A 57,671-nucleotide genomic window follows, 5' to 3' on the forward strand; every position below is an offset into this window, starting at 1 on the left:
CACGGACATCTTCCGCCGGGCCAGCATCACGTCGATGTCGACGGTGATCGGCATCAGATCACCTCGTCCAGCTCGGCCCGCATCTCCGCCGCTTCGACGTCCCGGGCGACGGCCTGGGCGAGCAGCGTCCGCAGCACGAGCACGAGAAGTGCGACTCCCAGGACGGCCACGCCCACCCCGCCCATGATGAGGGTGACGCCCGGGTCGTCCCGCTGGCCGGGCGCGTTCAGGGCCGTGACCGCGAACCACACGAGGGCGGCCGCGACGATCGCGCCGATGATGACGTCCACGTACCGGAAGGCGGCGTGGGAGAACACGGTTCCGCGCCGCACCATCGTGACCAGCCGCCACACGCAGACCACGGTGACCTGGGCCGTCCCGATGCCCAGGACCGTGATCACGCGCAGCGGGGTCAGCGGAAGCGAACCGTCCTCCGGGTCGTTCCCGCTGACCAGCGCCCACACCATCAACGCCTGTACGAACACGGTGCCGGTGAGCACCACCACGAGCACGGCGCGCAGCGCGCGCACGGTCAGCTTTCCCATGACCGATCCTTCCATCGAGACACGATGGAAATCTATCGAAATTCGATAGATGGGGCAAGGGGTGGCCGGAGGGCGGGTAGACGGCGACGCGGAGCCCGCACCCCCCACCCTCAGGCCAGACTGTCCTTCCACGTCCGGTGCAGCCCCGCGAACCGCCCCGTCCCGCCGATCAGTTCGGACGGCGCGCCGTCCTCCACGATCCGGCCGTGCTCCATCACCAGCACCCGGTCCGCGATCTCCACCGTGGAGAGCCGGTGGGCGATCACCACCGCCGTGCGGCCGTGCAGCACCGTGTCCATGGCCCGTTGCACGGCCCGCTCGCCGGGGATGTCCAGGGAGCTGGTCGCCTCGTCCAGGATCAGCACCGACGGGTTTGCCAGCAGGGCGCGGGCGAAGGCCACCAACTGGCGCTGGCCCGCCGAGATCCGGCCGCCCCGCTTGCGTACGTCGGTGTCGTAGCCGTCCGGCAGGGCGGCGATGAAGTCGTGCGCGCCGATCGCCTTCGCGGCGTGCTCGATCTCCTCCCGGGTGGCGTCCGGGCGGCCGATCGCGATGTTCTCCGCGACCGTCCCGGAGAACAGGAACGCCTCCTGCGTCACCATCACCACGCCCCGGCGCAGCTCGGCGGTGTCCAGGTCGCGCAGGTCCGTGCCGTCCAGCAGGACCCGGCCCTCCGTCGGGTCGTAGAAGCGGGCCAGCAGCTTGGCCAGCGTCGACTTGCCCGCGCCCGTGGAGCCGACGACCGCCACCGTCCGGCCCGCCGGGATGTGCAGGTCGAAGGTGGGCAGCACCTCGCCGCCCGTACGGTAGGCGAACCGCACCCCGTCGAACGTGACGTCCCGGCCCGGGAGTTCGCCGGAGCGCGGCGGCAGCTCCCTGGGGTGGTCGGTCTCCGGGACGTTCGGCGTCTGGGCCAGCAGACCGGCGATCTTCGCCAGCGAGGCCGCGGCCGACTCGTAGGAGTTGAGGAACATGCCCAGCCGGTCGATCGGGTCGTACAGCCGGCGCAGATACAGCACCGCCGCCGCCAGCACCCCGAGCGCCAGCGTCCCGTCCGCCACCCGGTAGGCGCCCCACAGCACCATCCCGGCCACCGCCGTGTTCGCGATCAGCCGCGAGCCGACGACATAGCGCGCCATTTCCAGGATCGCGTCGCCGTTCCGCCGCTCGTGGACGCCGTTCAGCGTGCCGAACACGGCGTCGTTGCTCCGCTCCCGGCGGAACGCCTGGACCGGGCGGATGCCGTTCATCGTCTCCGCGAACTTCACGATCACCGCCGCGATCGCCGTCGACCGGGCCGTGAACGCGACGGACGCCCGCCGCCGGTACATCCGGACCATCAGATACAGCGGTACGAAGGAGAGCGTGGCGATCGCGCCGATGCCCAGGTCCAGCCAGAGCAGCACCAGCGAGATCGACACGAACGACAGGACCACGCCGATCAGTTCCTGGAGCCCCTCGCTCAGCAGCTCCCGCAGCGACTCCACATCGGTCGTGGAACGCGAGATCAGCCGGCCCGAGGTGTAGCGCTCGTGGAAGTCGACGCTGAGCGCCTGCGCGTGCCGGAAGATCCGGCCGCGCAGATCGAGCAGCACGTCCTGGTTGATCCGCGCGGCGGCCCGGATGAAGCCGTACTGGAGGACGCCCGCGCCGACCGAGCAGAGCGCATAGCCGACGGCGACCGCGATCAGCGGGCCGTAGTCGTGGTCCCGGAACGCCGGAACCCCGCTGTCGATCGCGTACGCCACCAGCAGCGGGCCTGCCTGCATCGCGCCCTGCTGGACCAGCAGGAGCAGGGCCGCCACCGCGACCCGGCCGCGCATCGGGGCCAGCAGCGAGAGCAGCAGCGAGCGCGTCGCCCCGGGCGGAGCGGGCAGGTCGTCCTGGTCGAACGGGTCGTCGGAGAGCGGCCGTTGCGGAGCGGGCGGGCTCTTCTTCCGCAGCCCGTCGTCCTCGGCCGCGGGACGTGAGGCGTCGTCGGTGGTCGTGGTCATCGGGCACTGCCCTCCTCGGCGGGGACCTGCCCGACGGCGGCCCGGTGGTCCTCGTGTTCGGCGTCCCGGCGGTCCTCGTGATCGGCCTCGTGACCGGCGTCCCGGCGGTCCTCGTGCCCGGCCCCGGTGAGCCCGGCGCCCTCGCGCGTACGGGCCGGATCGCCGGGCTCGGCGCCCGACATCAGCCAGGCGTACTCCGCGTTGTCGCGCAGCAGCTCCTGATGGGTGCCGACCGCGGCGATCCGGCCGCCCGACAGCAGCGCCACCCGGTCGGCCAGCATCACGGTGGACGGGCGGTGCGCCACGACCACCGCCGTCGTCCGCTCCAGGACCTGCCGCAGCGCGGCCTCCACCAGCGTCTCCGTGTGCACGTCCAGCGCGGAGAGCGGGTCGTCCAGCACCAGGAAGCGCGGCTCGCCGACCACGGCCCGGGCCAGCGCCAGACGCTGGCGCTGGCCGCCGGACAGGCTCAGGCCCTGCTCGCCGACCTCGGTGTCCAGCCCGTGCGGCAGCTCGTGCACGAAGTCGGCCTGGGCCACCGACAGCGCCCGGCGCACCTGCGCCTCGTCCGCGCCCGCCGCGCCCATCGTCACGTTCTCGCCGACCGTCGCGGAGAACAGCGTCGGCTCCTCGAACGCCACCGACACCAGCTCCCGCAGCCGCGAGCGCTCCATCGTGGCGATGTCCTCGCCGTCCAGCGTGATCCGCCCGCCGGTCGCCTCGTGCAGCCGGGGCACCAGAGCGGTCAGCGTCGTCTTGCCCGACCCCGTACCCCCGACGAGGGCCAGCGTCTCGCCCGGCCGGATGTGCAGATCGATCCCGGCGAGGACCGGCGGCGAGCCCGGCTCCGCGTCCGGGTAGCGGAACTCGACGCCCTCGAACACCATCCCGGCGGCGGTGGCCGGCGCGTCCTCGCGCACCGCGACGGCCCCGGGTTCCTCCGGGACGTCCATCACCTCGAAGTACCGGTCGGTGGCGGTCGCCGACTCCTGGCTCATCGCCAGCAGGAAGCCGATCGACTCCACCGGCCAGCGCAGCGCGAGCGCCGTGGAGAGGAAGGCCACCAGCGTGCCGGCCGACAGCGATCCGTCCGCCACCTGGATCGTGCCGAGGACCAGCGCGGCGCCGATCGCCAGCTCCGGGATGGCGGTGATCAGCGCCCAGATCCCGGCGAGCAGCCGGGCCTTGCCCAGCTCCGTGGTGCGCAGCCGGTGCGACAGCGCCCGGAAGGCCTGCGCCTGGCTGCGGTGCCGGCCGAAGCCCTTGACGATGCGGATGCCCAGCACGCTCTCCTCGACGACCGTGGTGAGATCGCCGACCTGGTCCTGGGCCCGGCGCGCGACCACCGAGTACTTCGTCTCGAACAGCGAGCACAGGATCATCAGCGGCACCGCGGGCGCCAGCAGCACCAGACCGAGCGTCCAGTCCTGGGCGAACAGAAGAACGAACCCGACGAGGATCGTCGTCGTGTTGACGATCAGGAAGGTCAGCGGGAACGCCAGGAACATCCGCAGCAGCATCAGGTCCGTCGTCCCGCGCGACAGCAGCTGACCCGAGGCCCAGCGGTCGTGGAAGGCGACCGGAAGCCGTTGCAGATGGCGGTAGAGATCCGCCCGCATCGACGCCTCGACTCCGGCCAGCGGACGCGCCACCAGCCACCGCCGGAACCCGAACAGCAGCGCCTCCGCGATGCCCAGCAACAGCAGATACAGCGCCCCCAGCCACACCCCGCCCGGATCGCGGTCGGCGACGGGACCGTCCACCATCCACTTCAGGACCAGCGGGATCACCAGCCCCAGACAGGACGCCACGACCGCCACGAAGGCGGCGGTGAACAGGCGGACCCGCACGGGTCGGACATAGGGCCACAGGCGCAGGAGGGAGCGCACGGCGGACCGGTCCGTGCGCTCTGCAGGCTTTTCGGGCATCAGGGCCGACCTTACGTTTCACCACTGACATCGGTCCTCCCAATTTCGGCCGGACCGGGCCCTCTTCCCCGGCCGGTCCGGCGGAACGCACCTCGGGCCGCACCCCGGGTCGTACCCCCGCATCAACCGATCGGCCGATGCGCCGTCGAGCGTGACGGCGGATACCGCCCGGGACCGTCCGCCGGAACCCTGGTGGACATGGCAATCATCGAAGTCAACGGGGTACGCAAGACCTACGCGGGCCGTGCCGTGGTCGACGGCGTCTCCTTCTCCGTCGAGGAGGGCGAGATCTTCGGCATCCTCGGCCCCAACGGCGCGGGCAAGACCACCACCGTCGAGTGCGTGGAGGGCCTGCGCATCCCCGACGCGGGCACGGTCAGGGTCGCCGGGCTCGACCCCGTCGCCGACCACGACCGGGTGACGCACCTGCTCGGCGCCCAGCTCCAGGAGAGCGAGCTCCAGGCCAAACTGACCGTACGGGAGGCGCTGGAGCTCTACACCGCCTGCTACCCGGCGCCCGCCGACTGGCGGCCGCTCGCGGACCGGCTCGGCCTGGCGGACAAGCTCACCACCCGCTTCGCCAAGCTCTCCGGCGGCCAGAAACAGCGCCTGTTCATCGCGCTCGCCCTGATCGGCAACCCGAAGGTCGTCGTGCTCGACGAGCTGACCACCGGCCTCGACCCGCGCGCCCGCCGCGACACCTGGAAGCTCATCGAGGAGGTCCGCGACAGCGGGGTGACCGTGCTGCTCGTCACCCACTTCATGGAGGAGGCCCAGCGCCTCTGCGACCGGATCGCCGTCATCGACCGGGGCGAGGTCGTCGCCCTGGACACCCCGGCCGGGCTGATCCGGCGGGCCACCGGCTCCACCGTCGTCTCCTTCGTCCCCTCCCGCACCCCGGCCGGACCCGAGCTGGACCGGCTCGCCGCACTGCCGGGCGTCGCCTCGGTGACCCCGCCCGACGCCTCCGGCGTCCTCGTCCTGCACGCCACCGACGACACCGTCACCCCGCTCATCGCCCTGCTCGCCGAACTCGGCGTCACCGCCCAGCGGCTGCGGGTCACCGAGACCAGCCTCGACGAAGCCTTCCTCGACCTCACCGGCAACGACCTCACCGGCAACGACCTCGCCGGACAGGACGCCTGACATGAACCCCGCATCGACTCCGGCCCCGGCCCCGACCCCGGCCCCTGCCTCGACCTCGACGCCGACCCGTACGCCGGAACGCGCCGCGCCCGTCCGCCGCCGCGGCCCCATGGCGGCCGTACTGCTCACCGAGACCCGGCTCTTCCTCCGCGAACCGGGCAGCCTCTTCTGGATCCTCGCCTTCCCGACCGTCCTCCTGGTGATCCTCGGCTTCGTCCCGGCCTTCAAGGAGGCCGACGACAACCTCGGCGGGCGCCGGGTCATCGATCTCTACGTCCCCGTCTCGGTCCTGCTCGCCATGATCATGGCCGGACTCCAGGCGATGCCGCCGGTCCTCACCGCGTACCGCGAACGCGGCATTCTGCGCCGGATGTCCACCACCCCGGTGCGGCCCTCGGCCCTCCTCACCGCCCAGATCACCCTGCACGGCGCGGCCGCCCTCGGCTCGGCGCTGCTGGTCGTCGCCGTCGGCCGCGTCGGCTACGGGGTCGCGCTGCCCGGACAGCTCCCCGGCTACGCGCTGGCGCTGCTGCTCGCGGTCGCCGCCGTGCTCGCCCTGGGCGCGACGATCTGCGCCCTGTCCCGTACGACGAAGGCGGCCACCGCGGTCGGCTCGGTCGCCTACCTCGCGATGATGTTCACCGCCGGGGTCTGGGTGCCCGTCCAGGCGATGCCCGACACCCTGCGCCGCGTCGTGCAGCTGACCCCGTTCGGCGCCGCGTCGCAGGCCCTGGACCAGGCCGCCTCCGGCCACTGGCCGAGCTGGGCGTACCTCGGGGTCGTCGCGCTGTGGACCGTGGTCCTGGGCATCGCGGCCGGTCGACTCTTCCGGTGGCAGTGACGGAGACTGCCCGCATGACGCAGCCGCCCTGCTCCGCGTACCCGTCCGGCGCGACGGGTCCCCGCACGATCGAGGACCGCTGGGAGCAGTTCTACCGGTACGGGCCCTACGCCGTCCTCGCCCTGTCCGCCCTCGTCGGGGGCGTCGCCGCCGACCTGATCATGACCCGTACCGAGATGTACGCCGCCGGGGTCCTGGTCGCGGTGGCGCTGGGGCTCCAGGTCTGGTGGGGCCGGACCCGCCCGCGTACCGCGCCGCGCGCCGCGGCCGGGGTGGTCTACTACGCCGCCCGGACCGTCCTCGCCTTCGCCCTGTCCTGGCTCAACCCGTTCTTCGCGATCTACGCGGCCCTCGGCTACTTCGACGTCGAACCCCTGCTGCCCAAGCGGGCGGTGCGCGGTGGACTGCTCGCCACCGCCGTCACCCTGGCCGGTTCGCAGAGTGGCGGACTGCCGCCCGCCACCCTGATGAACTGGGTCGCCTTCGGCGCGCTCTACCTCATCAACTCCGCCCTCGCCCTCTTCTTCTGGCACATCGGGATGCGGGAGGAGGAGAAGGCCCGGATCCAGGTCGAGACCATCGCCGAGCTGGAGCGCACCAACCTCCGGCTGGAGGAGGCCATGGCGGAGAACGCGGCCCTGCACGCCCAGCTCCTCGTCCAGGCCCGGGAGGCCGGGGTCGACGATGAGCGGCGCCGGCTCGCCGCCGAGATCCACGACACCCTCGCCCAGGGCCTCACCGGGATCATCGCCCAGCTCCAGGTCGTCACCTCCGTCACGGAGAGCGATCCGGCGACCGCCCGCCTCCACCTGGACCGGGCCGCCGCGCTCGCCCGCCACAGCCTCGGCGAGGCCCGCCGCTCCGTGCACAACCTGGCCCCCGTCGCCCTGGAACACGACGAACTGCCCGGGGCGTTGAAGAAGACCGTCACCGACTGGGCCGAACAGCACCGCGTCCGCGCCGACTTCACCGTCACCGGCACCGTCGAACCGGTCCACGACGAGATCGCCGCCACTCTGCTGCGCATCGCGGGCGAGGCCCTGGCCAACGCCGGGCGGCACGCCGGGGCCTCGCGGGTCGGGGTGACGCTGTCCTTCATGGACGACGAACTGACCCTGGACGTACGGGACGACGGCCGCGGCTTCGACCCGGCGGCCGCCGCCCCGGCGAGCCGCACCGGAGGCTTCGGCCTCGGCGGCATGCGGGCCCGCGCGGAACGCATCGCGGGCGCGGTCGAGGTGGAGTCGGAACCGGGCGGCGGCACAGCGGTCTCCGCCAGGGTCCCCCTGGTCAGGCAGGAGTGAACGACCCTGCTGCAGCCCCTGGTCAGGCAGGAGTGGGCCCCCGTACGGTGCCGTCATGACCGAGACCCCCGCCCGCGCCATCAGCCTCGTCGTCGTCGACGACCACCCGGTCGTCCGCGACGGACTGCGCGGCATGTTCGCCGCCGCCCCCGGCTTCGAGGTGCTCGGCGAGGCGGCGGACGGCGTGGACGCCCTCGCGGTCACCGAGCGGCTCGACCCGGACGTCGTCCTGATGGACCTGCGGATGCCCGGCGGCGGGGGAGTGGCGGCCATCGCGGAGCTGACCCGGCGCGGCGCGCGCTCCAAGGTCCTGGTGCTGACCACGTACGACACCGACTCCGACACCCTGCCCGCGATCGAGGCGGGCGCCACCGGCTACCTCCTCAAGGACGCCCCGCGCGAGGAGCTGTTCGCCGCCGTCCGGGCCGCCGCCGACGGGCGCAGCGTCCTGTCGCCCGCCGTCGCCTCCCGGCTGATGACCCGGGTCCGCACCCCAGCGGCCGGCCCCGCCGAAACCGCGCTGTCGGCCCGCGAGCGCGAGGTGCTGGTCCTGGTGGCGCGGGGCACCACGAACCGGGAGATCGCCGCCGAGCTGTTCATCAGCGAGGCGACCGTGAAGACCCACCTCACCCACATCTTCGCCAAGCTGGGCGCCAAGGACCGGGCCGCGGCCGTCGCCGTGGGCTACGACCGGGGCATCCTCGGCTGAGGCCCCGGCTACTCCACCACGCGCAGCAGCAGCACCGACCGGGCCGGCACCGTCACCTCCGTACCGCCGTCGACGACCGTGCCCGGGGCCTCCGCCTGGTCCTCCCGCGAGGTGTCCAGGACCAGTTCGTAGGCGTCCGCCCACGGCGCGCCCGGCAGCTCGAAGGCGACCGGCTCCGCGCCCGCGTGCAGCACCGCCAGGAAGCTGTCGTCGCTCACCGGCTCGCCCCGCGCGTCCCGCCCCGGAATGTCCCGGCCCGAGAGGTACAGCCCGAGCGTGGCCGCCGGTGCGTACCAGTCGCCCTCCGTCATCTCCCGGCCGTCCCGGGCGAACCACGCCAGATCCCGCAGCCCGTCCGGGGCCTGCGCCCGGCCCGAGAAGAACGCGCGGCGCCGCAGCACCGGATGGGTCCGGCGCAGCGTCAGCACCCGGGCCGTCAGCTCGGTCAGCTCCCGCCACTCGGGCTGCTCAAGCAGCGACCAGTCGACCCAGCCGGTCGCGTTGTCCTGGCAGTAGGCGTTGTTGTTGCCGCCCTGCGTCCGGCCCATCTCGTCGCCCGCCACCAGCATCGGCACCCCGGTGGACAGCAACAGCGTGGTCAGCAGGTTACGGAGCTGGCGGCGGCGCAGCGCGTTGATCTCCGGATCGTCGCTCTCGCCCTCCGCCCCGCAGTTCCACGCCCGGTTGTCGTTCGTCCCGTCCCGGTTGCCCTCCCCGTTCTCCTCGTTGTGCTTCTGCTCGTAGGAGACCAGGTCGCGCAGGGTGAAGCCGTCGTGCGCGGTGACGAAGTTGACCGAGGCGTACGGGCGGCGGCCGCCCCAGGCGTACAGATCGCTGGAGCCGGTCAGCCGGTAGCCGAGATCCCGTACGTCGGGGAGCGCGCCGCGCCAGAAGTCCCGTACGGCGTCGCGGTAGCGGTCGTTCCACTCGGTCCACAGCGGCGGGAACGCCCCGACCTGATAGCCGCCGTTGCCGACGTCCCACGGTTCGGCGATCAGCTTGACCCGGCGCAGCACCGGGTCCTGGGCGATCACCGCGAGGAACGGCGAGAGCATGTCGACGTCGTGCATCGAGCGGGCCAGCGCCGCCGCCAGGTCGAAGCGGAAGCCGTCGACGCCCATCTCGGTGACCCAGTAGCGCAGCGAGTCGGTGATGAGCCGCAGCACCTGGGGCTGCACCACGTGCAGGGTGTTGCCGCAGCCGGTGTAGTCCGCGTAGCGGCGCGGGTCGTTCTGGAGGCGGTAGTAGCCCCGGTTGTCGATGCCGCGCAGCGACAGCATCGGGCCCAGCTCGCCCGCCTCCGCGGTGTGGTTGTAGACGACGTCGAGGATCACCTCGATCCCGGCGTCGTGCAGCGCGCGCACCATCCGCTTGAACTCGCCGACCTGGCCGCCCGCCGTGCCGGAGGCGGAGTAGTCGGCGTGCGGGGCGAAGTAGCCGATGGAGTTGTAGCCCCAGTGGTTGTGCAGCCCGCGCCGCAGCAGATGGTCCTCGTGGGCGAACTGGTGCACCGGCAGCAGCTCGACGGCGGTCACCCCGAGCCGGGTCAGATGCCCGATCGCCGCCGGGTGCGCGAGACCGGCGTAGGTGCCGCGCAGCTCGGGCGGGATGTCCGGGTGGAGCCTGGTGAAGCCGCGCACATGCAGCTCGTAGATGACGGAGTCGGCCCACGGGGTCTTGGGCCGGCGGTCCTCCACCCAGTCGTCGTCATCGTGGACGACCACACCCTTGGGGACGTACGGGGCCGAGTCCCGGTCGTCGCGCACGGTGTCGGCGACATGCTGGTCCGGCCAGTCCCGGACATGCCCGTACACCTCGGGCGGCAGGGTGAAGGTCCCGTCGACCGCACGGGCGTACGGGTCGAGCAGCAGCTTCGCCGCGTTCCAGCGGGCCCCCGTCCACGGGTCCCAGCGGCCGTGCACCCGGTAGCCGTACCGCTGACCGGGCCGTACGCCGGGGACGAAGCCGTGCCAGATCTCATGGGTCAGCTCGGTCAGCGGACAACGGGTCTCGACGCCCCGCTCGTCGAACAGACACAGCTCGACCGCCTCGGCCCCGCCCGCCCACAGCGCGAAGTTCGTCCCCGCCACCCCGTCAGGCCCGACCCGGAAGCGGGCCCCCAGCGGCATCGGGGCCCCGGGCCACACGGCGGGCGCGGCCGCCCCCGACCGTACGGCGTCGGCGCGCTGCACCTGGGCGACCTCCGCCCGCACGGCGGCCACCGCGTCCGGATCCGGCACCGGCTCCTGACCCCGCACCGGCTCCTGGTCCTGTACTGCCTCCTGCTCGGCTGCGCTCGACACCGTGCGGCCTCCCGCGGCTCGTGGGACGGGCACCTTCGGAGGGGCGCGCGGCGTCCCGGCCGCGGCCCCTTCCCGGTAGTCCTCCCCTCTGTTCTGCCCACCGGGCGGCCCGCACTCACGTTTCCCCCGACCGGCCCTGGTCGTTGGGGGAGCGTGAACCACACAGCGAAGTGCGCACGGGCCGGCTCGGCCGCCGTGCTGACATGGGCAGGACTGCTGACCGTGCTGGCCCTTCTGACCGGCTGCACCGACACCCGGGAGGCCCTGCTCAACGGCAAGGCGCGATCCCCCGGCGACGCGATCAGCGTCTTCCCCGAGAACGGCGCCAAGGACGTCGACGAGGAGACCCGGATCGCGGTGAAGGTCCCCGACGGGCGGCTGGAGAGCGTGAAGGTCATGCGGATCGAGGACGCGCAGCAGCAGACGGTGGCCGGGCGCATCGCCGAGGACGGACGCTCCTGGGCCCCGGAGCCCAAGGTGGCCCGGCTCGCCCTCGCCGCGAAGTACAGCATCGACGCGGTGGCCGTGGACGGACAGGGGCGGCGCTCCGCCCGGCACGCCACCTTCACCACGCTCGTGCCCGAGCACCGCTTCATCGGCTACTTCAAGCCGGAGAACCGGTCCACCGTCGGCACCGGCATGATCGTCTCCTTCTCCTTCAACCGGCCCATCGCCGACCGGGCGGCGGTCGAGAAGGCCATCCGGGTGACGTCCGATCCGGTGGTGGAGGTCGCCGGCCACTGGTTCGGCAAGGACCGGCTCGACTTCCGCCCGAAGACGTACTGGAAACCCGGCACCGAGGTCACCGTCGACATCGGACTGCGGGACGTCGAGGGCGCCCCGGGGGTCTACGGCAGCCAGGACAAGACCGTCGTCTTCACGGTCGGCCGCTCCCAGATCTCCCGCGTCGACGCGGAGGAGAAGACCATGGAGGTACGCCGTGACGGGGAGCTCGTCAGCACGGTCCCGATCACCGCGGGGGCCCCGAAGACGACCACGTACAACGGGAAGATGGTGGTCACCGAGATGCACGAGGTGACCCGGATGAACGGGGCGACCGTCGGCTTCACGGACAAGAAGGGCAAGGGCGAGTACGACATCAAGGACGTACCGCACGCGATCCGGCTCACCGAGTCCGGCACCTTCCTGCACGGCAACTACTGGGCCGACGAGTCCGTCTTCGGCGAGGAGAACGTCAGCCACGGCTGCATCGGGCTGCGCGACGCCAAGGGCGGCAGCGGCTCCGCACCCGGCGGCTGGTTCTTCGACCGGACCCTGATCGGCGACGTGGTCGAGGTGGTCAACTCCAAGGACAAGAAGGTCGCACCGGACAACGGGCTCAGCGGCTGGAACCTCGGCTGGAAGAAGTGGAAGGCCGGTTCCGCCCTGCGCTGAGGCCCCGCCGGGCCCCCGGACGCGCCCCGTGCCCGGGCATCCGGGCGCCCCCTTCGGCCGTCCCCTCCGGTCGGCCCCGGCACCCCGCGCCACCTGCACAGCTCCCCGGACCAGTTGGGACGGAACGGTGACATTCCGGAGGGAGTTCATCCCGGTCGCGATGTGATTATCTTGCGGCGACGCGCATTTTCTGCGCGCGGGGGTGCGGGCCATGGCGGGGCCAGGCCGTGCGAGGGGAGACGACCACAGTGAACGGGCAGCCGATATCGGGGGCATCGGCCGGGGCGAGCGGGAAGCGGCGCGGCGGGCCGGGGCTTCTGGCCCTGGTTCTGGGAGCACTGCTGTTGCTGGTGACGGCGTGCGGCGGCAATGCCGACGCGGGGGACAGGAAGAGCCCCGCGGGCGGTACGAAGAAGGAGGACACGACCGCCTCGCAGGCGGTCGTGACCATCGCGCCCAAGGACGGCGCGGAGTCCGTGGCGACCAGCGGCGCGCTGAAGATCGGCGCCACGCAGGGCAAGCTGACCACGGTGAAGGTCGCCGACCCCAAGGGCAACGAGGTCGCGGGCGAGATCGCGGCCGACGGCGCGAGCTGGGCGCCGGAGCGGCACCTCGCCGCCGCCACCAAGTACACGGTGCACGCGGTCGCCAAGGACGCCGAGGGTCGTGAGTCGGCGAAGGACACCACGTTCACCACGCTGGTGCCGCAGAACACCTTCATCGGGCAGTACACGCCGGAGGACGGCTCGACCGTCGGGGTCGGCATGCCGGTCTCCATCCACTTCACCCGGGGCATCACCGACCCGGCCGCGGTGGAGCGGGCGATCAAGGTGACGGCCGAACCGGCCGTCGAGATCGAGGGCCACTGGTTCGGCAACGACCGCCTCGACTTCCGCCCGGAGAACTACTGGGCCGCGGGCACCAAGGTGACCGTCGAGCTCAACCTCGACGGCGTCGAGGGCCGGCCGGGCGTCTACGGCAAGCAGGCCAAGACCGTGAAGTTCACCATCGGTCGCAGCCAGGTCTCCACCGTCGACGCGGACACCAAGCGGATGAAGGTGGTCCGCGACGGCAAGCAGATCAAGGACATCCCGATCTCCGCGGGCGCCCCGGCGACGACCACGTACAACGGTCAGATGGTCATCAGCGAGAAGCTCAAGGTGACCCGGATGAACGGCGACACCGTCGGCTTCGGCGGCGAGTACGACATCAAGGACGTGCCGCACGCCATGCGGCTGTCCACCTCGGGCACCTTCCTGCACGGCAACTACTGGGGCGCGTCCTCCATCTTCGGCAACACCAACACCAGCCACGGCTGTGTCGGTCTGCGCGATGTGCGCGGCGGCTACGACAACCAGACGCCGGCGGCGTGGTTCTACAACAAGTCGATGATCGGCGACGTGGTCATCGTGAAGAACTCGAAGGACAAGCAGATCGCCCCGGACAACGGCCTCAACGGCTGGAACATGGACTGGGAGGAGTGGAAGAAGTAACCCTCTTCCCCTTCCTGAACGACCCGGCCGGGCCCGGTGCTGTGACCAACGGCACCGGGCCCGCCCGCGTTAGCGGTGGTTAACCTCTTGGCATGACTGTGACTCTCGAAGTACGCGACGGCGTCGGCACCATCCAGCTCGACCGGCCGCCCATGAACGCCCTGGACGTCGCGATCCAGGACCGGCTGCGGGAGCTGGCCGAGGAGGCGACCCGGCGCGAGGACGTGCGCGCCGTGATCCTCTACGGCGGCGAGAAGGTGTTCGCGGCGGGCGCGGACATCAAGGAGATGCAGGCGATGGACCACACCGCGATGGTGCTCCGGTCCAAGGGCCTCCAGGACGCCTTCACCGCCGTCGCCCGCATCCCCAAGCCGGTCGTCGCCGCCGTCACCGGTTACGCGCTCGGCGGCGGCTGCGAACTGACGCTCTGCGCCGACTACCGGATCGCGGCGGACAACGCCCGGCTCGGCCAGCCGGAGATCCTCCTCGGACTCATCCCCGGCGCGGGCGGCACCCAGCGCCTCGCCCGGCTGATCGGCCCCTCCCGGGCCAAGGACCTCATCTTCACCGGCCGCATGGTCAAGGCGGAGGAGGCCCTGACCCTGGGCCTGGTCGACCGGGTGGTCCCGGCCGCCGAGGTCTACGAGCAGGCGCACGCCTGGGCCGCCAAGCTGGCCAAGGGGCCCGCGCTGGCGCTGCGCGCGGCCAAGGAGTCGATCGACGCCGGACTGGAGACGGACCTCGACACCGGGCTCACCATCGAGCGGAACTGGTTCTCCGGACTCTTCGCCACGGAGGACCGCGAGCGCGGCATGCGCAGCTTCGTCGAGGAGGGGCCGGGCAAGGCCACGTTCCTCTGAGCCGTAGCTCCTGAATATGTCGGTCAGCAACGGGGATACCGGACGCTGAGCGGCTCAGGAGAGGCGGTAGAGGCTTCTGTGGTTGTGGTACTCCGCTGCTGTACGCCCGCTGACAAAACCCTCGCGTCCCGGGTCGGTTGGCAATTGCGTCAGTAGTGGGGTGATACCTGCTCCAGGAGCTCGATCCGCACGTGGCTCACACCCGCGGCCCACGATGGTTCGGTCTGCCGGGAACTCTGCAGGCTTGCTGGCATCCACCGCTGTTGATGTGTCAGGTGGTGGATGTCAGCACGCCACGCGAAGGCTGGACCGGCCCTGCACCGCTGCAGATGTTCGTGGGCGTCCGCCGTTGTGCGCTTGTGTTGTCGCGCAGCCAGACACTCGACGGCGCGTGGGGCGAGCGAGGCCGACCATCGGCTGGGGCACCGGGCCGGGCCAGTCCCATCTGCGGTCAGCTTCAATGGAGCCATGGACGGAGCGATCATTGGGGAGGCAGATGCTCAGCGGTGCCCCCTCGGTGTGACAGGGAAGGCCCCAGACGCGACGGCGCACCTGCAACGCGATGCTCGGCCAGTTGGTCTGACGGGGGCAGCGTTCATCGGCAGACGAGCATGCCGCCAAGACAAGTGACGCGGAAGGCGCCCTCTGCCTGAATGGTCTCGTCAACCCGCTCCCGCGCGCGCTCGATCGTCTCCCGGAACGGAACGCCCATCTTGTCGGCCCAGGCTTCGTACGAGGCCAGGTGCGCGACGACCGGTTCGGCGTCGGTCACCTCGATCACACCGGGAAGGGGGATCGTGCGGATCTCGCCGAAGACCGTACCGAGGATCGCTGGCGCGTCGTCCAGGGTGAAGCGGGCGGACAACTGCACTCGGGCCGGGCCCTCCTGGATGCCCAGCACATCGCCCGCAGCACGTCGCCAAAGGTGCTCCAGTTCCCGCTTGTCGGTCCGACTGTTCGTGGAGACGATCGCGATGCCGCCGGGTGCCAGCACACGGCCCAACTCCCGCACGGCCTGGGACTGGTCCTCAACGTGGTAGAGCATGTGCAGCGCAAGAGCCGCGCCGAGAACTCCATCCGCGATGGGCAGCTGTTGGACGTCTGCGACGACCGCTCCGGGGATGGCGCCGAGAATGCCCTGAGAGACGTCCATGGGCAGCACGTTCAGGTCGGGACGGTCGTCCCGCACCCGAACGACGAACTTCCCATTACCGCAACCCACGTCAGCGACCACACCGCGTACGTCGGCCAGTTCGTTCACGACGATGCCCGGAAGGTCGTGGCTCGGGGTCTGCCATTGGTAGAGAGACTGACGGGCGGCCAGGTGCTGACCCGTGCCGTACGCCTTGGTGGAGAGAAGGCTGCGATCGGTGACCAAATGATCGTGCGTGGGCTGGGCGGTCATCGGGGCTCCGTAGAGTTGCTGACGAAAGCGGGCCGGACGGTCACCTCGTGAATGTGCGCGCGGAGATCCACTGCCGACTGTGCGCCACGGTACGGCTCGCTTCCGAGGAGCGCGGCCAGATTGCGAAGCCTGATGGTGATACTCGCCGTGTAGCCCTCGGCGCCGAACACCTCCGAGAGCTTCGCACCGGCTCCCTCGACGTCACCGCTGGCAAGGTAGGCCGTGGCCAGGTCCAGATGGGCGGCCTGTAGATCGCCGAGGGAGCGGTCGCCTTCCGGCCCGGCCTGGTACAGCTCCACGGCACGATTGGACGCGCTTACAGCGTGCCGGATCTGCTTGTCGCCCCCAACGGCCAACAGAGTGGTCCCGGCGTAGGCCCACTGCTTGGCCTCGGGGAACGAGAAGACGCCAGGCAACTCGTCGGGTTCCGCATCACCTCGTGCCTCATGGGCCAGCGCAAGTACCCTCAGCGCACTGTGGCTGTCCCCTCCGGCTGCACGGGCCCGTGCCTCCAAGCTGAGCAGCCGAGCCTTGATTGTTCCCGTACCAGGGCCTCGACCCTCGCTCTGCCCGGCCTGCGCAAGGTCTCCTGCCCGCCGGTAGTCCCCCGCCCAATAGGCGGCCAGCGACTGGAACGACCGTGCCCATGCGCGTAACGGTGAGTGCTCCGAGATCTCAGCGCACTGCACCACAGTGCGGACATGTGTAGCTGCGGCGGAGCGGTCACCCAGGTCAAGCGACACATGGGCCGCAAGACCGGACAGCCACCCCGCAACCACGTACAGGTGGCGGGTCTGGCTGGGGTGCTGTCGGCCCTCCAGCAACTGGAACACCCCGCCTTGAGCTGTGCGAATCTCCGGGATCAGAAGAGGCAGGGGCCGGCTGACGAAGTCCCGGGCAAGTCGGTCGACATCAGCATCGAACTGCTCCAGTACGAGCGTGTTGACGTTGGTCTCCGCCGCGTGACGAGCGAGCCTGGAAGAAAGCTCCGTATCGATGGCTGAGTTCGGCGCCTCGGCCGGTTCGCGGGGTGTGACCGTCAGGCTGGGCGGTGTCTCCCAGGAGCGTCGGGCAAGGCCGAGCATGTCTCCAGGGATGCGCAGCCCGTCCGAGATCCGTTCGATCACGTCCATGTGCACCAACTGCCTCCGCCCGGTGATCACCTCACCCACCCGGCTCGGAGTCAGGTCACAACGGCGCGCGATCATCGAGGGATAGATGCCCGCTCGCGCCTTGACCAGCCGGAAGATGCGGCCGAAGTCTCTGGCCTGGCATGCCCCGATCATCACTGGATCCGTGAGCAGGCTGACCGGGAGTTCCTTCGAGCGAGGTGGCTCGGGCATCGGGCACGCTCCGGCATGAGGACTACGGATTGCAGCTCGTGGTCAACCGAAAGTGATGTTACCCAAGTTGGGTAACCCGCTTGGCCTTTCTGGCCGTGCCCGCAGATCGCGATGCTCCTGTCCATGGCGAACGGACAGGATGACGTACGGATGACGTTGCGGGTCTCCCGCGACTCCGGGCTGACGTGGGGGCCTCTCGCGGAGGTACGCGTGGGCGATGACCCGGTGGTACCGGAGAACCCGGGCCGCTACCCGCCGTGTGGCTGCCCCCGGTGCGCGCAGCAGGCCCGGAACGCTGTCGCATCCTTCCGGATGGTGTCGTGATGCGGTGCGTGCACTGGTACCGGGTGCCCCTCGACCTTGCGCGGGAAGCACGGGAGAAGGCGGCCACCCCGTACATCGACAAGGCGGTGCAGTGCCAGCTGTCCGAGCGCGACGCGGGTGAGCACTTCGGTCTCCTCACCGACACCGGCGCATACGGGACCGCACTGTGGCTCTGCTGGTACGGGACGGCCGAGACCGAACTCTTTGTGCTGCCGGACTGCCCGGTGGTCGCCCCTGGTCCTGACGGGGAGGGCTGCAGTCTGTTCGCCGACCACCCCGAGCAGCACACCTGGGAAGACGCCCCGGAGGAGGTCTCGTGCACCAGCTGATCGCGAGCCCGCAAAAGCCCCGGCGCATTCGCTCGCCTCGCAACGAACAGTGCGGGGACTGCGGTGGCAGCGGCGCCAATTCGTCCGGCAGAACCTGCGGCACCTGCAACGGGCTGGGCGAGATTCACTGCCGCACCGACTACCTGGCGTCCCGTGTGTTGTCCCGCTCCGTGATCCGGAAGGAGGGCCACTGATGGCCCACGCTCTGATCGCCTCCCCGTTCCTCGACGGACACCTTCTCCTCAAACCCGGGGCAAGGGCCGGCGCCCGAATCTCCGCCGACCACTTCGAGGGCCTGCGCCAGGCTGCCACCAACAATGGGTCGCTTCCCACCTGGGCGGTGCAGACCGCCTCCGACGTGTGGGGCCTGGACCTGGGCGGCCAGACCGCGCACGGCACGGTGCTGGTGCGCGAGCCGTCCCCGTACGGCTACTGCCGGGCGTCCTGGGAGATCAACCTCGGCTGCAACTTCGGCTGCAAGCACTGCTACCTCGGCGAGCGCCCGTTCTCCGGCCTCGGCCGGGAGGACAAGGTGCGGCTGCTGGACATCATGCGCGAGGCCGGTGTCCTCTGGCTCCAGATCACCGGCGGCGAGCCCACCATGGACCCCCACTTCCAGGATGCCTACTGGTACGCCTGGCGGGCCGGGATGATGCTCACCATCTCCACCAACGGCTCGCTGCTCTGGCGTCCGGACCTCCTCAAGCTCTTCCGGGACTGTCCGCCCTATCGGCTGGTGGTCAGCATGTACGGGGCGAGTAGGGAGTCCTTCGACGCGCTCACCCAGCGCCGCGGGGCGTGGAAGGCGTTCCGGCGCGGCATGGACGCCGCACGTGAGGCGGGGCTGCCGCTGCGGATCAACGTCGTGGTGACCGAGGACAACGCCTCCGAGGCCGACGAGATGGCCGCCCTCGCCGATGAGTGGAACGTCGAGAACCACGCGTACACGAACATGACGCCCACGATCTACGGCGGCGGCGAACCGCTGCTCGCCCAGTCCGCCGCCCACCTGCGCCAGCGCAAGCCGTTCGCCGGATGCAACCGCGGGACACACCTTCTTCCACGCCGACCCGCACGCCAAGGTGTCGATCTGCAAGGTCGGCCGCGACGACCAGATCGACCTGATGGCCGAAGGTATCGACGGTCTCACCCGGCTCGGCGCCATCGCCGACCGCCTCATGCTTCGCACCGGTGGGTGCGAGGGCTGTGCTCTGTCCGGCACCTGCCGGGTCTGCCGTCCCCTGGCCAAGCATTACCAGGAGGCCAAGGCGCCGCTGCACAGCTACTGCCAGCACGGAGACAAGGAGAACGCCTCATGACCCCGCCCGTACCGGTGACCATGCTCCCCGGCCCGCCGACTTCGGCCCGCCGTCCGGCACCGCCCGTCGCCACCCTCTCGGTGACCGCCGTACTGGACCTGGACGAGGTCGTGGAGAGCGCGGAGTGCTCCTGCGACGCCGGTGACGACAACCCCCACTGACCGACACGAGCCGGTCAACTCCGCTCAGGCCCCGGCGTGCTCGCGTCGGGGCCTGAGCCCTGACCGCCCCGCCGCTAGGGTGCCGCACATGTTCTTCCGCTGGGACTGGCTCCGGTCCCAACTGACCGCGCCGATCGTGCCGACTCTCGGTCCCGTCCACCCCGACGCCCTGTCGGTCGACCTCTTCGAGGACATGCTGCGAGCCGCGGACACCGGGGACTTCCTGCCCTACGACAAGGACCGGCGCTGGGGCGGCGAGAAGGACGAGAAAGTCCTACGCAACGACGTGGTGCACCAGCGCGAGCACACCCTCGTCCCCACCCTGAGCCGGCGTGGACGCGGCGCTGCCAGGGTCTTCGCCTACGGGCTCCGCGACAGCGTCGTGGAGGAGGCCGCCGAACTGGCCGCGAAACTCGCGGCCGCGCACGACGTGGTCAGCGCCCGGGTCGTACGTCCCCTGAGCCCCGAGACCGCGCACCCGCGCGGCGCCCGCATCCAGCTGAAGGACTTCACCGCCGGCCCCTGCCCCGACCCGGGTGGTCCGGTCCGGCCCGTCACCGCCTGGCCGACCGCCGTACAGAAGACCTTCGCCCCGTTCGCCGACACGATGGCCGCCGATGGCCTGGCCTTCCTTCACCATCAGATGCAGGCCGACCGGTGCGGCCCGGTCCTCGCCGCAGTCGTCGACGACCGCATCGTGGGCGCGATCGGTCCCATGGAGGTAGGTGCGGACGCGATCGGACGCCTCCAACTCATGCCCCAGTACTTCGCTGTCCTGCCCGACGCCCGAGGGCAGGGCCTGGGACGGAACCTGTGGCGTGCCGCCATGCACTGGGGTCAGACACACGGTGCCGCGTACCAACTTCTCCAGACCGAGGTCGACGGCCCCTCCGATCAGCTGTGTCAGTCCGAAGGCCTGGCCACCCTCGGCTTCAGTCACACCACAAGTCGAACGATGACAGTGGCGCGGCCGGTGGCCACGTAGCCGTCTGACAGATCCGGCGGCGGAACTCCGAAGTAGTTGCTGCCAATCACCGCGGTCACGACATACGTCGGATACCTCCCCCAGGTATTCCCCTGAAGGTCTACGGCCTGCTGCATACTCGGCAGGAATCGAACCTGCAACCCTCTGATCCGTGTCTCTAGCCGGATCGGTCGCCGCCGGTCATACCGGCCGTGCTACGGCCTAACGAGGGCACTTGGAGGTGCGACGGGTTGCTGCAGTTGCTGTACTTCGCTGCCGTACTGCTAGCAAGCAGACCAGCCACGAGAGCTGTCACGGCCCTTCGTGCTACGAGTAGGTCGCGACTACGATCGATATGGCGATCCCAAGAAGGACGCCTATGCCAAGCCAACGCCAGCGCCCTTCCCAGTCGGGCAAAACCACCGGCGGGGGCGGGGTAACCCTTGCTTCTACGCGCCTCGCAATCTCAGCGAGCGACATGGTCACCTGCTCTAGCTCGCTCGTTTCAGGGCTACGTCCCTTCAGATTTTCAACCCGTTGCGTTGACTCGCTGAGCTCGCTCAGACTGCCTTCCAACCGGGTGGCAACCTCGTGCAGATTGTTGCCGCCCTGGGGGGCGAAAAGCCCTTCCAGGCGCCTGACCAGGTGGTCGAGCTTGTCGACGTCGATCTTCTTGGAGGCGCTGGACAGCTGTTCCGCGGCGAGGCTCAGTTAGTGGGCGACATCTTCGTTGATGCTCTTGCTTGCATGACCGAGTAGGCCTGCGACGTCTTCGTTGATGCTCCGGGAAGCGCGCGAGATCTGGCCGGCGACATCCTCGTTGATACTCCGGGTGGCCAAGGAGAGCTGGCTTGCCGTTTCAGGGGAGATGACGCCGTCTCGCAGGGCCTGTTCAAGCATGTGGGACAGCCCAGGCGCGATCCTCCCAATTTTCCTGAGGGTGATCCTGGTCTGCGGGTCGATCTCGTGATGAATATTGATGTCACCGTGGTGGTCGCGGCCGACAAAGGCCCCGTCGCCGGAGTTGATCTGGACGTGGCGTTGTTCTGGAAGCGCCGCGTCGTCGGTGGTCATCGGCCGTCTCGGGTGTTGATGTTGATGTCGCCGTAGTGGTCGCTGCCGATGAAGGCGCCAGAACCGTGGTTGTGCTGTGAGCCGATGTTGACCGTCTTCGTCGGTGCCGTCGTCTTGAGTTCCTCGATGTCGGCTCGGGCGTCGGGGTGAGCCTGGAGAAAGGCGGCAAGCAATTCGGTCCAGGCGTCTGTGACAGTGCGCCCCGTGATTTCATGCCGGGCCAGGGATGCCACCTGATCGTTCAGCACCTGTAGGGCAGCAGCTTCCTCTTGAGGGTTGCCGCCGCGACGGAAGATGGCCGAGATCCGAGTACGCAAAGCGTCGGCCTGGCCTTGGAGCAGGTAGGAGAGGACTCCGCTGGCAGCTCCTGTACTCACGGCCATGACTGCTTCTTCGTACATAAGACGGCTACCCCTTCGGCTGGCGGATGGCGCGCTCGTGCGGGTCGGTGCGACCTAGTTGGGGCCGTTGCGCGCGCCGGAACCGACTGACTGTACCGGCCATGCCATGGCAGGGGCTGGGCAATGCGGGGTGCTGACCGAAAACGGCTGCTGAAGGCGCGTTCGCAGCTGGGCGGTTGCCCCGGCCGCTTCAACCCCTTCGTCCCGAAGCAACTCGGGCGCTGGTACTGCCTTGGTCTGACGCGGGTCTCACCTGCGCTGATGGTCCGCTGACGTCCACGCTCGTCCGCCGTTGTCGCGCAGTTAGACACTCAACGCTCGACGGTTGTTCGTCGGCGAGTCGGTTGTCAGTGCTGGCGTCTATGGTCTCAAACGCGCGGTCCGCTTCCGGGGGTTCCAGCTCTGAAGAGAATGGTTGCATCCCCGGCCTGTCTGGGGCGGCCCGGAGAATCGTCCGCGACCTAACCGACGGCCGGGCCTCGCCGATGGCCTGCCAGAGCCGACCGCGCACCACCTCCCCTCGGGGGCGCCACCTGATCCGTAGTCAGATGACCGGCGGTCCCTAGTCGGATCGGGGCGGCCGGTAGTCGGGTCGGACGGCCCCGCTTTCGGGAGTTCATCCGTCAGAGCGGATTATCCGGGCCTTAAGGCAACCTTAAGGCCCGGTGCCGCCGTCGGCCGGGCAGCCCTCGTGGGGTGGTGTATCGCCGCAGGTCAGCGGGGCTCTTCGGGGTTCTCTTTTGCCAAAGGCATATGTCGAAAGCCTTCTGCGGAATGAGTTGTTCCGGGATATGGATTCCTGCGGAACGGCCCCGGAGGCCGATTCGTGCGGCCATGATGGTGGGCATGGCGGGCCTGGAGGGTGTGGATCAGCCGCGACCGCGCAGCAGCGCGACGGCGGCACGCAGTTCGTCGACCATGGATGACGAACAGGCGTTCAAGGCGCTGGAGTTGTTCGGAAATCCGACCGAGGGGGAAGTCCGGCTGCCGTCCCGTCCGGAGTCGGCGGCGACGGCCCGTCGGCTCACCTCCTGTGTCGTGCTCCGTCAGTGGGCTCTTTCGCCGCAGACCGCGGAGTACGCGGTGCTCCTGGTCTCCGAGCTGGTCGGCAACGCGGTGCGCCACACCGGGGCCCGGGTCTTCGGGTTACGCATGGTGCGCCGGCGGGGCTGGATCCGTGTCGAGGTGCGTGATCCCTCGCGCGGGCTGCCGTGTCTGATGCCGGTGCGCGAGATGGACATCAGCGGCCGGGGGCTCTTCCTCGTCGACAAGCTCTCCGACCGCTGGGGCGTGGATCTGCTGCCGCGCGGCAAGACCACCTGGTTCGAGATGCGGATCTCCGACCGCTGACCCGCTGACCTGCTGATACGCAGAAACCCCCGGTCGGCCGTGGTGCGGCGCTGCGAGGGTTTCTGACGGGGGCCGTGACATGGGGGGTGTGTTCACGGCCGCTCAAGACGACCTTGGCCCGGGTCAATGGGGGTCGTGGATCCGACTATGGCAGATGGGCGACCCCGGTGCCAAAGCGACTTGTCGGAATATTTAAGGAACAAACGGGCAACTCTTGGTTGAATCGCAGGTGTGCTCGGTCACTTGCCTGGTTTTCCATGCATTTTTATGGTGACGCTTGAATGATTCATTGATCATCTGCTGAACTGCCCAATCACCTCATTTCACCCAATACGCCCCTACTGTGTCCCGGGAATCGGTGGAACCCGTGGAGCGTGAGGTGGTCGGGCATGGACGGACGCAGGGCTCCGATGGGCCGCCGTGACGCACTGGGCGCGGGGGCCGGAGTGCTGGCCGCCGCCCTCGCCGTCGGATGCGCCCGGAGCGACCGGGCGGCGGGCGGAGCCGCCGGACCCGCCGTGCCGCCCGAAGCGGCTCCGGCGGCCGCGCCCGCCCCGCACCGCTTCCCCGGTCTGCCCTTCCGTATCGCCCACGGCCCCCGCGACCTGCCCCGCGTCGCCCTCACCTTCGACGGGCGGGGCGACCCCGGCCTCGCCCGTACCGCACTCGCCCGCTGCGAACAGGCCGGGGCGCGCGTCACGGTGCTGGCGGTCGGCACCTGGCTCGCCGAACACCCCGGCCTGGCCCGCCGGATCCTCGACGGGGGCCACGAGATCGGCAACCACACCGAGCACCACCTCGACCTCGCGGAGTTGGACGAGCGCGCGGCGTACGAGGAGATCGCCGCCTGCGCCCGGCGGCTGCGCCGGCTCACCGGGTCCATCGGCGCCTGGTTCCGCCCCTCGCCCACCGCGTACGCCTCCCCGCTCGTCCAGCGCCTCGCCCAGCGGGCCGGCTACCCGCACGTCCTCGGCTGCGACGTGGAATCGCTCGACCACGCGGCCACCCGCGTCGCCACCGTCACCCGGAAGGTCGCCGGGGAGCTCCGCAACGGATCGGTGGTGGAGCTGAGCCTCGGCCGCCCGGTCACCGTCGACGCGCTGCCGCTGCTCCTCGCCGAGATCGGCCGGCGCGGACTGCACGCGGTGACGGCCACGGAGTTGATGGGCCGCCCGGCCACCGGCCTCACCCGGACGGCCCGATAATCTGACCCCTGACATTCGGCATCACGAAGGGGCGGAACAGTGGCGGACATCGAGTCGGCGCGGACGGCATTCGAGCGGTTCGACCAGAACGGCGACGGCCTCATCACGGCCAACGAGTACAAGAGCGCCATGGCCCAGCTGGGCGACCCCTTCGTCACCGAGACGGTGGCGCAGGCGATCATCAACGCCCACGACGCCAACGGTGACGGCCTGCTCACCTTCGACGAGTTCTGGGCCGCGCAGAACAAGGCCTGAGCCGCCGTGCGGCGGCCGGCCCCGCGCCGTCGGGGGCCGGCCGCCGACAGGCCCGGTGTCCCAGGGCCCCATCCGGGTGCTTTTGACCCCAGGGGGTGTCCGACGCCCGCCGTGCGCGGCTTGCTGTGTCTTTGTCCACCGGCGAGGATCGGGCCGTGATGTTCTCCGGACCCCCTGCCGACCCGGCCGCGCCCGGCACGGCTCCCGGGCCGACCGCGCCGCCCGGCACACCTCCCGCCGTGGCCGCACCGGCGCCGGCGGCCGGCGCGCCGTTCGGCGGCGAGATATCCGACGGGCCGTCCGCCCGTCCCGCCGGGCGCTCCTGGACGACCCCGCTCCTGCTCTGCGGCGCGGGCGCCCTCGCCCTCCTCGTGGCCCTGCTCGGCCCCGGCATCGCGGCCCGCGGCACCGGGGAACTCCGGATACCCGGCGCGGGGCTCACCACCGTGCTCCGCACCGTCCTGTTCGCCGCACTCGCCCTCCACCTGGGCGAACTCCTCGGCCCGCAGCTCGTCCGGCCCGTCCGGGGCCGTCCTCGTACCGCCGTACGGAGCTGGGCGCTGCTCGCCTCGCTCGCCGGTGCGGCCGCCGCGGCCGGGCAGATCGTCCGGCTCGCCGCCGTCAGCGACCTCGGGATCACCGAGACCTACGGCACCCGCGAGGGCGGACTGCTCCTCCTCATCGCCAACGGCCTGGTCATCGCCGCCCTCTGCGCCGCGAGCAGACGCCCGGCCTTCGCCCTCGCCCCGCTCGCCGTCGTCATCGGCGCGGAGGCCCTGCGCGCGCACCCGGAGGCGTACAGCCCCGAGTTCGGCGCCGCCCTCACCGTCGTCCATCTGACCGCCGCGTCGCTCTGGACCGGCGGCCTGCTGTACGTCCTGCGCACCATGTGGCTCTGGCGCGGCTCACCCGTCGCGGCCCGCGCGCTCCTCGGCCGGTACGCGCGCCTGGCGATCTGGCTGTACGTCGCCCTCGCCGCCACCGGTACGGCCTCGACCCTGCGCCGGCTGCCGCTGGACGTGGTGCTCACCTCCGCCTACGGGCGCACCCTGCTGGTCAAGCTGGCGCTGATGGCCGTGGTCAGCGCGCTGGCGGTGGCGGCCCGGCGGCGGATGCTCCGGGACGCCGATCCGTCGGTCGCGCATCTGCTGGCCCGCCGCGAACAGGTCGTGCTGGGCCTGGTCGTGGTGGTCTCGGCGATCCTCACCGTGGTCCCCGACCCGCACTGGATCTCGCTGCGACCCTAGGAGCGGTACGGTTCCCAGCCGCGCAGTTCGTCGTCGCGCGGGGCCAGGACGAGGGCCGGAGCCTCCGGGCCGAAGACCGTCACCGGCCGCCGCGCGTCCCAGGACGGCCACCCCGGGTCCCCGTCCGTCGCGAAGTCCACCCACGCCCGGTGCATCGCGTCCGCCAGGTCCTGCGGGGCGTCGGGGCCGGTCAGGGCCTTTGTGTCGGGGTGGGCGAGCGTGTCGAAGACGAAGCCCAGCTCCAGCGCGTGACAGGCGCCGAGCCGCTGTACGGGGGTGGGCCAGCCGAACTCGTACACGTACGTGGAGCCGGGCGCGTCCGTCCGGGCGTCGGCCAGCCGGTTGAGCGGGACCCGCAGCAGCAGGTCCGTCGCGAGCGCGCCGAGCAGTTCGCCGGGGGTGGCGTCCGGCCGGTTGGCCCGGTAGACGCGGGCGGTGGCGTTCGGCACCCCGAACTTCAGCAGGGCCAGCCGGAGCCGCAGCCGGCCGATCCTCTCGGTCAGGCCGCCGGGCACGAACCAGAGCCGGTACTCCTCGGTGTTCGTTCCCATCAGCAGATCGACCCCGGCGGACGCGCCCGCGTGCAGCGCCGCCACGGGGTCCTGGGGCAGCAGTTCGCCGTCCACGACCAGCTGGAAGGAGTTGCGGCCGGTCAGCGGGTTTCCGCCGCTGGTCACCTCGGTCTGCGCGGTCAGCAGCGCCTCCGGGTCCACGGCGGCCAGCGCGGCTGCCGTCGCGGGCACCCCGAGCCGCTTCGCGATCAGCTCGGTCGTCCCGCGCGCGGCGGCCGGGGGCAGGGCGGCGGGCGCCCCGCTCTGGAGCACCGCCCGCCGCAGCAGCCCCGCCGACCGGGGCGCGGCCAGCAGGGCGGCGATGGAGACCGCCCCCGCCGACTCCCCGGCCACCGTCACCCGGTCCGGGTCGCCGCCGAACGCCGCGATGTTGTCGCGCACCCACTCCAGGGCGGCCAGCTGGTCCAGCAGCCCCCGGTTGGCGGGCGCGTCCGGGAGGACGCCGAAGCCCTCGACGCCCAGGCGGTAGTTGACGGAGACGAGGACCACCCCGTCCCGGGCGAACGCGGACCCGTCGTACACCGGCACCGCCGAGGAACCGTGCACCAGCGAACCGCCGTGGATCCACACGAGGACGGGCAGCCCGGCCGCACCCGGCGCGGGCGTCCACACATTGAGGTTCAGCCAGCCGTCGCCCGCCACCGCCGGATCCGGCAGCAGCCGGTCCAGCGGCGGGGCGTAGGGCCGCTTGGGGGCGGTGGGCCCGTACGTCACGGCCTCGCGCACGCCGGTCCACGGCTCCGGCGGTCCGGGCGCGCGGAACCTCCGTACGCCCACCGGAGCGGCCGCGTACGGGATGCCGCGGAAGACCGCGACGCCCCGCTCCACCGCACCGCGCACGGTGCCGTGCACGGTCGTCACCCGCGGGGCGGCGCCCGCCACGATGTCGGACATGGTGCGTGCCAACCCCTCTCGCGGTGCGGTGACCCGGGCGGAGCCATCCCTGCCCGCGAAGGGCCGTCCGTGACACCCCCCGGACGGCTGGACCGGCCGGTGTCCGGGTGATGTCCGGGTGGTGTCCGGCCGGGCCCGGGAGGTGATTCCCGGGCCCGGCCGGAGGGAGGCGTCGCGCCTCAGGCGGCGAAGTACCGGGACAGCGAGTCCCGTTCGTCCACCTCCACCAGGTCCGGACGGGTGTAGCGCTCGGCGCGCGCGTGGTAGTCGAAGTCGCCCCGGACCAGTCCCCGGTAGTCCTGGACGCAGCGCTCCAGGGCCGCGCGGGTCGGCCCGGTGATGCCCGCCGCCTCGATTTCCTCGATCAGTTCCTTTTCCGCCCGCACCACCCGTTCCGCTATCCGGGCCAACTGGATTCCGGCCTCGTCGACGGCTTCCTGGAGAGTCGAACCCCGGTCGCGCTGAATCAGCCGTACGGCGTTGTGCTCGTAGCCGAGAGCGGCTTCCTTCTCGAAGGAGCAGATGTCGTTGCAGAGCCCCGAATGATCGGTGACCGCGTTCCGCAGGGCGATATACGCGGGCAGGCTCCGGGCGGAATCCGGGAGATCGATTCCGGCGGTGATCTCATGCAGACAGAGAAAGGGCTGCATGGCGACCGAATCCCGCCGGTGCTTGGCGAATTCGGCCCGGCTCGGCACCTGTCCGGCGGCCCGCTCGACGGCCTCGGCGTAGTACGTCCACAGCCAGGCGGCGGTGTCCCGCCGGAACTGCCGGTTCCACTGCGGCGACCGCCCGCGGCAGGTCCGCTCCCGCAGCCCGGCCAGCGCCCGCTCCATCGGTCCGTTCGGCGCGGCCCCGTCGAAGACGTCCACCAGACGGGCGATCGCCCGCTCGCACATCAGCGGATCACGTCCGGCCGGGCCGTCGTCGAACTCGTCGTCCACCAGGAAGGCCCAGAAGAGCCATTGACAGAACAGGTCGAGATGCTCCTGCGTGGCCTTCGGGAAGATCAGGGATATCCACAGTTCCGGACGGGTCCGGATCATTTTCTTCCGGGCCGGTACGGAAAGATCGAGACCTTCGGATTCGGCCCATTCCCAGGCGGCTCCACGGGTTTCCGCGAGGCCTGGATTACACCCAGTGCTCTGGAACGGCATGTGAAACGCCGGTAACGTGATCTGGCTCATTGCTGCCCCTCGTCTGATGAATACGGGCGGACGATGTGAACGACGCATTCCGGGTGATCGAGCAAAAGGACCGGCCCATCGGAAAGCGGCGGCCGAGAGCCCGGGGGGCGGACGACGGGGCGACCGTACGAGGTGGGAGGGCCACAGCTGTCCTCCTTCCTCCGCCGGGTGCCGGGGCGGCCGGGGCAGGGTCGGTGAGCCGGTGGGCGAGCGCGTCACCATGTGTAATGCCCAGTCAACCCCCTGTGGGGGTGCCGAGGGAAGTCATTTGTGACCGAAATTGTTTGATCGGCAGGAACTCTCTGACCACTCCTGGGTAGTTGGTGAAGTCGTGGGGCTCTCCGCGACGGCAGTGGCTCATGTGCGCCGGAAGAACTCGACCTCGCCGAGCGCGATCGGCCGCCCCTCGCCCTGTCCGGCCGCCTCCCGCAGCACCAGCCGGACGGAGACGACATCGCTGATGCCCGTCCGTACGGTCTGCTTGCCGGGCTTGTCGTTGAAGGTCACCGCCTTCTCGTGGACCGTGCCGTCCTCCGTCTCCACGATCAGATCCGCCCGGGTCGGCCGCGCGCCCTGCCGGAACTCCTGCGGCTCCTTCGATACACCGGTGTGCACCACGACGCCGACCAGCCGGAACGGCGTCCCGAACGAGCAGGTCAGCGACGCGCCCAGCTCGGGCGCGCCCCAGTACTTGTTCGTCAGGCCGTCGATCGCCGCGCTCGCCGGGTGCCCGGGCGCCGCCGCGCTCGCGGTCACCCCGGTGGGGCTGATCTCCGCCGTGCCGCCGAGCTTGTCCCGGACGTCCTCGTAGACGTAGCGGCCCAGCGGGAAGAACAGGAAGCCCGCGACCAGCAGCCCGGCCACGGCCAGGACCAGCAGCGTCCGCCGCAGCGCCCGGCCCGAACCGCCGCGCACCCGGCGGCGGAACGGCCACACCGTGCGCCACCACGGCAGGGCGGCCGGCGCCTCCTTGGCCTGCAGCGGAGCGGCGCACCGGCGGCAGAACTTCCGCCCCGGCAGGTTCGGCGTACCGCAGGCCGGGCAGGGCGGGCCGTCCGGAGTCTCCTCCTCCGCCACCGGCCGCACGACGGGCCGCCGGGTCACGGGCTTGGCCGGCCGCACCGCCCCGATCGGCTCGTCCGCGTCGGTCGCGGACCCGGATGCCGACCCGGATGCCGATCCCGGCGCGGTCGTCCTGGGCACCGGTGCGGACGCCGGGATTCCGGGGCGTACGGGAGCGGGCTGCGCGGGCCGCACAGGCGGCACGGGCGGTGCGGATGGCCTCGCCGTTACGGGTGCCGACGCCGCCGGGGGCGTGGTGGGCTGCGGTGGTACGGGGGTGGGTGCGGCGGGCCGGGGCGGCTCCGGCGGCTGTTCGGGGCGCGCGGGGGTGGGGCGTGGCGGAGCTTCGGGGCGCGCGGGCGGCTCGGGGCGATCGGAAGAGGCCGCGGGTGCGGGCTGCGCGGGTGCGGGATGCGCGGGGCGCGGGGGTACGGCGGAGTCCGGCGCGGTCGGTGTAGTTGGTGTCGCGGGTGCGGGCGCCGGAGCAGGTGCGGGCGTCGACGGAGGCGCGGATGCGGGCGCGGGCGCGGGCGCAGGCGTGGGCGTGGGCGTCGGCGTCGGCGTGGGCGTCGGCGGACCGGCAGGTTCCGGTGCCGGCTCCGGCGTGGACGCGGTCTCCGGCTCCGGGGCCCGCACCTCGGCCGAAGGCGGCACCGGGACCGAGGCGTGCGGCTCCGCCGAGCGCGGCCGCGCCACCGGGGTCTCCGGCTCCGCGACCGGGGCGTGCGGCACCGCGACCGGGCCCTGCGGCTCCGCCGAGCGCGGCTCCGCCACCGGGCGCTCCGGCACCGGCAGGGGCGGCCGCGCCACGGAAGGCTCCGCCTCCGGCCCGCGATCCGGCTCCGCCACGGGAGCCTCGGCTTCAGGCACCGGCCCCGGCTCAGGTTCCGGACCCGCGGCCCGCGTTCGCCGTACCGGCTGGGAGGACCAGCCCAGGTAGCTGCCGCAGTTGCCGCAGAAGTCGTCGGTCTCGCCGTTGGCCGTACCGCACGCCGGGCACGAACGCATCGCGTCAGCCTCCTGTCTGTTCGGGCTCTTCGGGCGGGCCCGGCAGGACCTCCACCCGGCAGGTGAGGTGGACGGGGCACGAGGCCGTGGCGACGTCCAGGACCCGGTGGGCGTCCACCGGGGCGTCCGCGCGCACCGGCCAGACCCGGACGAGCAGTTCACCGGTCGGCGGCGGCGGGAGCGCCGCGCCCGGCTCGGCCGACCAGGTGGCGCCCCCGCCGTCCCGGACGTCCGCGTGCACCCCGCAGACCAGCCGCAGCCGCTCGACGAGACCCCGTCGGGTGCCACGCCACCGGTGCAGTTCGACGGCGCGCGCGACGACCGCCCGGCGCAGCTCGACCGGCCACGCCGGATCGGTCTCGACGCCCACCCACGAGGCCAGCCAGGGCAGGAAGTCGGCCGGGGCCAGCGCCGGGTCGACGTAGGCGGGCAGGTTGTCCAGCGTGGACAGGACCGGCGCCAGCACCGTGTCCAGGCCCGCCGTGAACCGCTGGGCCAGGTCGTCGTCCGCGTACAGGGCGGGCAGCAGTTCGCCGATCGGGTAGCGGCTCGGCAGTCCGGGTATCGCGGCCCGGGTCATACGCCCTCACCGGCCCCGTTCGCGGTGACCACCACCTGGTGCTGGTGCGAGAAGACCAGGGCGCCCGGCGCGACGTCGACCCGGTCCACCGCCGCCCCGCGCCGGCCGGTGATCGGGTCCGCCGGGAACAGCCGGACGTCCTCCACCAGACCGGCCCCCTCCACGCTCTGGAGCACGGCGAAGACCTCCCCGTACTGCACGGGCCTGCCGAACGGCCACCCCCGGCCGTCCGCCCCGCCGCGCAACGGGTCGATGTGCCGGAACAGCGCCTCCAGCGCCTGCGCCCGCACCCGGTCCACGTCGCCCGGCGCGGCCACCAGCCGGGCGACGACCGTGACGCCCTGGTAGGCGGGCGGCTCCACGATCAGCCGGGTGCCCACCAGACGCCGTTCGTCGAGCCGTTCGGTGACCGCGGCCAGCACCTGGTCCGAGGGGATCAGCTGCTCGAAACGGAGATGGCCGTCCTCGTCGGCGACCGCGTCGGGCACCACCAGCACCCGTACCGCACCGGCCTCGCCCGCCACGGCCGGCACACACCGCACCCGGCGCAGCGACGGCGCGGCCTCCCGGGCGATGAGTTCGTAGTCCTCGGCCGTCACCGCCCGCTCCTGCACCCGCAGGATGTTGGGCGCGCGCACCTTCGCGTTCTCCACGGTCTCGCCGTCGACCCCGCCGGTCGCCGCCTCGCGGTTGTTCACGCCCGCGACGTACGGCACCGAACTGCGCAGCACGGAGATCGCGCCCCGGGCGACGTTCCCCGCCGCCCCGCCACCGGTCCGGTAGCGCGGGACGCGGAGCTGGGCGCCCTTCTCCGGCACCGCGCCGTACGCGCGCATCGTGCCGTCCGGCTCGCGCACCTCCGGCGGGAACGCGAACTCCCCGGCGACCGCGTCGATCCGCACATGCCGGTCACCGGGCCCGGACGCGCCGAAGTGCTCGACCGGCGTCCAGATCTGCCAGCCCTCGTCCGCCGACACCTGGACGACCGGCGGCTCCCCGTCCAGCAGCAGCGGCGCCCGGCTCACCGTGAACCGCTGCCCGGCGACGCCCTCCGACACCCCGAGCGGCACATCGACGACGGTCTCCGCGTGCTCCGCGGCCACCGTGCCGCCGACCGTGAACACCTCGGCCTCCCGGATCGTCGGCGACTCCGAGTAGAACGGCTGGCCCGGCTCCGGAGCGGTGACCCGGCAGCGCAGCCACCCCGCCCGGGTGCCCGCCACCACCGACGCGGTGTGCCCGGCCGGGACGAACACGACGACCTCGCCGGGCCGGTTCAGCCCGCCGGTGCTGTCGGTGCCGGTCGCACACATCACCCAGCGCGCCCCGTCCCACGCCTCCCACACCAGCGGCGGCTGACGCGGGTCGACGCCCACGCCCTCCACCCGGCTGTCCAGACGGACGGCGACGATGCAGCGCGGTACGGCCGTCGGCAGGCCGAACAGCAGGGCGTCACCGGGCTCCGGACGGTTCTGGAAGCACGGGATGTCCTTGCCCGCGCCGAGCGGCGCGGTCCGGTCCGTCTGCTCGCCCGACACCGGCGCGGTGACCAGCCGGACCAGCGAACTCGGCACGATCGGCAGGTCGTCGGCGGTGGAGAACACCACCGGCTCCTCGGCCTCCCCGCGCGCGGTCGCCACCTCCGTACCGGCGGGCAGATGCACGGTCTCCGGCTGCGGCGCGGACAGCCAGAAGTCGATCTCGGCCCGGGCCACGGTCGGCGGGAACAGCGTCACGCCGAGCAGGTCGAGGAAGGCCGCGTAGTTCTTGTCCGGCACCCGGTTCAGCCGGTAGAGCAACTGGTCGACCAGATACGCGAACGTCTCGATCAGCGTGACCCCGGGGTCCGACACATTGTGGTCGGTCCACTCGGGGGAGCGCTGCTGGACGTACCGCTTGGCCTCGTCGACGAGCTGCTGGAAGCGCCGGTCGTCCAGATTGGGCGAAGGCAGGGCCATCAGCGCATCCACGCTTCCCGGGAGGTCTCCGCGGCCGGACCCTCCGACGACGGGATCGTGTAGAAGGGAAAGACCAGGTTGCGCAGGTCGTTGGTGGCCCGCACGGTGTAGTGCACGTCGATGTAGAGCGTGCCCTCCTCGATGGCGTCGAACGCGATCACCACGTCCGTCACCTCGATGCGCGGCTCCCACCGCTCCAGCGAGGTGCGGACCTCCTGCGCGATCCGCCCGGCCGTCGCCCCGTCGCCGGGCGCGAAGACGTACTCGTGGATACCGCAGCCGAACTCCGGGCGCATCGGCCGCTCGCCCGGCGCGGTGCCGAGGATCAGCCCGATCGCCTCCTCGATCTCCCGGTCCCGCTCGACCAGCGCGATCCCGCCCGTCGGCCCGACCCGCAGCGGGAAGCCCCAGCCGCGTCCGATGAATCCGCCGCCGCTCACATCGGGCCCCCGATCAGGACGTTGAACGCACCGCTGACGATGGGCGCGCCGCAGGTGGTCTTGTCGCCCATCCGGGCCGCGGGCAGCCCGCCGATGAGCACCGCGCCGCCGATCGCGGCGGCGGGGTTGGGCATGATCACGTTGCCGGGCCCGAGCGCCGCGTGCGGGGGGATGACGCACCCGTGCAGGCTCCCGGTGACGGCTGCGGGCCGGCCGCCGATGAGCACGGTGGCCACGGCCACCGCACCCGGGGGCGGGGTGGCGATGAGACCGCCGTGGGCGGTGCTGTCGCCCGTGCGGGCTGCGGGGGGCATGGCCGGGGTTCTCCTTGCTGCGAAAGGGACTTCAGGGGTACGAGCGAGTGGTGGACGGTTAGTTGATCCTGATGAGCTTGGCCTTGAGCACCGCGAGCAGTCCGCCGTCGACCGTGACCCCCGTCTTGCCGTTGACGGTCACCGAGCGGCCCTTGATGTTCACGTCGCCGGTGGCGCCCGCGTCGAGCGTGATGCCCGAGGCGGACAGCGTCACCGAGCTCAACTCCCGCGTGCCGCCACGGGCTTTCACGGTCAGGGTGATCTCGCCCTTCTTCTCGTCGAGGACGACGTCGAGCCGCTTGTCGCCGGTGGCGATCCGTACGCCCGACGGCCCGCGCGGGGCGTCCAGCAGCTCCAGCCGATTGCCCGAACGGGACACCAGGGAACGGCGGTTGACCTTGCCGCTCGTCGGGTCGACCAGCGGAACGTCGTGCGGCGACGGCTTGTCGACCCCGTTGTAGAGGCCGCCGAGCACATACGGGCTGTCCAGCAGCCCCTGCTCGAACCCGACCAGCACCTCGTCGTTGACCTCGGGGCTGAACACCCCGCCGCCGCCCTGGCCGCCCCACTGCACGGTGCGGACCCAGTCGGTGACGTACGTGTCGTCGAGCCACGGGAACTTCAGCCGCACCCAGCCGCGTTGGCCCTTGCCCTCCTCGCGGATGTCGGTGACCACCCCGATCGCCAGGCCGGGCATGCGCGGGCCGCGCGAGGGGGCGTTGCCGCCGCCGGTCAGCCCGGACAGCGAACGGTCCGGCGAGGCGCTGACGATCACCGTCGTGCGGTAGCCGGTGTCCGGTTCGAGGACGTGATGGGCGGCGGTGGCGGTGTAACGGCCGGAGAACGCGGGCCCCACGTTGCCGAGGGCCACCGGCAGACCCGCCCGCAGCTGGGGATTCCCGTACGCCACCGCCTCGACCTCACCGAAGCCGGAGCTGACCGAGGACGCGAGCGCATCGGCCACGGCCCGGGTCTCCGCCTGGGTGCGGTACGGAGTGTCGGCGATCGTCGTACGGGAGCCACCGGACCCGAAGATCCGCGCGGCCGTCGACGGGCTCATCCCCGGCACGACGGTGTCGCTGCGGATGGACTGCTGCCGGGCCACCAGCCGCGTCTTCGTGTCGACGTTCCAGCCGCGCACCTCGACACTGTCAGCCCCGTCCGCCCCGGTCAGCACCGCACGCAGGGCCAGCAGATTGTTCCCGTACTCCAGAACCATCGGGTTGCGCGTGGCGGACGTCGAGGGCGAGGGGGCCGAGGAGGCGGGGTCCGGCTTGGTGAACTGCAACAGGCCCTTGTCGTCCACCCGTACGGTCGCGCCGCTCTCGGCCGCCAGATGCTGGAGGAACTCCCAGTCCGACACGTTCGGCTGGGTCAGCTGCTTGTACGTGATCGACGCGGCCTCGATCCGCCCGCAGGCCAGACCGGCCCCGGTGGCCACCTTGCGGACGATGTCCGCCGTCTTCATGTTCCGGTACGCCACGACCTTCCGGCCGCGCTGGAGCCGGTGCGCCTTGGAGAACGCCCGCACGACGGTGAACGATCCGGTGGTGTCGGTGTCCAGCTCGATGGCGGTGACCTCACCGGTGAACAGCCGCTCGCGCGCCCGGTCCTGCACGGTGACCACCGAGATCTTCAGCGGGGTGCCCATGCCGATGCCGGTCTTGGCGAGGAAGGTGTGGTCGGGGTCCCGGTACATCAGGACGGCGGTGTCCGGCAGGCCCACGTTCTCGTCGACCACACAGCTCACCAGCTGGGTGGCCCAGACGGCGGGCAGCTCGGCCGGCGCCTCGACGATCGGGTCGGCGGCGAAGGAACGGCCGGGGGCGTCCTTACCGGTCATCGGCTCTCCTCCGCCAGATGGTCCTCCCGCCCGGGCACCAGGAGTTCCCGGCCGGGCGTCAACTGCATCGGGTCGTCGATGTCGTTGGCGTACGCGATGGTCCGCCAGGCGGTGGCGTCGCCGTACTCCCGCCAGGCCAGCAGCGGCAGGCTGTCCCCGGCCACGACCTGGTGGGTGCGCCGCGCCTCCTTCGAACCCGAGGTGGGGTTCTGGCCGGCCGGGTCGACGCTCGCCTCCTCGATCGACAGGGAGCAGGTGGCGCGCAGCGGCTTCCCGTCCACGTCGAACAGGGTGTAGGAGACGGAGAGGTTGGAGAGCACCCCGTCGAACGACGTCGTCTTCGACGTCCCCCAGTCGAACCGCACCCAGGGGCTGGCGGGCGTCTTGCGGGCCAGGCTGCTGGGCGTGGGGACACAGGCGGTCATCAGCTGCTCCACCGCCTTCTCCACGGAGTTGTCGTGGGTGGCGGTCGCGTCGAGGAACACCTCCAGCGACAGGGCCCGGGGCCCGCTGCCGACGAACTCGGGCAGCGCGGACTGCCCGGCCATCCGGGACGGAGTACGCCGCCACTCGGTGCTCTTGCTCAGCGACAGCTTCGCGGGGTTGAACTGCAACGTGAGCCGGGCGAGCGTGCCGCCCGGCTTGGCGCCGACGGTCGACGGCGGCTCCATGATGGTCAGCTGGGCACGAGCGCGGCTCGCACGGAGAGCGGGTGACATTGCGTTCCTCCTTCCTTCGTCCTGGTCTTGGCCTCGGTCGCGGTCCCGCCGGGGGCGGTCAGGACGGCTCCAGGCCCTCGTGCGCGATCTCCAAGGTCTCGATCGCCGCCTGGGAGTTGGCCGGGTCGAAGGACGGCCCCTGCCAGCGCACCGGCACGATGCCGTGGACCTGCCAGCTGATGATCCGGCTGAGATCGGGGCGCAGCGCCACGATCTCGCCGTCCTTGGGCTCGACCCGCTGGATCGTCTCGTTCAGCCAGCGCGCGATCTTCATCGTGTCGGCGGTCACCGGGCGGGTCAGCGTGATGTTCGTCCAGGTGATCCGCCCCGGCAGCTGCCAGGTGAACCCGTTGTTGCCGCCCTCGGCGTACGTCTCCATCTCCACCTCGGCGCCCAGACCGGAGCAGGTGTGGAACGCGCCCAGGTCGCTGCCGCCGATCGCGAGCTTGAAGAACACGCTCGTCGCGAAGATGTTGTCCGTCATGCGTCTCTCGTCTTCTTCTCTGCTGTCGGTCGTACGGGTCGTGCGGGGGCGGGCAGTTACGGGTGTGGGTGCGGGCGCGCGTCGCGGCGTCAGCGGCGGCCGTCGTGCAGCCGTCCGCTGCGTTCCCGGCCCCGCCGCAGATCGGCGCGGATGAGCCGGCTCACCGGGTCGAGGAGCCGGCGGGCCAGCTCCTCGATCTCCGTACCGCTCAGCCGGTTCGCCGGAGAGGCGTCGGGGGAGTCCTCGGCCGCGGGGCCCGCCCGCTGCACGGCGGGCTTCGCCGGGGCGGCCTGCACGGGCACCCCGGTGATCCCGGCGTTCGCCGCCGCACGCTGGACCGCCTGCGCCCTGCTCTCCGGGCGACCCGCACCGGCGGCCTGCGCGGGCGCGCGGGGCGGCACCCGTACGGAGAGCCCCGGCGGTGCGGCGGGCGCGGCACCGTCCACGGGGGCCGGTCCGGCGGCCGGCGGACCGGCGCCGTCGGGCACCACCGGCATCGCCAGCCGCTGCACGGGTACGGCGTCGGCTCCCGGCTGCGCGGCCCCGGGCGGATGCGGCCGGACGACGGGAACACGGCGTGGACCGGGGGCGGTTGCGGGCGCCGACGCCGATGCGCCGGAAGGCGTCGACGGTGCTGAGGGCATCCCCGGCCGGGCGTACGGGAGCGGCGCGGCGGGTGCGGACGGAGAGGCGGCGGTGCGTTGGACGGCAGGGGCGGCGGCGGTGCGCTGTGCGGGGCCCGGCTGCGGGGCGGAGGGGACGGGCGAGGGCTTCGTGGTCGGCCCTGACCGTCGTACGAGTCGCTGGAGCACGCCACCGGGCGGGGTCGGGGCGGAAGAGCTGGTGGTGGCGTCGGCCGTGGGGTGCGGGGCGTGGCCGGGTGCGACCGGGCCGCCGCCCCGGTGAACGGGGTTCGTGGTCGCGGAACGCTGGACCGGGGCACCCGGCGCCGCACCGGAAGACGCCGGCTGCCGGGCGCTCGGCGGGTTTCCGGTCCGGGCGTCGGCGGGGCCCGGCTGCGGTACGTCCCGCCGCCAGGTGGCCGCAACGACCGGGCGGGCGGTGCTGCCGCCCGCCGCAGCCGCCGTCGGCGGTGCCGAGAACCCTTCGGCGGAACCGGTGTTCACCGTCAGCCGGCGTTCGGTGAGCAGGGCCCGTGACCGCTGGACGGTGGGCGAGAGGGGCAGTGACGGTGCCGTACCGCCGGAGCCCTGCGCCGCCGCCCGGTCCCGGGCGACGGGCCGGATGCGTACCGGGGGCGGGGGAGCGTCGGAGGAGGTACGGGCGTGGCCCGGGGCCGCCGCGCGCTGAACGGCGGCGGTTCCGGACGAGGACGAGGCGGGTGCGGCGGGTGCACCGGGAGTGGTGGGCGCGGCGGGAGCCGATCGCACCGGCATCGCGGCGGGCGGGCCCTGCGGTGCGGGTGCGTGCGCCGGAACGACGGGCCCGGAACCCGGGGCCGTCGCCGGTCCGTGGCCCGGGGCGCGGAGCGGGTCCGGCCGTGTCCCCGTTCCCGGGGACGTACGGTCGCCGAGCAGCGGTGCGTCGCCGCCGAGCCGGGCGGTCGGCGGCAGCGAGGGAAGCGGCGTGCCGATCCCGCCCCGCACCCGGGCCCGTGAACCGCCGGAAGCGTCGGGCCGGGTTGCCGGGGAGGAGGTGGTGGGCGTCGCGCCGCCCGGGGCCGGTGCTCGCTGCACAGAGGGGGCGGGGCCCGAGGGCGTGGACGGCCCGGACGTCCGGGCGGACGGGGACGGCTGGGCGGACCGCGACGTCTCGGCCGACCGCGACGACTGCGTCTGCTGGGACGACTGGGTCTGCTGGGACGGCTGAGATGACCGGGGCCGGGAGTCCGGCGCAGGCGATGGCTGTTGCCGAGCCGACGCCTTCGCCTGCGCCTGCGCCGAACCGGCTGCAGGCCCCCGGGGCGTGGCGTGCGGCGTGGCCGGAGGGCTCGGCGGGTCCGTCGCCCGGCGCTGGAGCACCGGCATCTCGGCGGCCGGGGGAGCCGACGCGGGCGCGGACGGTACGACGCCGACGCCCGCCGGACCGCCGTCGCCGGCCGGCCTGGCTCCGTCGGGCAGCGCGCGCAGCGGCTTGCCCAGGGCCGGGCGCACCACCTCGGCGGCGGGCGGGCCGGAGGCGCGGTCGGGGGACGGGGGTTCCGGAGCCGTACGGTCCGGACCGCTCGGCCGCTCGGACACGGCCCGCTGGACGGCGGCGGCCGGAGCGGCGGCGGCCGAAGCCGGAGCGGAAGGAGCGGCCGAAGAGGCGGCAGGACCGGAAGGCGTGACGGGCGTGGCGGGTGCGGCGGGCGGGAGCCCGGCGATCTGCCGCAGCGGCATCGCCGGACGCCGGGCGACGATCAGCGGCGGGGCGATCCGCTGCGGACGTACGGCCGCGGGCCGGGCCCGGTACCCGGAGTCCGGCCCGTCGCCGTGGCCGGTGGTGGTGTGCGGGTCGCTCACGCGCGCCGCCCGCGAGGAGGCCCCGGAGCCGGAGGATCCGGCACCCGGAGCTGCGGACGAGCCGGACGGACCGGAAGAACGCGATGCCCCGGAAGCGCCTGAAGCCCCGGACGGCCCCGAGGACTTGGACGAACCGGAAGCTGCTGGCCGATCGGCCGACCCCGACCGGTCCGGCGAACCCGACGACGACCCGCGCGCGGCGGACGGGGCAGCCCCGGCCGACCGCTGGACCGAGGCCGACCGCTGGACCGACGGCGCCCCAGGACCCGGCTTCCCCGGCCTCGTACCGGAACCCAACCCCGTACCCGTACCGCCGCCGGTCCGGCTGCCCCGGCCCGCGGCCCGGTCGGCCGAGGCGGACGGCAGGTCCGGCGTGGGCCCGGCGGGCCCGTCGGCTTCCTGGGGCCGGACCGCGCGCAGCAGCAGCGGTCCGCCGGGGGACGCGGTCCGGGCGCTGCCCGGGCGGGCGACGCCGTGGATGAGGCCGACCGGGGCCGACGGCAGGACGGAGTGGCCGAGTTCGCCGCCGAGCGCCGGGTTCTGCCAGGAGGCCAGCCGGGACCGGAACCGCAGCCCGTCGCTCACGCCGATCGAGGACCGGGCGACGGTCACCGACGGCGGAGCCACCCGCCGCCAGCCGCCGTCCCAGCCACCGCCGTCGCCCTCGCCGGAGGCCGGGGCGGGGTCAGGGGACACGGAAGCAGGGGCTGAGGCGGGTACGGCGGTGCCGCCCGCGTCCCGGCCCGCGTCCCCGCCGGACCGGCGCCGGTCCGTCCGGCGCAGCCAGTCGCCGAGCCCCACACGATCACCCGCCTTCGTTGACGCGGGTGTTGATCCGCGCTATCTCCCGTACCCACTGCTGACGTTCGCCGTGGGTGAGGTCGAGAATGTCCTCACGCTGCCAATGGAAGTGGTAGGCGACGTACGCGATCTCCTCCCGCAGCCGGGGAAGCGCGTACGTCACGATTCCCCCAGGCGCCCACCCGAGAGGTCCACCTCGAACGACCCGTGGCACAGCGGGCAGGTCACCGCGGCATGCGTGTGGCCCTCGCTGTTGATCCGCCGGTAGAAGTCCTGGAGGAACGCCACATCGGTCGCGTACATCCGCTCGACGATCCCGGCGTGCACATCGGTGATCGGGCCGAGCTGGGTGATCACCTGGCTGAGCAGCACCACGGACAGATACGCCGGGTTCTCCTTCACCCGCAGGTCGATCTGCGGGCGCAGCTCGTCCCGGGCCGTCGCCAGCCGCATGGTGCCGTTCCGGTGCACCTGGCCCTCGTCGTCGACGTACCCGCGCGGCAGCTCGAAGGCGAACTCCGTCTGCAGCGTCTCCCGTTCCCGGGGGCGGGCGGGCGCGGGAGCCGCGGCCTCCTCGCGTGCGGCGGGCGCGGCGGCGAGGGTGTCGAGGACCTCTTCGAGGCCCGCGCCCGGCGTAACGGTCCGGCGCCTCATTCGACCACGATCTCCTCGAAGGTGATGGTCACCGTCTCGGTCGCCGCGCTGGACTCGCCGGCCTTGAGCGAGGGGCCCTCCCACTTGGAGGCCCAGCCCTGCATCAGCTGGATGCGGCGGACGGTCTCACCGGTCGAGTCCTTGATCTCGATCGTGAGGTTCTGCCGTGCGGTGTCCACGGCCCCGTTGTTGAGGGTCTCCTTGATCCAGGTGGTGAACTCGCTGCTCTTGTCGAGGCCGCGGGTGATCGTCACCTCGCCCGCCTGGCGGGCGCCCGGCTGCTTGCGGATGATCTGCTTGCCCTCGGCGGTCACCTGACGGACCTCGACGACTTCTTCCTCGACGGTCATGCCGCTGATCTCCTGGATGGACTCCACGAGGTAGCCGCCGAGCTGAACGCCGAAGACGTGGGTGGAAAGAGCGTCGCCCTCTGCCATGACTGTGTGTCACCTGTTCTGATCGAAAGGGAAGTTAAGGGGTGCGGGAGGACCGCGAGGCCACGGTCACTCGTCGACGAGGCTGGTGCTGTCCGAGAACTGCGAGAGACGGAAGATCACGAACTCTGCGGGCTTCACCGGGGCCACCCCGATCTCGCAGACGACCTGACCGAGATCGATCGACTCCTGCGGGTTGTTGCTCCGGTCGCACCGGACGTAGAACGCCTCCTCGGCCGTACGGCCGAACAGTGCGCCGCGGCGCCACTCCTCGGTGAGGAAGGCGGTGACGTTGCGCCGGATGCTCGACCAGAGACGGTCGTCGTTCGGCTCGAACACCACCCACTGGGTGCCCAGGAGGATGGACTCCTCCAGGTAGTTGAAGAGGCGGCGCACGTTCAGGTAGCGCCAGGCCGGGTCGGAGGAGAGGGTGCGCGCGCCCCAGATGCGGATGCCGCGGCCGGGGAAGGCGCGGACACAGTTCACGCCGATCGGGTTGAGGAGGTCCTGCTCGCCCTTGCTGAGGCGGATCTCCAGGTCCACCGCGCCGCGGATGACCTCGTTGGCCGGGGCCTTGTGCACTCCGCGCTCGCCGTCGCTGCGCGCCCAGACGCCGGCCACGTGACCGCTCGGCGGGACCAGGGAGTTGCGGCCGCTCGCCGGGTCGAAGACCTTGACCCACGGGTAGTAGAGGGTCGCGTAGCGCGAGTCGTAACCGGCGTCCTCGTTGCGCCAGGTGCGGACGCGCTGGGCGTTCATGCCCGGCGGGGTGTCCAGGACGGCGACCCGGTCGCCCATCTGCTCGCAGTGCGAGATGACCGCGAGCTGCACGGTCTTGACGCCCTCGGCGTCGATGTCGCCGCGCTGGAAGGCGCTCATCAGGTCCGGGACGGCGACCATCGTGATCTCGTCGATCGCTTCGAGACCGGCGAACCCGGTACGCGCGGAGGCGTCGCCCACGTACTCGGAGGCGTCGATCCGGGCCACACCGGAGCCGGTGCCGGGGGCGCCCGCGGCGGCGAGGGCGACGGTCTGCTTCTCGGGGCGGCTCTGGGCCGTGCCGGGCTGCTCGGTGACCTGGACGAGCTTGGAGTCCCGGGTCTGGGTGACCAGATAGCCCTTGACGTTCTTGCGGGTGGACACGTCGTACGTCTCCACGGCCTTGCCGCCCTGGCGCACCAGCAGCCGGAAGCGGTCCTCCGGCGGGTTCTCGCCCTCGGCGTCGGCGATCTCCACGGAGAGGCCGTCGCCCGCGCCGGGCTTGGCGGTGACCAGGAACCCGCCGAGCGCGACGGCGGCGGGGGCCGGGGCGACCGCGCCCTGCGCCGCGCCCTCCGAGCCCTGCGCGGGGCCGCCGATGCGCACGATGTAGGCCGCGCCGCCGCCGTTGGCGAAGAAGCCGTACACGGCGTGCGTGAGATAGGTGTCGGCGGTGAAGGTGCCGAACGTCTGGACGTACTGGTCCCAGTTGGTCACCAGCGTCGGCTGGTGGAAGGGGCCCGATTCGGCGAAGCCGACGAAGGCTGCGACCGCGGTGCCGACTCCTTCGATGGGCCGTGCTCCGGACTGCACCTCCTCCACGTAAACACCGGGGGTGAGGTACGACGGCATGCTCGCTCCTTCTGGACGGTCACTCGATCACTGTCCAGTCTTGACCGGCCGCCCGGGCGGAGAGTAGGCCCCAGGGTCCTGGACGCGGGGCAATGAGGCTGCCTTTCCGGGCCCTCGTACCCGGGGGAACACTGCCCTTGGCGGGCCGGCCGGAACGGTCTCCCTATTCGCGGACGGCGACGCGTATTCCACCGGCCGCGTGAAGAGAAGGCGAACAACGCGTTACGGAACGTCCCGAAGCGGCCGCCCCTGTCGGGGGATTGGGCGAAAGGGCGGACGGCGCGCCGAGGGGTCTATGTGTTTGGTATCTCTTTTTCTCGGTAAACGCCGGAAGGCCGGCAGACGTCCGGGGTCAGCGGGGAAACGCGCCGAGGTGACGTGATTCGGCCAGAATGCGCCGAGAAGGTAGGGGAATCCGGTCGGACGCGGAGGGCGGAAGCGGGCACGGAGGCGCTCCGAACGGGCACCGCGAACCCACCCCCGACCCGTCAGAACCGTTCCTGAGCAGGCCCGTTCGTGCCCGCGGCCACCGGAAGCGGATATTCTTCCGGTGCTGTCGCCGCCGCGGGCGACCGAACTGGTAGAGACCTTTGGCGTATCCGGGAGGGCGAATCCGCCATCGCCCGGCACGCCGGGTTTCCTCTCGGCCGGGTTTCTGCTGTTGTCTCGTCGAGAGGCGAAGCAGAGCGCTCGGCGTCGCTGTTTCTATCGTGCGAGATCGCTCAGCACGCCACTGACATTCAGAACCTGATGGCATCCGGAAGCCTGTGTTCCGGTGGCCGGGGTGCCGGGCTTGGCACAGGTGACGGAAGCGGTGACGGTGGCGTTCTCCGGAACCTGAATGGGGGTGACCCAGTGATAGTCCTGGTTGCGGAAGGTTTCCAGCGCGATGGTCGTGATCTTGCGCTCTCCGAAGGAGATCGTCACGACGCCTTCGTCACCCTGGAAGTTCGCCACCACGATGTCGGTGACGCCGAACACCTTCCCGGCCGGAACCTTGTAGGCCCGCTCCTCCGTGGCTCCCGCCCGGGTCTCCACGTCGATGGTCTCGGAGGCCTGCTGACCGCCGCCGACCCCGCCACCGCCGTTGCCGCCTCCGCCGGAGCCGCCCGGTCCGGAACCGCCCGTACCGGGGCCCGTTCCGTCCGGACCGGTGCCCTGGCCCTGACCACCGGCCGGGTTGTCCGCACCGCCCGGCGGGGTCGACCCCTGTTCCTTACCGCGCTCGGTCTCCTCCTGCGCGGCCTTGGTCCCGGCCTGCTTGGCCGTGCTCTGCACCGCGGGCCGCACCAGGGCGAACCACGCGAGCAGCAGGGCCAGCAGCGCCGCCAGCACGATCAGCAGCCACTTGGGCAGCACCGGTATCTGGGCGAACTCCCCGGGCAGCGGCTCGGATCCACCGGGCAGCTCGTCCTCGGCCTCCCCTTCGGCGCCCTCGGTCGCCGTGACCTCGAACGGCCAGGTGACGGGCTCGCCGAACCAGATCAGCTTGCGGGCCCGGACCTTCAGCCGGACCTCCGCCGACTCACCCGGCTCCAGCCGCTTCTTGTCCGGCGTGAAGGTCAGCCGCAGGTCCTCGCCCGCCTGCTTGGCCGCGAGCGCCACGTCGACCGGGGTGTTCCCCTTGTTCTGCACGGCGGTACGGAAACGGGCGCCCAGCCAGCCCCGGCGGCGGCGCGGTTCCAGCTCCGTACGGAGCTCGTGGAAGGGCTCCACGGTCACCGTCGACTCCGGCACCACCACCGACTCGGGCCGCTCCGCGGGCAGCACCCGTACGGCCAGGGGGGTTTCGCCCGCCCGGACCTCATGGGAGCGCGGCGGGGCGAAGGTGAGGGTCACCGTCTCGGAGGTGCCCGGGTACAGCGACACACGTGCCGGCTCGACCGTGCTCCAGGCGGCACAGTCGCCGACCACTTCGAGTGTGTAGGCCTCGACGATGTCGCCGTCGTTGCGCACGGTCAGGGTGGTCGTCGCGGTACCGCCAGGCGACACCGTCACCGTGCGGCTTTCGAGTTCGGCAGATGTGGTCACTCTGCGACGGTAGGCCGCCCGCACCGCTCGGCAGCAGAGACGCGAGGGCAACAAGCGGGCAGGGGTGGTGCCCCGAGGGCCCACCGGCACGGTGTCCCCGCGCCCCCACCACGAGCCCGCGCGCCCTGCCCCGGCCGGCGGAGGCGATACGAGGACCGGCGGACAGCGCCAGCAGGCATATCGGGCTGAAGTACCTGAGGAAGACGGGCACCGAACGATGACGACGATCACGGACACGACGAACAGCACGACGAGCACCACGATGAACAGCACGGCCGGCAGCGCGGCCACGCGCGGGCACTACCGCAGGCCCGACTCCTCGGGCCGCCGCACGCCCGCCTCCGGGGGAGCGCCCGGCGGCAGGGTCTCCGTGGCGGTGTACGCGGAGGACCTGATCCTGCAGACCGGGATGATCCACCAACTGCGCGTGCGGCCCGAGATAGAACTGCTGCCGGAGGACGAGGCGGACCGCGCCCAGGTCTCCCTGGTCGTGGTGGACATGGTGGACGACCCCACCGTCCAGCTCCTCCACCGCCTCCAGCGCAACACCGCCACCCGCACCGGACTGGTCGTGGGCTTCTTCGAGTCGGGCGCCCTCCAGACCATGATCGAGTGCGGTGTCGCCGCCGTCCTCCGGCGCGGCGAGGCCGACCAGGACCGGCTCGTCCACCTGGTACGGGCGATGGCCAACGGCGAGGGCGTGCTCCCGGGCGATCTCCTCGGCAAGCTCCTCGACCACGTCAGCTCCCTCCAGCGGACGGTCCTCGACCCGCGCGGGCTCACCCTCTCCACGCTCACCGCACGGGAGGCGGAGATGATCCGGCTGGTCTCGGAGGGCTGCGACACCGCGGAGATAGCCCAGAAGACCTCGTACTCCGAACGCACCGTCAAGAACGTGCTGCACGAGGTCGCGACCCGCCTCGAACTGCGCAACCGGGCCCACGCGGTGGGCTACGCGATGCGGCACGGGCTGATCTGAGGGGCGGGGGCGGGAGCGGGGCGGCCAGGGCGGCAGGTGGCCGGGCCGCCCCGCCCCCGCACTGCCCCGGAAACGGCCCGCCCGCCGCCGCAAAGGGCAGCGGTCCCTTCCCCCGCTCCGGGTACTCGCGGCCTGTTCTTCGCACCCGCGCGCGGGCGAGGCTGGCCGGTGGAGAGTCATCGACAGACTGTGAGGTGGGCCGTGACCGGCACTGCTGGCCCGGCAAAGCATTCCCGGCTGGGCCGACTGACCGGTGCGGTGGTGCTGTTGGCGCCCCTGCTGCTGGTCGGCTCGGCCGCCGCCCCGCACGGGGCGGGCCAGGCCGTCGCCGCCCCGGTGGACGCGGATCCGCTCCAGGCGGGGCGTATCGCCTTCGCCGGTACCGAGCACCGCAGCCTGGGGCAGGCGAACGACGCGGACACCACCGATCCGCTGTTCGGCGACGGGCCCGCCCACTACGACCAGGACCCCTCCGCCCGCGGTGACGTCCTGGTCTTCACCAGCCTGCGCGACAGCGCCAGGCCCCAGGTGTACGTGCGCGGCGCGGACGGATCGGTGCTCCGGCTCACCACCGACCAGGACGCCGCGCACCCCGAACTCTCCCCGGACGGCCGGACCGTGGTCTTCGACGCGGCCGAGACCGGGCCCGGCGGCACGGTCCAGCGCGACCTGTGGTCGGTCGGCGTCGACGGCTCGAACCTGCGCCGGCTCACCGACACCCCCGACAACGAGGAGTCCCCGACCTGGTCGCCGGACGGCACGAGGATCGCGTACGCCTGCGACGGCGACGCCGTACGGGGGTGGCAGATATATGAGCGGGCCGTCGACGGCGGTCCGCAGACCCGGATCAGCGACGGCCCGGCCGGTGACGCCACCGAGCCGTCCTGGAACCCGGTCGACGACGAGGCCCGCCGGGGCCTCGTCGCGTACACGCTCACCACGAATCCCGACCCGGACGTCGACGACGGCACCGAACTCCGCGCCACCCAGGGCATCGGGACCGACCGCCCGCTGCTGGCCGGGGCCCACGCCGCATGGGGCACCCGCTCGGCGTCCTGGCTGCCCGACGGCAACGACATCGTCTTCCTCAGCCCGTACCACACCTGCGGCTGCGACGACTTCGACCATGTCTACCGGGTGACCGCCTTCGAGGGCGACGAGCCGCCGGACCAACTGGTCAACGAGAACCGCGAGGTGGGGCCGCCCACCTGGTTCCCGCCCGCCGGGACCGTCATCGTGCCCCGGATCACCGCGAAGCCGGACGGGCTGCTGTCGGCGGCCCACATCGTGACGCTCCAGGACGTCCGGCAGGACGGCTCCGACCCCCGCGATCTGCACCTCACCCTCCTCAAGGAGGACCCGGCGGCCCGCACGAACGAGGACCCCGCCGAGGACCCGCTGTTCAACCCGGGCGACGGCTACGACCCGTGGACCGAGCGGCAGAACTACACGCCCGACGGCCGGCGCATCGTCGTCACCCGCTTCGAGGACTCCGACGCTGGGCGGATCGAGCGGATCTGGCTGGCCGACGCCGACGGGACGAACGAGGCGGTGCTGCCGCTTGCCGGGCGCGGCCCGAACGACTGGGACACCGACCCCACCTTCTCGCCCGACGGCACCAAGCTGGCGTTCACCCGCACCTCGCCCGGCGGCACCGGGGAGGCGGCCGGACCGGGCCGGATCCTCATCGCCGACGTCGCCACCGGCGCGATCCTCGACGAGGTCCGGCCGCCCGAGGGCCAGCAGGCGGGCGGCGACGCCCAGCCGACCTGGTCCTCCGACGGCGTCAACCTCGCCTTCACCCGTAACCAGGTCATCAACGGCAACGGCGGCAACAAGCACATCTGGGTCGTGCCCGTGGCCGACCTCGGCCAGCAGCGGGACCTGAGCGCCACCATCTGCCCCGGCGACTGCGAGGTCATCGACGACAGCCCGGCGTTCTCGCCGGACGGTCTGAAGGTGGCCTTCAACCGCAAGGACGGCGGCGGCCGGGTCAACGAGCAGGCCGGCGTCCTCATCAAGCCGCTGCGCGGCGGCGGCTGCCGGGTCGTGCTTCCCTCCGTCCAGAAGGACAACCCCGCCGGCTGCGACCTGCCGATCCCCGACACCACCGCGACCGGCCCCTTCCAGCCCCGGGACGTGGCCTGGTCGCCCGACGGCGCCAAGCTGCTGTTCACCTCGCGCCGGGAGCTCGCACCGAACTCCATGGAGCGGCTCTCCGTACTCGACATCGCCTCCGGCGACCTGGCCCCCGTCGACAACACGCACGCCGGACGGCAGAAGGAGCCCGCCTTCCAGCAGTCGGTCGACCTGGCGCTGACCGCACCGCCCACCGCCCCCGCGGTGGAGGTCGGCTCGTCCACCGAGGTGACGATCACCGTCACCAACCGGGGCCCCTCGCCCTCGCCCGGCACCACGCTCACCGTCGACGCCCCGCCCGGCGTACGGCTGGAGGAGCTGACCACCGACGCCGGGACCTGCGCCGCCGGAACGCCCCAGTGCGACCTCGGCATCGTCCCGCCCGGCACCGATGTGACCGTCACCGCCCGGCTGACCGGGGTGACCATCGGCGACCAGCGGATCAACTGGTCCGTCACCGGGGCCGTCCTCGACCCCAACCCCACGGACAACGCCACCGGAACGATCGTCCCCGTCGAGGACGTGCCGCCGCCGACCCCGAGCCCCACGCCCACGACGCCCGCCCCGACCCCGACGACCCCCGACCCCACGCCCACCCCGACGACCCCCACCCCGCCGCCGACGACCACACCGCCTCCGCCGCCGGCCCCCGCGCCCCCGCCGCCCGCGCCCGAGGCCGGGCCCGGCGTCACCGTGCGGGCCCAGCCCAGCCCCGGTTACGTCGGCGGCAAGGTCGTCGTCACCTACACCGTGCGCAACGGCAGGAACGCGCTCGCCACCGGACTCCGGCTGAAGCTCGGACTGCCCGCGAACATCCCCGCCGGACCGTCCCCCGCGGGCTGCACCGGCGGCACCTGCACGCTTCCCGACCTCGCACCGGGCGCGTCCACCGTGGTCAGCGTCGTCCTCTCGCCCGACAAGGCGCTCCGTACGACGATCACCGCGTCGCTCACCACCACGGGCACCGACGCCAACCTCCGCGACAACGTCTCCCGGATCCCGCTGCGCATCCTCCAGCCCCGCATCATCGCGGTGCCCAAGGTCGGCAAGCCCGGCTTCGTCACCTCCGTACGCGGCAAGGACTTCCCGCCCGGCGCGCCCGTCACCCTGAGCTGGAAGCCCGGGATCACCGCGGCGGCCGCCCCGACCCGGCCGCTGGGCGACGGCACGTTCATCGCCCAGCTCCTCATCCTGGCCAAGGACGAGACCGGGCCGCGCGACATCACCGCGAAGGGCCCCGGGTTCAGCCCCGTGAAGACGGACTTCCTCGTGGTGCTCGGCACCATCACCCCGCCCGACGAGGTGATCCGCCGATGATCCACGAGGTCGACGAGGGGCTGCGGCTGCTGCTGGCCGAGGCCGGTCTGGAGGACAGCGGCGTCGAGCTGGTCTTCGACGCCCCGACGAAGGACTGGTCCGCCCGCCGCAACGCCCCGACCGTCAGCGTCTTCCTGCACGGCATCCGCGAGGACGCGGGCAGGCGGCGCACCGGCACGGCCGAGGTGCACGACGGGGAGGGCGTGGTCACCGGCTGGCGGACCCCGCCGCGCTGGTTCGAGCTGACCTATCTGGTCACCGCCTGGACCAACCGCCCGCAGGACGAACACCGGCTGCTCTCCGAGGTGTTGCGCACCCTCGTCCGCTCCGATGTGCTGCCCGCCCGGCTGCACACCGGCAGCCTCGCCGAACTCGGCCTGACCGTGGAGCTGGAGGCGGCCGGTCCCGGCGCCGGCGGGCCGTCCGCATCGGACGTCTGGTCCGCGCTCGGCGGCGAGCTGAAGGCCGCGATCGACCTGCGGGTCGTCGCACCGCTGGCCGGTGAACGCACCCCCGCGGGCCCGCCGGTCACCGAAGGACTCGTGATGAAGGCCGCACCGCACCTGAACGACGACGGCGACGACGGCGACCCCGGCCGCCGGCTGCGCTACGACGGGGCGTCCGACCCCGGCGCGGCCGGCTTCGCCGCACCTCGCGAACGACAACTGCCGCCCGGCCGACGCAGGCGGGGGAACGCAGCACGATGACCCTGGCACCACAACAGGCGTACGAACAGAGCCCCTTGGTCGAGGTCGGGGAGCTCTGGGAGCGGCTCGGCCGGATCGAGCTGCGAGTCCGGGAAGCCGTCGCGGCCCGCCGGTCCGTCGACCCGGACCCCGACGACCCCTACCGGGGGCAGTACCTCACCCCCGAGGCCGCGGCCCGGATCCTGGAGACCCGCGACGCCTTCACCCCCGTACCGCCGTACGAGGAGGGCGCCCCGGCGGACACCCCCGCCGGGAGTCGGCTCGGTCAACTGGCCGAGCGGTTCGGCCTCGTGCCGCTGGACGTCGAACTCCTGCTGGTGGCCCTGGCCCCGGACATCGACCCCCGGTTCGAGCGGCTGTACGGCTACCTCAACGACGACCTCACCCGGCGCCGGACCACCCTCGGCCTGGCCCTGGAACTCTGCGGGCTGCCCGCCGCGGGCTCCGGACGCTTCCGGTTCTCGCCCGCCGCCCCGCTCGTCGCGGGCGGTCTGCTGGAGATCGCCGAACCCGAACGGCCGCTGCTCTCCAGGCTGTTGCGCGTACCGGACCGGGTCACCGCGCATCTCCTGGGCGACGACGAGACCGACGGCCGGCTGCGCGGGCTCGTCCGGGAGGCGGCACCACCGCCGGAACCGGACGAGCGGCCCGAGGTCCCCCGGATCGCGGCCGCCCTCGGCACCGGCAGCGGTCTGGTGCACCTCCTCGACCGGGGCGGCGACCCGCGCGGCCTCGCGGTCGAGGCACTGCACGCCGCCGGCCGGCGCCCGCTGGTCGTCGACATCGCGGCGCTCGCCACCGCTACCGAACCAGCCCCGCTCGTAAGGGCGTTGGCGACCGAGGCCCGCCTCGGCCGGGCCGGGGTGATCCTCGGCCCGCTCGAAGCGCTCGCCCCCGAACGCCCCGAGGGCGCCCGGGTGCTCGGCTCGCTCTGCGCGGCGCTCGACACCACACCCCTGATCGCGTACGGCAAGAAGAACTGGGACCCGCTGTGGACGGCGGAGAGCCCGGTGCCCGTCACCGTCCTGCCGCCCGGACCCGACGGCGCGGCCCGGCAGTGGCGGCGCGCACTCGCCGAGGCGGGCCGGTCCGTCGGCCTGTCCGCCGCGCACGCGACCGCCGACGACGCCCTGATCGAGGCGGCCGCCGCCTACCGGCTCGACTCCGGCCAGCTGCGCAGGGCCGCCACCGTCGCGTCCCGGCTCGCCGTCCTCGGGCCCCGGCCGGTGACCCCGGAGGACCTGCGCACGGCGGTCCGCGCCCAGAACGGCGCGGGGCTGGAACGGCTCGCCCGCCGCATCGAACCCGCGGTCGGCTGGGACGACCTGGTGCTGCCCCCGCCGACCCGCACCCAGCTCTCCGAACTCGCCCTGCGCGCCCGCCACCGCGAGACGGTGCTCGGGCAGTGGCGGATGCGGCCGGGCGGCGGCCGGGGCCGGGGCGTCATCGCCCTGTTCGCCGGGGAGTCCGGCACCGGCAAGACCATGTCCGCCGAGGTGATCGCCGCCGAACTGGGCATGGAGCTCTACGTCGTGGACCTCTCCACGGTGGTGGACAAGTACATCGGCGAGACCGAGAAGAACCTGGAGCGGATCTTCGTCGAGGCGTCCGACGTCAACGGCATCCTGCTGTTCGACGAGGCCGACGCGATCTTCGGCAAGCGGTCCCAGGTCAAGGATGCCCACGACAAGCACGCCAACGTGGAGTCGGCCTACCTCCTCCAGCGCATGGAGTCCTTCGACGGCATCGCCGTGCTCACCACCAATCTGCGGGCCAACCTCGACGAGGCGTTCACCCGCCGCCTCGATGTGATCGCCGAGTTCCCGATGCCCGACGCCGAACAGCGCCTGGCCCTGTGGGACCGCTGCCTGGGTCCGGCGATCCCGCGCGACCCCGCGCTCGACCTGGAGTTCTGCGCGAACCGCTTCGAGCTGGCCGGCGGCTCGATCCGGGCCTGCGCGGTGACCGCCGCCTACCTCGCGGCCGAGTCGGGAACCCCGCTGGACATGGACCAGCTCGTCACGGCGGTGCTCCAGGAGTACCGCAAGCTGGGGCGGCTGGTGCTGGAGAGCGAGTTCGGCCCGTGGCTGGCGAAGGAGCGGGCGCGCGCCGGACGGTAGCCGAGGGGAAGCGGACCGGCGTCGGTCAAGGCCGCCGGCGTCATGCCGTACGACCCCGCGGTGCGCGTCGGATGGACCCCGGCCGGTTACACGATGACCTTCCCGGAGATCCCCGGCAACGAGTTCGCCGGCGTCATCGACCGCAAGCGAGCCCAACCACGCGTACCTGCGGTCCCTCGGCGCCGTCCCGGTGGCGTACGGGGAAGGCGTCGTCGACCGGGTGCGGGCCGCGGCGCCCCAGGGCGTGGACGCCGCCCTCGACCTGGCCGGCGAGGAGGCCCTGCGCGCCTCGGTCGAGCTGGTGGCGGACCGGAAGCGGATCGGCACCATGGTCGCCCACCACCTCCACGAGGAGCTCGGTGTCCAGGTGGTGCGCGGCGGGCGCACCGCGGAGCGGCTCGCGGGCATGGTGGAGCGCTACGACCGCGGCGATCTCACGGTCCACCTGCGCCAGGTCCACCCGCTGGACCGGGCGGCCGACGCGCACCGTGACGTCGAGAGCGGCCACGGCCGGGGGAAGGCCGTCATCTCCATCGGCTGAGCTCACGCGGCGCGCCCGGGCCGCCTTTCGCGACTTGACCTCAAGTCCGGTTGAGGTGGCCCAATGGGCACCGGCTACAGGCCCATGGCCGACCGACCGGAGGAGAGCACGATGACGACCGAACACACCGACCGCGACCGCAGGCCGGTCCGGCCGGAACCGCTGGAGAAGGCCGGGGACGCACTCGCCGCCTCCCACGCCGCGATCCCGCTCGACGGGCGGCGGATCGACCTCATCGGCATCCCGGTGATCTCCGTCAACGGCGGCAACGGCCGGTTCGGGCCCTTACTGAGCGCGGTTCCGGCCGGAGAGCTGAAGGTCGTCGGCGATCGCACGGAGCCGCAGTCGCGGCTGGTGTTCTGACCATCATGGCGCGCAGCGAGAAGGGACGTACCAGCCATGACTGAGGCAGTCGCGGTGGACGAGGAACCGCAGTACCCCGAGCTGAGCCGGCGGACCGTCACCCTGGTGGTGACCGGGCTGCTGCTCGCGGTCTTCATGTCCGCGCTCGACGGCATGATCATGGCGACCGCGATGCGGACGGTCGCCGACAGCCTGCACGGACAGACCCTGCAGGCCTGGGCCACCACCGGCTATCTGATCACCGCGACCATTTCGCTGCCGCTCTACGGAAAGCTCTCCGACATCTTCGGCCGCAAGCGGCTGTACATGGTCGCCATCGCGCTCTTCCTGCTGGGGTCGTTGCTCTGCGCGACATCCCAGTCGATGTACGAACTCGCCCTGTACCGAGGCATCCAGGGTCTGGGCGGCGGCGGACTGGCGTCGGTCGCCCTGGCCGTGCTGGCCGACATGCTGCCGCCGGAACAGCGGGTGCGCTACCAGGCGAACTTCGGCGCGGTCTACGGCGTCGCGAGCGTCCTGGGCCCGGCCGTGGGCGGGCTCTTCGCCGGCCTGGACAGCTTCCTGGGCATCGAGGGATGGCGTTGGATCTTCCTCATCAACCTGCCGATCGGCCTGATCACCCTGGTCGTCGTCGGCAGGCTGTTCACCCTGAAGAGCGTCCGGGGCCCCCAGCGCGTCGACTACTGGGGCGCCGCCTCGCTGGTCGTCGCACTGGTGCCGTTGCTGCTGGTCGCCGAACAGGGCAAGGAATGGGGCTGGGCCTCGCCGCTCTCGCTGACGCTGTTCGCGCTGGGCGCGGCCGGTGCGGTCTGGTTCCTGCTCGTGGAGCGCAGGATGGGCGACGAGGCGCTGATGCCGCCCCGGCTCTTCAGGAACAGCGCCTTCACACGGGTGAACGTGGTGAACTTCATCGGAGGCATCGGCGCCTTCACCTCCATGACGTTCCTGCCGCTCTACCTCCAGATCGTGCAGGGCCTCCCGCCCACCACCGCGGGCCTGCTTCTGCTGCCGCAGTCGCTCGCGACCACCGTGGGAGCCAAGTTCGCCGGGCCCGTCGTCGCCAGGACCGAGCGCTACAAGTTCATGCTGGCCGGCGGGCTGACCATGCTCAGCGTCACCTATCTGGTCCTCAGCACGGTCGGCGTGGACACCTCGCTCTGGATCATGGGCGCCCTGGCCGTCGCGATGGGCCTGGGGCTCGGCGTCTTCATGCAGACGGTCCTCACGGCCCTGCAGAACAGCGTGCCCCGCAAGGACATGGGCGTCGCCAGCGGGCTGTACAGCTTCTCGCGGCAGCTCGGCGCCATCTCCGGCACGGCGGTCTTCCTCTCGGTCATGTTCGGCATCGCCGCGGGCCGGATCATCGACTCCTTCGCCTCGGTACGGAACTCGCCCGAGCTGCGGTCCGCGATCAACGACCCGGCCGTGCGGTCCAGCGCCGCCGACCAGAAGGTCCTCGACGGGCTGCTCGACGGCACCGAGGGCATCGACCTCGACAACACGTCGGTGCTCGGCACACTCGACCCCAGAGTCGCGCGCCCGATCCTGGAGGGCATGGGGAGCAGCATCAACACCGTCTTCCTCGCCCTGGGGGCTCTCGGTCTCCTCGCGGCGCTCGTGTCGCTCACCATCAAGGAGAAGAAGGGGCCGAAGGAGCCGGACGAGGAGAGCCACGAGGCGGACGAGAGGATCGCGGCCGGGGAGTGACCGCGTAGTCCGTCAGAACGCCACCGCGTCGCGGATCAGCGGGCAGGTCATGCAGTGCCCGCCGCCCCGGCCCCGCCCCAGCTCCGCGCCGACGATCGTGATGACCTCCACCCCGGCCCGCCGCAGCAGGGCGTTCGTCTGGGTGTTCCGGTCGTAGGTGAAGACGACCCCCGGCTCCAGGGCCACCGCGTTGTTGCCGCTGTCCCACTGCTGGCGCTCCGAGGCGTAGACGTCGCCGCCCGTCTCGATCACCCGCAGCTGGGGCAGGCCCAGCGCGCGGGCCACGACCTCGGTGAACGGGGTCGATCCTTCGTCGGTGATCGCGATCCCGGGTGCCCGGTCCGAGGGGCGCAGCGAGAACGTGTGGACGTCGTCCATGATGCGCGGGTACAGCGTGACGATGTCCCGGTCCGCGAAGGTGAACACCGTGTCGAGGTGCATCGCCGAGCGCAGCTTCGGCATTCCTGCGACGATGACGTGCTCGGCCGCCCCCTGCGCGAACAGCGCCGCCGCGACCTGGGTGATCGCCTGGCGGGAGGTCCGTTCGCTCATGCCCATGAGGACCACGCCGTTGCCGACCGGCATGATGTCCCCGCCCTCGAACGTCGCCCGGCCCCAGTCCTTCTCGGGGTCGCCCCACCAGACCGTGGAGCCCCGGAAGTCGGGGTGGAAGGTGTAGACGGCCTTCATCAGCAGGGTCTCGTCGTGCCGGGCGGGCCAGTACAGCGGGTTGAGCGTCACCCCGCCGTAGAGCCAGCAGGTGGTGTCCCGGGTGTAGAGGGTGTTGGGCAGCGGCGGCATCAGGTACTCCCGCGCCCCCGTGCCCTCCCGGGCCAGACCCACGTACGCGGAGCGGAACTCTTCCGGAAGGTCGGCGATGGCCAGACCGCCGATGAGGTGGTCGGCCAGCCGGCGCGGTGTCAGGGAGTCGAGGAAGGCGCGGGTGTCGTCGACCAGGCCGAGGCCCACCTCGTTCGCGTCGATCTTCCGGTCGAGCAGCCAGGACCTGGCCTCCGGGATCGCCATGGTGGCGGCCAGCAGCGCGTGCAGTTCGACGACCTCCACCCCCCGCTCGGTGAGCTGGGCGACGAAGTCGGCGTGGTCCCGCTGGGCGTTCTCCACCCACATCACGTCGTCGAACAGCAGGTCGTCGGAGTTGGTCGGGGTCAGCCGGCGGTGGGCCATGCCGGGGGCGCAGACCAGGACCTTGCGCAGCCGCCCCACTTCGGAGTGGACGCCGAGGGCGGAGGCGGGGGCGGTGGATGTCACGGTGGGCCTTTCACTCGGTGGGGGAGACGGGGCGGTGAGGTGCGGGCGCTCAGAGTTCGATCCAGCCGGCGGCCAGGGCCGCGATCCCGGCCGCCGCGCCGATGACCGAAACCGCGCAGATGACCGCCTCGCCGGGCGAGAAGATCCTGCGCCGCTGCTCCCTGCGGGACTTGACGAAGAGGAAGGTCGCCGGGGCGTAGAGGATGAGCGAGACGAGGACGAACTTCGGCCCGGCCGCGTACAGCAGGAACGCGGTGTAGAGCGTCGCCACGACGGCGACGGCCGACTCGCGCCGGGTGGAGCGCCCCACCGCACCCCAGCGCCCCGGCCGGGCCGCGACCTTCACCGCGAAGCCGGCGGCCAGCAGGAACGGGATCAGGCTCAGCGCGCTGGTCAGATCGAGGGCGAAGGTGAACGCGTCGTCGGAGAAGAGCGTCACGACGAGCACGATCTGGCTCAGACACGTCGTCAGGAGCAGCGCGTTCTCGGGTACGTCGGCCGCGGTCGACTGCCCGAGGAAGCGCGGCATGTCCTTGTCCTTGGCGGCGACGAAGAGGACCTCGGCGGCCATTAGGGTCCAGGCCAGATAGGCCCCGAGCACGGAGACGATGAGGCCGACGCTGATGAAGACCTTCCCCCATGTCCCGACGGCCGACTCCAGCACCTCGGCCATGGAGGGCTGCCGCAGCTCGGCGATCTCGGCCATCGGCAGCAGCCCGTAACTGACGATCGTGACGGAGGCGAAGACGGCGAAGACGCTCAGGAAGCCCAGGACGGTGGCCCGGCCGACGTCCTCGCGGCGCTTTGCGTGCCGCGAGTACACGCTGGCCCCCTCGACGCCGAGGAAGACGAAGACGGTCGCGAGCATGGTGCCCCGGACCTGGTCGAAGAGGGTGCCGGCCTCGGCGGTCCCGCTGAAGTTGTCGGCGAAGACGGAGGGTTCGAAAAAGAAGAGCGCCTGGAAGACGAAGGCGAGCATCAGCATGCCCGTCCCGGCGACCGCCCAGGCGATCAGGGCCCCCGCGACCCCGGTCTCCTGCGCGAACCGCCGCGGCAGCGAGAAGACTCCGGCCCCGACCATCGAACCGACCACCATCGCGGTCAGGGTCGGGAGCGTCAGTTCGGCGGCCGGTCGCGGCGGGGCCTCGGCATGGCTCATGGTTTCCCTCGTCGATGCGGTCATCGGCCAACCAGGGAAAGCTAGCAACATGTCGGGCGTTTTGTCTGAAAATGGGGAGGTGTGGCCGGGGGTCGCTCGCCTGGTCACGCGAGCGGCCCCCGGCCGGCTCCTTGAGGGTTGTGCCCCCGTCGGTGCCTCGTCGGCGCCTAGTTGGTGTTGAGCGTCAGCCCGTAGTAGCGGAGGGCGTCGTCGAGCGGCTGGAAGTAGGAGGAGCCGCGCGAGTTGACCCCGCCGGTGCACTTCTGGTTGGTCGGGCCGCCGGAGGTCATGCCCTGGGCCTGGTTTCCGGAGATGTACGCGCCACCGCTGTCGCCGCCCTCCACGCAGACGCTGGAGGTGGCGAGGCCGCTGACGACCGTGTCGGGGCCGCCGTTGAGGTCGACGTAGGTGACGGTGT

At 72.0% G+C, this 57,671-nt stretch carries 49 protein-coding genes and 1 pseudogene (2 of these 50 running past the window's edge); 23 read left to right on the forward strand and 27 right to left on the reverse strand.

The window, feature by feature from the left end; all coding sequences use genetic code 11:
• The 3 genes from ACSMXR_RS26570 to ACSMXR_RS26580 form a co-directional block, all read right to left on the reverse strand.
• Nucleotides 1-54: the 5' end (the start) of a helix-turn-helix domain-containing protein gene (locus tag ACSMXR_RS26570; protein ID WP_364885547.1), read on the reverse strand. The gene continues 192 nt to the left of window position 1, outside the view; the window shows 54 of its 246 coding nt (coding positions 1-54); it begins with the start codon at nt 52-54; its stop codon lies off the left edge, out of view.
• The gene (locus ACSMXR_RS26575; protein WP_137233566.1) at nt 54-545 is read right to left on the reverse strand and encodes a DUF2975 domain-containing protein; all 492 of its coding nucleotides are present in this window, start codon (nt 543-545) and stop codon (nt 54-56) included. Before ACSMXR_RS26575 ends, ACSMXR_RS26570 begins: the two co-directional genes overlap by 1 nt.
• Before the next feature lie 110 nt (nt 546-655).
• Nucleotides 656-4,408, reverse strand: coding sequence for an ABC transporter ATP-binding protein (locus ACSMXR_RS26580; RefSeq protein WP_473172449.1), 3,753 nt, complete (start codon nt 4,406-4,408; stop codon nt 656-658).
• A gap of 257 nt (nt 4,409-4,665) precedes the next feature.
• On the opposite strand from ACSMXR_RS26580, the gene ACSMXR_RS26585 reads away from it, so the two are divergent.
• From ACSMXR_RS26585 to ACSMXR_RS26600, 4 genes are read left to right on the forward strand one after another with little or no spacing between them, the layout of a single operon-like run.
• On the forward strand, nt 4,666-5,613 hold the full coding sequence (locus tag ACSMXR_RS26585) for an ABC transporter ATP-binding protein (RefSeq protein ID WP_473170069.1): 948 nt from the start codon (nt 4,666-4,668) through the stop codon (nt 5,611-5,613).
• A 1-nt stretch (nt 5,614) separates the two neighbouring features.
• On the forward strand, nt 5,615-6,454 hold the full coding sequence (locus tag ACSMXR_RS26590) for an ABC transporter permease (protein ID WP_473170070.1): 840 nt from the start codon (nt 5,615-5,617) through the stop codon (nt 6,452-6,454).
• A gap of 14 nt (nt 6,455-6,468) precedes the next feature.
• On the forward strand, nt 6,469-7,758 hold the full coding sequence (locus ACSMXR_RS26595; protein ID WP_473170071.1) for a sensor histidine kinase: 1,290 nt from the start codon (nt 6,469-6,471) through the stop codon (nt 7,756-7,758).
• A gap of 55 nt (nt 7,759-7,813) precedes the next feature.
• A complete protein-coding gene (locus tag ACSMXR_RS26600) occupies nt 7,814-8,467 on the forward strand; it encodes a response regulator (protein ID WP_473170072.1) in 654 nt (217 codons plus the stop codon).
• 8 nt (nt 8,468-8,475) lie between these two features.
• Here ACSMXR_RS26600 and glgX read toward each other — a convergent pair whose 3' ends face one another.
• Complete coding sequence (gene glgX, locus ACSMXR_RS26605) at nt 8,476-10,770, reverse strand: glycogen debranching protein GlgX (RefSeq protein ID WP_218524700.1); 2,295 nt, start codon at nt 10,768-10,770, stop codon at nt 8,476-8,478.
• Nucleotides 10,771-10,923: 153 nt separating this feature from the next.
• Between glgX and ACSMXR_RS26610 the strand changes: the two genes are divergently transcribed.
• From ACSMXR_RS26610 to ACSMXR_RS26620, 3 genes are all read left to right on the forward strand, one after another.
• On the forward strand, nt 10,924-12,165 hold the full coding sequence (locus tag ACSMXR_RS26610; protein WP_473170073.1) for a L,D-transpeptidase: 1,242 nt from the start codon (nt 10,924-10,926) through the stop codon (nt 12,163-12,165).
• Between the two features lie 248 nt (nt 12,166-12,413).
• Nucleotides 12,414-13,658 carry a L,D-transpeptidase gene (locus ACSMXR_RS26615; protein ID WP_137233575.1) on the forward strand — a complete coding sequence of 415 codons (1,245 nt, stop codon included), beginning with the start codon at nt 12,414-12,416 and terminating at the stop codon, nt 13,656-13,658.
• Nucleotides 13,659-13,750: 92 nt separating this feature from the next.
• Nucleotides 13,751-14,518, forward strand: coding sequence for an enoyl-CoA hydratase/isomerase family protein (locus tag ACSMXR_RS26620; protein WP_381850136.1), 768 nt, complete (start codon nt 13,751-13,753; stop codon nt 14,516-14,518).
• A 595-nt stretch (nt 14,519-15,113) separates the two neighbouring features.
• Here the strand turns inward: ACSMXR_RS26620 and ACSMXR_RS26625 are convergent.
• Together ACSMXR_RS26625 and ACSMXR_RS26630 are read right to left on the reverse strand one after the other, a co-directional pair.
• Complete coding sequence (locus ACSMXR_RS26625; RefSeq protein ID WP_473170074.1) at nt 15,114-15,923, reverse strand: class I SAM-dependent methyltransferase; 810 nt, start codon at nt 15,921-15,923, stop codon at nt 15,114-15,116.
• Nucleotides 15,920-17,266 (reverse strand): helix-turn-helix domain-containing protein, encoded by a 1,347-nt coding sequence (locus ACSMXR_RS26630; RefSeq protein WP_473170075.1) that lies wholly within the window; start codon nt 17,264-17,266, stop codon nt 15,920-15,922. The genes ACSMXR_RS26625 and ACSMXR_RS26630 overlap by 4 nt, the downstream gene beginning before the upstream one ends.
• A 347-nt stretch (nt 17,267-17,613) precedes the next feature.
• Here ACSMXR_RS26630 and ACSMXR_RS26635 point away from each other — a divergent pair, with 347 nt between their 5' ends.
• The 4 genes and pseudogenes from ACSMXR_RS26635 (at nt 17,614) to ACSMXR_RS26650 (ending at nt 20,384) form a co-directional block, all read left to right on the forward strand.
• Complete coding sequence (locus tag ACSMXR_RS26635) at nt 17,614-17,919, forward strand: hypothetical protein (RefSeq protein ID WP_473170076.1); 306 nt, start codon at nt 17,614-17,616, stop codon at nt 17,917-17,919.
• A 193-nt stretch (nt 17,920-18,112) separates the two neighbouring features.
• A pseudogene (locus ACSMXR_RS26640) lies at nt 18,113-19,238 on the forward strand (radical SAM protein).
• Nucleotides 19,235-19,399 carry a hypothetical protein gene (locus ACSMXR_RS26645; RefSeq protein ID WP_473170077.1) on the forward strand — a complete coding sequence of 55 codons (165 nt, stop codon included), beginning with the start codon at nt 19,235-19,237 and terminating at the stop codon, nt 19,397-19,399. The pseudogene ACSMXR_RS26640 and the gene ACSMXR_RS26645 overlap by 4 nt, the downstream one beginning before the upstream one ends.
• An 88-nt stretch (nt 19,400-19,487) precedes the next feature.
• Nucleotides 19,488-20,384, forward strand: coding sequence for a GNAT family N-acetyltransferase (locus ACSMXR_RS26650; protein ID WP_473170078.1), 897 nt, complete (start codon nt 19,488-19,490; stop codon nt 20,382-20,384).
• Nucleotides 20,385-21,074: 690 nt separating this feature from the next.
• Here the strand turns inward: ACSMXR_RS26650 and ACSMXR_RS26655 are convergent.
• Nucleotides 21,075-21,437 (reverse strand): hypothetical protein, encoded by a 363-nt coding sequence (locus ACSMXR_RS26655; protein WP_473170079.1) that lies wholly within the window; start codon nt 21,435-21,437, stop codon nt 21,075-21,077.
• The gene (locus tag ACSMXR_RS26660) at nt 21,434-21,838 is read right to left on the reverse strand and encodes a hypothetical protein (protein ID WP_473170080.1); all 405 of its coding nucleotides are present in this window, start codon (nt 21,836-21,838) and stop codon (nt 21,434-21,436) included. Before ACSMXR_RS26660 ends, ACSMXR_RS26655 begins: the two co-directional genes overlap by 4 nt.
• An 834-nt stretch (nt 21,839-22,672) precedes the next feature.
• Between ACSMXR_RS26660 and ACSMXR_RS26665 the strand changes: the two genes are divergently transcribed.
• From ACSMXR_RS26665 to ACSMXR_RS26680, 4 genes are all read left to right on the forward strand, one after another.
• Nucleotides 22,673-23,188, forward strand: coding sequence for an ATP-binding protein (locus ACSMXR_RS26665; RefSeq protein ID WP_137233577.1), 516 nt, complete (start codon nt 22,673-22,675; stop codon nt 23,186-23,188).
• A 389-nt stretch (nt 23,189-23,577) separates the two neighbouring features.
• Nucleotides 23,578-24,393: a polysaccharide deacetylase family protein gene (locus ACSMXR_RS26670; RefSeq protein ID WP_473170081.1), complete on the forward strand. Its 816-nt coding sequence runs from the start codon at nt 23,578-23,580 to the stop codon at nt 24,391-24,393.
• 39 nt (nt 24,394-24,432) lie between these two features.
• Nucleotides 24,433-24,648 carry an EF-hand domain-containing protein gene (locus ACSMXR_RS26675; protein ID WP_030079131.1) on the forward strand — a complete coding sequence of 72 codons (216 nt, stop codon included), beginning with the start codon at nt 24,433-24,435 and terminating at the stop codon, nt 24,646-24,648.
• A gap of 158 nt (nt 24,649-24,806) precedes the next feature.
• Nucleotides 24,807-25,895, forward strand: a complete 1,089-nt coding sequence (locus ACSMXR_RS26680; protein ID WP_473170082.1) for a CopD family protein — start codon at nt 24,807-24,809, stop codon at nt 25,893-25,895.
• On the opposite strand, the gene ACSMXR_RS26685 is transcribed toward ACSMXR_RS26680, so the two are convergent.
• The 3 genes from ACSMXR_RS26685 to ACSMXR_RS26695 all read right to left on the reverse strand — a co-directional run bounded on the left by ACSMXR_RS26685 (nt 25,892) and on the right by ACSMXR_RS26695 (nt 29,652).
• A complete protein-coding gene (locus ACSMXR_RS26685; RefSeq protein WP_473170083.1) occupies nt 25,892-27,361 on the reverse strand; it encodes a carboxylesterase/lipase family protein in 1,470 nt (489 codons plus the stop codon). The genes ACSMXR_RS26680 and ACSMXR_RS26685 overlap by 4 nt on opposite strands.
• Nucleotides 27,362-27,540: 179 nt before the next feature.
• Entirely contained in the window at nt 27,541-28,407 is an 867-nt protein-coding gene (locus tag ACSMXR_RS26690) for a terpene synthase family protein (protein WP_455431459.1), read from the reverse strand.
• A 498-nt stretch (nt 28,408-28,905) separates the two neighbouring features.
• On the reverse strand, nt 28,906-29,652 hold the full coding sequence (locus ACSMXR_RS26695) for a zinc ribbon domain-containing protein (RefSeq protein ID WP_256341927.1): 747 nt from the start codon (nt 29,650-29,652) through the stop codon (nt 28,906-28,908).
• Between the two features lie 4 nt (nt 29,653-29,656).
• Here ACSMXR_RS26695 and ACSMXR_RS26700 point away from each other — a divergent pair, with 4 nt between their 5' ends.
• Nucleotides 29,657-30,550 carry a hypothetical protein gene (locus ACSMXR_RS26700; protein ID WP_473170084.1) on the forward strand — a complete coding sequence of 298 codons (894 nt, stop codon included), beginning with the start codon at nt 29,657-29,659 and terminating at the stop codon, nt 30,548-30,550.
• Between the two features lie 72 nt (nt 30,551-30,622).
• Here the strand turns inward: ACSMXR_RS26700 and ACSMXR_RS26705 are convergent, their stop codons facing one another.
• From ACSMXR_RS26705 to ACSMXR_RS26765, 13 genes are all read right to left on the reverse strand, one after another.
• Nucleotides 30,623-31,198: a phage tail protein I gene (locus ACSMXR_RS26705; RefSeq protein ID WP_218524684.1), complete on the reverse strand. Its 576-nt coding sequence runs from the start codon at nt 31,196-31,198 to the stop codon at nt 30,623-30,625.
• Complete coding sequence (locus tag ACSMXR_RS26710; protein WP_381909609.1) at nt 31,195-33,156, reverse strand: putative baseplate assembly protein; 1,962 nt, start codon at nt 33,154-33,156, stop codon at nt 31,195-31,197. Before ACSMXR_RS26710 ends, ACSMXR_RS26705 begins: the two co-directional genes overlap by 4 nt.
• Nucleotides 33,156-33,596, reverse strand: coding sequence for a GPW/gp25 family protein (locus ACSMXR_RS26715; protein ID WP_473170085.1), 441 nt, complete (start codon nt 33,594-33,596; stop codon nt 33,156-33,158). The genes ACSMXR_RS26710 and ACSMXR_RS26715 overlap by 1 nt, the downstream gene beginning before the upstream one ends.
• On the reverse strand, nt 33,593-33,910 hold the full coding sequence (locus ACSMXR_RS26720) for a PAAR domain-containing protein (RefSeq protein ID WP_007457201.1): 318 nt from the start codon (nt 33,908-33,910) through the stop codon (nt 33,593-33,595). The genes ACSMXR_RS26715 and ACSMXR_RS26720 overlap by 4 nt, the downstream gene beginning before the upstream one ends.
• A 58-nt stretch (nt 33,911-33,968) precedes the next feature.
• Entirely contained in the window at nt 33,969-35,753 is a 1,785-nt protein-coding gene (locus ACSMXR_RS26725; RefSeq protein WP_137233586.1) for a VgrG-related protein, read from the reverse strand.
• The gene (locus ACSMXR_RS26730; protein ID WP_473170086.1) at nt 35,750-36,472 is read right to left on the reverse strand and encodes a CIS tube protein; all 723 of its coding nucleotides are present in this window, start codon (nt 36,470-36,472) and stop codon (nt 35,750-35,752) included. The genes ACSMXR_RS26725 and ACSMXR_RS26730 overlap by 4 nt, the downstream gene beginning before the upstream one ends.
• 58 nt (nt 36,473-36,530) lie before the next feature.
• Nucleotides 36,531-36,956, reverse strand: a complete 426-nt coding sequence (locus tag ACSMXR_RS26735; protein ID WP_030079082.1) for a phage tail protein — start codon at nt 36,954-36,956, stop codon at nt 36,531-36,533.
• Nucleotides 36,957-37,045: 89 nt separating this feature from the next.
• Entirely contained in the window at nt 37,046-40,117 is a 3,072-nt protein-coding gene (locus tag ACSMXR_RS26740; RefSeq protein ID WP_473170087.1) for a hypothetical protein, read from the reverse strand.
• A gap of 109 nt (nt 40,118-40,226) precedes the next feature.
• Nucleotides 40,227-40,385 (reverse strand): DUF6760 family protein, encoded by a 159-nt coding sequence (locus ACSMXR_RS26745; RefSeq protein ID WP_003966147.1) that lies wholly within the window; start codon nt 40,383-40,385, stop codon nt 40,227-40,229.
• Nucleotides 40,382-40,876 (reverse strand): hypothetical protein, encoded by a 495-nt coding sequence (locus ACSMXR_RS26750; RefSeq protein WP_086780047.1) that lies wholly within the window; start codon nt 40,874-40,876, stop codon nt 40,382-40,384. Before ACSMXR_RS26750 ends, ACSMXR_RS26745 begins: the two co-directional genes overlap by 4 nt.
• Complete coding sequence (locus ACSMXR_RS26755) at nt 40,873-41,313, reverse strand: phage tail protein (RefSeq protein WP_007457189.1); 441 nt, start codon at nt 41,311-41,313, stop codon at nt 40,873-40,875. The genes ACSMXR_RS26750 and ACSMXR_RS26755 overlap by 4 nt, the downstream gene beginning before the upstream one ends.
• A 66-nt stretch (nt 41,314-41,379) precedes the next feature.
• The gene (locus ACSMXR_RS26760; RefSeq protein ID WP_137233590.1) at nt 41,380-42,921 is read right to left on the reverse strand and encodes a phage tail sheath family protein; all 1,542 of its coding nucleotides are present in this window, start codon (nt 42,919-42,921) and stop codon (nt 41,380-41,382) included.
• Nucleotides 42,922-43,626: 705 nt separating this feature from the next.
• A complete protein-coding gene (locus tag ACSMXR_RS26765) occupies nt 43,627-44,919 on the reverse strand; it encodes a COG1470 family protein (protein WP_364885566.1) in 1,293 nt (430 codons plus the stop codon).
• A 250-nt stretch (nt 44,920-45,169) separates the two neighbouring features.
• Between ACSMXR_RS26765 and ACSMXR_RS26770 the strand changes: the two genes are divergently transcribed.
• The 7 genes from ACSMXR_RS26770 (at nt 45,170) to ACSMXR_RS26800 (ending at nt 54,825) form a co-directional block, all read left to right on the forward strand.
• Entirely contained in the window at nt 45,170-45,931 is a 762-nt protein-coding gene (locus ACSMXR_RS26770) for a helix-turn-helix transcriptional regulator (protein ID WP_240805990.1), read from the forward strand.
• Nucleotides 45,932-46,132: 201 nt separating this feature from the next.
• A complete protein-coding gene (locus ACSMXR_RS26775) occupies nt 46,133-49,387 on the forward strand; it encodes a hypothetical protein (RefSeq protein WP_473170088.1) in 3,255 nt (1,084 codons plus the stop codon).
• Nucleotides 49,384-50,094: a Pvc16 family protein gene (locus ACSMXR_RS26780; protein ID WP_218524680.1), complete on the forward strand. Its 711-nt coding sequence runs from the start codon at nt 49,384-49,386 to the stop codon at nt 50,092-50,094. The genes ACSMXR_RS26775 and ACSMXR_RS26780 overlap by 4 nt, the downstream gene beginning before the upstream one ends.
• Nucleotides 50,091-52,214: an ATP-binding protein gene (locus ACSMXR_RS26785; protein WP_473170089.1), complete on the forward strand. Its 2,124-nt coding sequence runs from the start codon at nt 50,091-50,093 to the stop codon at nt 52,212-52,214. Before ACSMXR_RS26780 ends, ACSMXR_RS26785 begins: the two co-directional genes overlap by 4 nt.
• A 190-nt stretch (nt 52,215-52,404) precedes the next feature.
• On the forward strand, nt 52,405-52,755 hold the full coding sequence (locus tag ACSMXR_RS26790; protein ID WP_473170090.1) for a zinc-binding dehydrogenase: 351 nt from the start codon (nt 52,405-52,407) through the stop codon (nt 52,753-52,755).
• A gap of 111 nt (nt 52,756-52,866) precedes the next feature.
• Nucleotides 52,867-53,118 (forward strand): hypothetical protein, encoded by a 252-nt coding sequence (locus tag ACSMXR_RS26795; RefSeq protein ID WP_473170091.1) that lies wholly within the window; start codon nt 52,867-52,869, stop codon nt 53,116-53,118.
• 36 nt (nt 53,119-53,154) lie between these two features.
• Nucleotides 53,155-54,825, forward strand: a complete 1,671-nt coding sequence (locus tag ACSMXR_RS26800) for an MDR family MFS transporter (protein WP_473170092.1) — start codon at nt 53,155-53,157, stop codon at nt 54,823-54,825.
• A gap of 12 nt (nt 54,826-54,837) precedes the next feature.
• Here ACSMXR_RS26800 and ACSMXR_RS26805 read toward each other — a convergent pair whose 3' ends face one another.
• The 3 genes from ACSMXR_RS26805 to ACSMXR_RS26815 all read right to left on the reverse strand — a co-directional run.
• Complete coding sequence (locus ACSMXR_RS26805; RefSeq protein ID WP_381789414.1) at nt 54,838-56,094, reverse strand: arginine deiminase; 1,257 nt, start codon at nt 56,092-56,094, stop codon at nt 54,838-54,840.
• Between the two features lie 49 nt (nt 56,095-56,143).
• Nucleotides 56,144-57,253 (reverse strand): amino acid permease, encoded by a 1,110-nt coding sequence (locus ACSMXR_RS26810; protein WP_473170093.1) that lies wholly within the window; start codon nt 57,251-57,253, stop codon nt 56,144-56,146.
• A 167-nt stretch (nt 57,254-57,420) separates the two neighbouring features.
• Nucleotides 57,421-57,671, reverse strand: the 3' portion of a protein-coding gene (locus tag ACSMXR_RS26815; protein ID WP_473170094.1) for a S1 family peptidase. 949 nt of this gene lie beyond the right edge of the window; only the last 251 of its 1,200 coding nucleotides appear in the window; its start codon lies off the right edge, out of view; it ends in the stop codon at nt 57,421-57,423.

The organism is Streptomyces sp. DSM 106670 (genome assembly GCF_055792845.1).

Coding starts and splice junctions, on each gene's coding strand:
- ACSMXR_RS26690 (WP_455431459.1), bottom strand. CDS start 28,407: ATGATCCGGACCCGTCCGGAACTGTGGATATCCCTGATCTTCCCGAAG.
- ACSMXR_RS26735 (WP_030079082.1), bottom strand. CDS start 36,956: ATGACGGACAACATCTTCGCGACGAGCGTGTTCTTCAAGCTCGCGATC.
- ACSMXR_RS26680 (WP_473170082.1), top strand. CDS start 24,807: ATGTTCTCCGGACCCCCTGCCGACCCGGCCGCGCCCGGCACGGCTCCC.
- ACSMXR_RS26670 (WP_473170081.1), top strand. CDS start 23,578: ATGGACGGACGCAGGGCTCCGATGGGCCGCCGTGACGCACTGGGCGCG.
- ACSMXR_RS26620 (WP_381850136.1), top strand. CDS start 13,751: ATGACTGTGACTCTCGAAGTACGCGACGGCGTCGGCACCATCCAGCTC.
- ACSMXR_RS26780 (WP_218524680.1), top strand. CDS start 49,384: ATGATCCACGAGGTCGACGAGGGGCTGCGGCTGCTGCTGGCCGAGGCC.
- ACSMXR_RS26800 (WP_473170092.1), top strand. CDS start 53,155: ATGACTGAGGCAGTCGCGGTGGACGAGGAACCGCAGTACCCCGAGCTG.
- ACSMXR_RS26585 (WP_473170069.1), top strand. CDS start 4,666: ATGGCAATCATCGAAGTCAACGGGGTACGCAAGACCTACGCGGGCCGT.
- ACSMXR_RS26590 (WP_473170070.1), top strand. CDS start 5,615: ATGAACCCCGCATCGACTCCGGCCCCGGCCCCGACCCCGGCCCCTGCC.
- ACSMXR_RS26730 (WP_473170086.1), bottom strand. CDS start 36,472: ATGTCACCCGCTCTCCGTGCGAGCCGCGCTCGTGCCCAGCTGACCATC.
- ACSMXR_RS26755 (WP_007457189.1), bottom strand. CDS start 41,313: ATGGCAGAGGGCGACGCTCTTTCCACCCACGTCTTCGGCGTTCAGCTC.
- ACSMXR_RS26645 (WP_473170077.1), top strand. CDS start 19,235: ATGACCCCGCCCGTACCGGTGACCATGCTCCCCGGCCCGCCGACTTCG.
- ACSMXR_RS26625 (WP_473170074.1), bottom strand. CDS start 15,923: ATGACCGCCCAGCCCACGCACGATCATTTGGTCACCGATCGCAGCCTT.
- ACSMXR_RS26655 (WP_473170079.1), bottom strand. CDS start 21,437: ATGACCACCGACGACGCGGCGCTTCCAGAACAACGCCACGTCCAGATC.
- ACSMXR_RS26785 (WP_473170089.1), top strand. CDS start 50,091: ATGACCCTGGCACCACAACAGGCGTACGAACAGAGCCCCTTGGTCGAG.
- ACSMXR_RS26725 (WP_137233586.1), bottom strand. CDS start 35,753: ATGACCGGTAAGGACGCCCCCGGCCGTTCCTTCGCCGCCGACCCGATC.
- ACSMXR_RS26575 (WP_137233566.1), bottom strand. CDS start 545: ATGGGAAAGCTGACCGTGCGCGCGCTGCGCGCCGTGCTCGTGGTGGTG.
- ACSMXR_RS26710 (WP_381909609.1), bottom strand. CDS start 33,156: ATGGCCCTGCCTTCGCCCAATCTGGACGACCGGCGCTTCCAGCAGCTC.
- ACSMXR_RS26600 (WP_473170072.1), top strand. CDS start 7,814: ATGACCGAGACCCCCGCCCGCGCCATCAGCCTCGTCGTCGTCGACGAC.
- ACSMXR_RS26810 (WP_473170093.1), bottom strand. CDS start 57,253: ATGAGCCATGCCGAGGCCCCGCCGCGACCGGCCGCCGAACTGACGCTC.
- ACSMXR_RS26705 (WP_218524684.1), bottom strand. CDS start 31,198: ATGACCCGGGCCGCGATACCCGGACTGCCGAGCCGCTACCCGATCGGC.
- ACSMXR_RS26720 (WP_007457201.1), bottom strand. CDS start 33,910: ATGCCCCCCGCAGCCCGCACGGGCGACAGCACCGCCCACGGCGGTCTC.
- ACSMXR_RS26650 (WP_473170078.1), top strand. CDS start 19,488: ATGTTCTTCCGCTGGGACTGGCTCCGGTCCCAACTGACCGCGCCGATC.
- ACSMXR_RS26795 (WP_473170091.1), top strand. CDS start 52,867: ATGACGACCGAACACACCGACCGCGACCGCAGGCCGGTCCGGCCGGAA.
- ACSMXR_RS26685 (WP_473170083.1), bottom strand. CDS start 27,361: ATGTCCGACATCGTGGCGGGCGCCGCCCCGCGGGTGACGACCGTGCAC.
- ACSMXR_RS26665 (WP_137233577.1), top strand. CDS start 22,673: ATGATGGTGGGCATGGCGGGCCTGGAGGGTGTGGATCAGCCGCGACCG.
- ACSMXR_RS26595 (WP_473170071.1), top strand. CDS start 6,469: ATGACGCAGCCGCCCTGCTCCGCGTACCCGTCCGGCGCGACGGGTCCC.
- ACSMXR_RS26770 (WP_240805990.1), top strand. CDS start 45,170: ATGACGACGATCACGGACACGACGAACAGCACGACGAGCACCACGATG.
- ACSMXR_RS26630 (WP_473170075.1), bottom strand. CDS start 17,266: ATGCCCGAGCCACCTCGCTCGAAGGAACTCCCGGTCAGCCTGCTCACG.
- ACSMXR_RS26750 (WP_086780047.1), bottom strand. CDS start 40,876: ATGAGGCGCCGGACCGTTACGCCGGGCGCGGGCCTCGAAGAGGTCCTC.
- ACSMXR_RS26660 (WP_473170080.1), bottom strand. CDS start 21,838: ATGTACGAAGAAGCAGTCATGGCCGTGAGTACAGGAGCTGCCAGCGGA.
- ACSMXR_RS26760 (WP_137233590.1), bottom strand. CDS start 42,921: ATGCCGTCGTACCTCACCCCCGGTGTTTACGTGGAGGAGGTGCAGTCC.